This window comes from Vibrio sp. SBT000027 (assembly GCF_963894355.1).
GTDB lineage: Bacteria > Pseudomonadota > Gammaproteobacteria > Enterobacterales > Vibrionaceae > Vibrio > Vibrio splendidus.
In genome coordinates this window covers 1,326,447-1,384,117 of the sequence record NZ_CAWQGD010000004.1, presented here as the reverse complement: position 1 = coordinate 1,384,117, position 57,671 = coordinate 1,326,447, and the positions used below count along the sequence as shown (strand labels likewise).

Below are 57,671 nucleotides of genomic sequence, written 5' to 3'. Positions count from 1 at the left end.
CTTTCATCGTGTCGATGTCATTTATCTACGCACTGCGTGAAATATTTAAAGATGACTTGAGAGACATCCTTTGGCGTTGGCTTCGTAAAGGAAAACCCAAGTGGAAGCGTCGCTACTTTGACCCAACAACCAATAAATCTGTCGGCCACAAGCTTGAATGGTTGGACTATGCGAACTTTTCCAAGTTAGCTGATCGTATTCAATCAATACGCAAGAAACGTGTCGTTCAGCGCGAAGAGCAAGTCTTGCACTATCGTTCACATACCGAGATGTCGACGTCAACATTCATGAGTGGTTACGAAGAGACTCGTGAAACGTTATCGATCAGCCTGAGAGCACTGACACGCTTGATGGACAAGGGGTCAAATAACGTATATCGCCTGAATGAAGGGCAAGTAAGCCGTGAGTCTGTCGAAAAGCGTCACCTGCTCAATCTGATCATTAAAGAGAACAATCACGATACTGAACCGACCTATTACCGTTGGAAAATCGTAATGAACCGTTCAAAGATCGTTGATATCGAGCAAATCACTCAAGAGTCATAGCGTTGTTACGGTATGTGGATACTAGATTCACATACCGCCCTTCCACTTGTTCAACAAATGCTTTCTGTTTAACTATGATCTTCAGATTCAGATTCCGTCCAACCTTATACTTCCGAGCTATTTTCTAGAAGGAACTTTCTTAATCGAAAGCGTTAGCGTGAACTCCGCCATTGGTTCATCGCCATGCAAAGACGGACAAGTCGCGATTATGGTCACGGGTTGATTCACACGCTCGCCAGTAGACATAGTTTCAGCCAGCATAGTGTTGATCAGCTCACCATCGTTACAAGTGAAGTGTACGTCACCTTCCGGGCGCTTCAAGAAGTTACCTGTCACCTCTTTAAATGCCAGCGAGATTTTTTCGCCTTGCTGCTGGGATTTACTCATTGCAAGAAAGCCCCCCGCCACATCAGCACCTACTGCTAACACACCAAAGTACATGCTATTGAGGTGGTTCTTAGTTCGTCTTTTGAGAGGAATTTTCACTTCAACATGTTGATTATCCAGCGCGAGCAGTTTTGGTCGGCATAGCCAGATCAGAGGCACTTTGAAAAAGCCAAACATGCTCAAGTAGAAATTTGCTTTTTGTAGAGGGGTCAACATTCGAGTTACCTAGTCAAATAAGTCATCAGACCAGTTAATCGATTAGCGCTCGATATGTCAAAAAAATGTTACAAAAAAGAGATATCATCGCATAATGATATCTCTTTCATTCTCAAAGCTTTATTGCTTTAAATAAACTCATACAGCAAGTTGATTTATTTAGACAATAAGCTCGTCTATGCAGTAACGACTGTCTCTACACCGTCAAGGTCAGCGATGAAGCCTTGTAGACGCGGGTAGTCCACCAAGCCTTGAGTCACAAGCAGGACTGGCTTCTTCGCGTTCAGCGTTGCTTTAACAATCATACTCAACAAGGTAATAACCGCCTCGTTTTGTGGATCAAAAGCGTGTTGCTGAGCTTCATTGTGCTTGTCTACGCCTAAAGTGAAAGACGCTAAGCTATCAACGTTCACTACAACACCGTCAAAGTAATGCAGCAATCTTTCGCTCAGTAGCACTGCAGACGGCACATCGCACGAGAACAGTACTTTCAAACCATTAAGGCCTCGCGGTAAGCCTTGCTCTGCAAGCAAATCAATAATCTTAGCGGCATCGCTTAATGCTCGTACATACGGTACAACCACTTCAACGTTAATACCCTGCTCTCGCAACGCTTTAATTACCTGACACTCTAAAGCGAATGCTTTGCTGTACTCTGATGTTGCATAACGAGCAACCCCACGAACACCTAGTGCCGGGTTTATCTCTTCGGCTTCACAGCTACCACCAAGTAGCGAACGGAAGCCATAGCTGTCAGCACTACTTAACGCGATACGAACAGAAGTATGATTTGGCTGAACGGCAGCTTGGATGGCAATCACTAAGGTCGAAACAAAATGCTTATCGACTGTTTTATCGCCAAGGATCGCATCTAAAGAGGTTTTTTCGATATCAGTCAGTGTATCTAAGTGACTTTCAATACTTGGGTGATAGAAGATACGATCCATAACCAATTCAGATAATGAAACGTATAAGTGGTTAGAATTATTATTATCGTTGTAAGAAGGCAGCACATCACCTAAGACCAGTTCTGGGTGCAAAGTGCTTTGATTTTCTTGAGTCATTGCTGCTCCAGCATTTTTATGTTGTGTTCAAACGAAAATACCGATAGCTGCCTGTTAATACAAGTGAAAATCCCTTATTTGGCGCTGGCCTGCTGATAAAAATAAGAATATTAGCAATAACAGAGATAACTTTGACTTAAGAGAGTTTATTCCTCTGTTCAATTCCGTTATCTTAACCACTTCGCAATAGAATAAAAAAGCCATCACATGCCATTAAAAACTGATGAGTTGAGAACCCAAGCTCTGGGTCCTATGCCAACTCCTGCCGAACTAGGCAATGCACATCCTATTACTGACGACGTTGCTGAGCGCATTAAAAATTCTCGCCGCCAAATCGAAGATATTCTAACGGGTCGTGATAACCGCCTATTAGTTATCGTAGGCCCTTGCTCTGTTCACGATACAGAAGCGGCACTTGATTACGCCGAGCGTCTAAGTCAGATTCAAGACCAGTACAAAGATGAACTGTTCGTTGTAATGAGAACCTACTTCGAGAAACCTCGTACTGTTGTAGGTTGGAAGGGTTTGATTACCGATCCTAACCTTGATGGGTCATACGCACTTGAAACAGGCTTGAACAAAGCTCGTAAGCTTCTACTAGATATCAACAAGCTTGGCCTAGCTACCGCGACTGAATTCCTTGATATGATCACCGGTCAGTACATTGCAGACCTTATCACTTGGGGCGCAATTGGCGCTCGTACGACTGAATCTCAGATTCACCGTGAAATGGCTTCTGCACTGTCTTGCCCAGTTGGTTTCAAGAACGCAACTAACGGCAACATCAAAATTGCTATTGATGCGATTCGTGCTGCGCATGCTTCACACTACTTCTACTCGCCAGATAAGAACGGCCGTATGACGGTTTACCGTACTTCTGGCAACCCATACGGTCACGTAATTCTACGTGGTGGTGATAAAGGCCCTAACTTTGATGCTGAATCTGTAGATAACGCATGTAAGCAACTGGCTGAATTCGATCTACCTCAACGTTTGGTTGTAGACTTTAGCCACGCTAACTGTCAGAAACAGCACCGTAAACAGTTAGAAGTGGCACAAGACATTTGTGAGCAAATCAAATCTAACAAGAATCAAATTGCAGGCATCATGGCGGAAAGCTTCATTGTAGAAGGTAACCAGCCAATGACAGATATCAACAACCTAGAATACGGCAAGTCGATTACTGACCCATGCCTAAGCTGGGAAGATACTGCAACAATGCTAGATATGCTTGCAACAGCAATTAAAGATAGAAACTTAGCTTAAGGAAACAACACAATGCCATCATTTGACATTATCTCTGAAGTAGAAGCAGTAGAACTGCGTAACGCGGTAGACAACGCAAACCGTGAACTATCGACTCGTTTCGATTTTCGCGGCGTTGAAGCAAGCTTTGATTACAAAGATGAATCAGTAAAATTGACTGCTCAAGACGATTTTCAACTGAAGCAAATGCGCGATATCCTTCGTAGCAACCTAACAAAGCGTAATGTTGATCCTAACGCGATGGAAGCGAAAGCGGCAGACCAAACAGGTCGCACTTGGCACCAAACGGTTATCTTTAAGCAAGGCATCGAAACGGATGTCGCTAAGAAAATCGTTAAGCTAATCAAAGACAACAAAGTTAAGGTTCAAGCTTCTATCCAAGGCGACAAAGTTCGTGTAACCGGTAAGAAGCGTGATGATCTACAAGCGGTTATGGCTCTAGTTCGCAGCGGTGAACTTGGTCAACCTTTCCAGTTTGACAACTTCCGCGACTAATTTTTGAGTTTGAGCGACCGCTATTTGGGTTGCTCATTCATCAGTACAATGTCGTGTTCGAAATAGCAAAAAGCCACTTCTTTGGGAAGTGGCTTTTTATTTATCGGGTCAGTCTTATTGAGCGTCTCTAGCCGATTTCAAACAACTAGAAAGCGCTCACTTCAACTAAAATCTATCAACTCAACTGAGCACTTTGGCAACAGACAGTTTAAGGTCTTTGCCGGCCAGTAAATTGAACTCAACACTCGCTGGTGGAATAAAGACACACACTCGCAATTTCTCGGCCCTCGCTTGCTCAAGCTTGGTCGACAGCTCTCCACTGTCAGCATAACCTTCTCTTTCCGCGTCTCGGCGGCACAGGTCAACAAACTCAAATGGACAATCGCTCGGTGCAAGCACTAACTCTGCTTCTTGCATCAAACGTAGGGCCTTCATAGGCAATAACTCAACGTCTTGCTCAAATTCGATCCAAGTTACCTGACCTTCACTATCAACTGGCTCAGTCAGCGACTGTTGATAATACGATTCAAGTTGCTCCCTATCCGTCACTTGATTGATAAAACTGGATGACAAAAAGCGTTCCCAGAATTTGCGGCGTTCATCAACAGTAGGAAAGGACTCCTTAATCGAATTGCGTTTTGATGCACCAAAGTCCGCAATCAAACCTATGTTTTGTGGCAATACCGTTTCGAGTTTTTCTCTAATATTTCTCACCAAAACAGGTGATGCGCCCCCACTTGAGATCGCAATTTGGATTCTTCCGCGATTTATCATTGAGGGAGTGATGAAGTCACAATAGGGTAAGTCATCGACCACATTGACAAGAATACCCATTTTTTTTGCATCATTATGTACTTGATGATTTAGGTTTGGGTTGTCTGTTGTTGCCCACACTTGTAAGTAGTTTTTCGAGATAAGTTGTGAAGAGTAAAAATTTTGAATCCAATGTAATTTATTCTCATCGACAAGCTGCTTTAAGTAAGGCTCTACCTTTGGGGACACTAACGTGACATCCGCCCCAGCTCTTAACAAGCTATCGACTTTTCGGCAAGCAACCTCACCCCCACCCACCACTAAGATCGGCTTATTTTCTACATCTAAAAACATTGGGAAATAACGCATGTTCTTCCTTGAGGTGACTTCAATAACTATTCAGCCATGCTACCAAATTTGGAGCATATTAATAACTATCCAAGTGCAATAAAAATATTTATTCACCAAATTTCAACCTTTCTGAAGTTTAATGTTTCATCATTGTGACATTGATTCAGAATATTAACCTAGTCAATTGTCAATATAAAAATCTAAATCTCGTTGCACCAACAGTGTGAAGCGCTGCACTATTTACATTAAGTTAACATTTGGTCATTCTAATTGTGTTCGGATTTGTGATTTCATTCAAAATTCTTTTTAAATTATACATTTGTGAAAGTACGAATCCTTTCCTAACCTTATAAATAGTTGTTTAAATCGCACACAGTTTCATTTGCAAAATGCAACCAGTTTGATTTGAGTAACAAGGTCATAGAAAACGCAACACATATAGAAAAACTCAAATGAGCACGAGTATCAGGTGTCACCTGGTTAACAAGGAAGGATACAAATGACAAATAAACTAACACTTCTTGCTTCAGTAGTAGCTGCATCAACTGCGATGATGGCAACATCAGCATCAGCGGCAGAAAGCACTCTGGACAAAGTCACATCTCAAGGTTTTCTAACTTGTGGTGTAAGTACCGGTCTTCCAGGGTTCTCTAACCCTAACTCAAAAGGTGAATGGGAAGGAATTGATGTTGAGTATTGTCAAGCTCTTGCAGCGGCTGTACTCGGTGACAAAACTAAAGTTAAGTATGTACCTCTTACTGCTAAAGAACGTTTTACCGCGCTTCAATCTGGCGAAATCGACGTACTATCTCGTAACACAACATGGACACTACATCGTGACACTGCTCTAGGTCTGAACTTCGTAGGCGTTAACTACTACGATGGTCAAGGCTTCATGGTTAAGAAAGAACTCGGTCTAACAAGTGCTCAAGAGCTTGATGGCGCTTCTGTATGTGTTCAATCAGGTACAACAACTGAACTTAACCTAGCCGATTACTTCCGTAACAGTGGCATGTCTTACAAGCCAGTGGTATTCGATACGGCAGCACAAACATCTAAAGGCTTCGACGCGGGTCGTTGTGATGTGCTAACGACTGACCAATCTGGTCTATACGCACTTCGCCTAAACTTAGCTGATCCTAAATCTGCACAAGTACTTCCTGAAATCATCTCTAAAGAGCCACTAGGCCCTGTTGTTCGTCAAGATGATGACAAGTGGTTCAACGTTGCTAAATGGACACTTTCAGCAATGATTAACGCGGAAGAGTACGGTATCTCTTCTAAGAATGCTGACGAAATGCTTAAGTCAAAAGATCCAAACATCAAACGTATTCTTGGTGTAGACGGTCCTAAAGGTAAAGGCCTTGGTATTCGTGACGATTGGGGTTACCAAGTCATTAAACAAGTTGGTAATTACGGTGAGAGCTTCGAACGTACTGTTGGTACAGGTTCACCACTACAGATCTCTCGTGGCGTAAACGCACTATGGAATGCGGGCGGCTTTATGTACGCTCCACCAATCCGTTAATAAATTTACAAGCATCAATTAGGGCGGACTTTTCCGCCCTATTTATTAAATGGATTTGAGGTTATAGCAGTATGAAACCTAATGAAACTATTTCTCCAGCTCAGGCAAAGCCACAGCCCAAAAGTGCCAACCTTTTTTACAACCCCACTTTTCGCTCAATTGTTTTCCAAATTCTCGCCGTCGGGGCGCTTTGTGCTTTCTTTTACACGATTGTAAATAATGCACTCACTAACTTAGATTCCCGTGGTATCGCCACTGGTTTTGATTTTTTATCCCAAGAAGCTGGTTTTGGTATCGGCTTAACACTGATTGAATACGACGAAACATTCTCATACGGTCGTACCTTCTTTATCGGTCTTCTCAATACCGCTTTGGTTTCTGTACTCGGCATCATGTTAGCCACGGTACTGGGCTTTAGTATGGGTATTGCAAGGCTCTCTTCAAATTGGTTAGTTAGCCGATTTGCAGCTATCTATATTGAGATATTCCGAAACATCCCTCTTCTGTTGCAAATCTTTTTCTGGTATTTCGCCGTTCTACAAGCCTTACCTTCTGCTCGTCAAAGTATGAGCCTTGGTGAAGCCATTTTCTTGAACGTACGTGGTTTGTACTTCCCTGCACCAGTGTTAGAGCAAGGCAGTAGCATTGTGATCGCATCATTGATTACTGGTGTCATCGCTACTTTTGTTATCAACATCTGGGCTAATAACAAACAAAAGCTAACCGGCCAACAAACACCAATGTTGCGAATTGCTGCGGCACTGATTGTGGGCTTACCGTTGGTAACTTACTTTGTTATGGGCATGCCTATCTCTGCGGAGTACCCAGTTTTGAAAGGGTTTAACTTCAAGGGCGGTATTAGCATCATTCCTGAACTAGCAGCGTTGATGCTTGCTTTAAGTATCTACACAGCAGCGTTCATCGCCGAGATTGTGCGTTCAGGTATTAACGCGGTAAACCATGGGCAAACAGAGGCTGCGATGTCTCTAGGTCTCCCTAGAACACGAACCCTCAAGCTGGTGATTATTCCACAAGCATTAAGAATTATTATCCCACCATTAACCAGTCAGTATTTGAATCTGACCAAAAACTCATCACTTGCGATGGCCATTGGTTATCCCGATCTTGTGTCTGTATTTGCAGGGACAACATTGAACCAAACTGGACAAGCTATCGAAGTAATCGCGATGACAATGGGCGTCTACCTGACTCTAAGCCTATTAACATCCGCTCTAATGAACATATACAACCGCAAAGTAGCGTTGGTGGAGAGATAAGATGAGTACACATCAATTTCAACCTGATCTTCCGCCTCCAGCGAATACTGTTGGACCTGTCGGTTGGTTAAGAAAAAATCTATTTAATGGACCAATTAACAGTGTCGTCACTGTGGTCCTTGGTTATTTTGCTTTCACTTTATTGTGGGCAATAGCAGATTGGGCATTCATTAATGCTGATTGGATAGGAACAACTCGAGATGCCTGTACAAGTGACGGGGCATGTTGGGTTTTCATTAGTGTTCGTTGGGACCAATTCATGTATGGCTTCTATCCAGAAGCTGAACTGTGGCGCCCTCGCCTTTTCTACGCAACGTTAGCTATTTTTGTCGTTTTGTTAGCTTACGAAAAAACACCTAAGCGCACGTGGATTTGGTTGTTCTTCGTAAACATCTACCCGTTTATCATTGCTGGCTTACTATACGGTGGTGTATTTGGACTAGAGGTTGTTGATACCCATAAATGGGGTGGTCTACTAGTTACGCTGATCATCGCACTTGTTGGTATTGTAGTGTCACTTCCTATTGGCGTTGCATTGGCACTTGGGCGTCGTTCAGAGATGCCGATCATCCGCAGTATGTGTACTGTTTACATCGAAATTTGGCGTGGAGTACCGCTGATTACGGTTCTATTTATGGCTTCGGTAATGCTTCCGCTCTTTTTATCAGAAGGGATGGAAACCGATAAACTGATCAGAGCGTTGGTTGGGGTAGTACTATTTAGTGCGGCTTATATGGCAGAGGTAATCCGCGGTGGTTTACAAGCAATACCAAAAGGTCAATACGAAGCAGCTGATGCTTTAGGGTTGAGCTACTGGAAAAAAACAGGGCTTATCATTCTACCTCAAGCTCTTAAGATCACGATTCCTTCAATTGTGAATACCTTTATTGGTTTGTTCAAAGATACCAGTCTGGTTTTAATTATCGGTATGTTTGATGTATTGGGAATTGGCCAAGCCGCGAATACCGATCCTGAATGGCTTGGGTTTTCAACAGAAAGTTATGTATTTGTCGCGTTAGTGTTCTGGGTGTTTTGTTTTGGCATGTCGAGATACTCGATTTGGCTAGAAAACAAACTTCACACCGGTCACAAACGATAATTAACAAGATCAAGGACGTATTATGACGCAGCAAACAGAAAACAACTCTCAAGGTCTTATGATCGAGTTAAAAGACATGAACAAGTGGTACGGTGAGTTCCACGTTCTTAAAAACATCAATTTAGAAGTTAGAAAAGGCGAGAAAATTGTAATTTGTGGCCCTTCCGGTTCAGGTAAATCCACGATGATTCGCTGTATCAACCGATTAGAAGAGCACCAAAAAGGTCATATCTTCGTTTCAGGTAATGAACTGACAGAAGATCTGAAGAACATTGAAGCCGTGCGCAGAGATGTAGGTATGTGTTTCCAACACTTCAACCTATTCCCTCACCTAACGGTTTTAGAAAACTGTACTCTGGCCCCTATTTGGGTGAAGAAGATGCCGAAAGAGGAAGCTGAAGCCATCGCGATGAAATTCCTCGAGCGTGTAAAAATCCCTGAGCAAGCGGATAAATTCCCAGGACAGCTTTCAGGTGGCCAACAACAACGTGTAGCAATCGCTCGTTCTTTATGTATGAACCCTCAAGTCATGTTGTTTGACGAACCAACATCGGCACTCGACCCGGAAATGGTTCGTGAAGTACTAGACGTTATGGTTGAGCTTGCAGAAGAAGGCATGACGATGTTGTGTGTAACGCATGAGATGGGTTTTGCTAAAGAAGTTGCCGACCGCGTTATCTTTATGGATGCAGGTGAAATCATAGAAGAGAACAACCCTGTCGACTTCTTTGAAAACCCACAATCGGACAGAACGCAGAACTTCTTGAGCCAAATCTTGCACCATTAATGTGTTATGATGCATAAACTATAGAGGCGGCTTAGGTCGCCTCTTTATTTTTCAAGGTTATAGATAGTTTTTCAAAGGTTATAAATCATTAGCCAGTAACTATAAAAGTCTGAACATCGAGTATTAGCGACACGTTATACGTCATTAGAAACACTTTGTTACACCTTAAGAAACACTTAACCGACTATTTTGATTATTATTTTAGGTATACAAAAGGAATGAAAGACTTGATTTTTCGAACTTTCAGCCCCATAAATGTACTAATAACTATTGAAGTCACCTTACGAGGAAGATTATGAACAGCCCTATGTTTTCACGCACAGCAACTCGAGAGAATGCTCTGCAAACCAATAAAGTGTTGCGTAACACGTACGCACTACTGTCTATGACACTACTTTGGTCTGCTGTAGTAGCAGGCGTATCTATGGCGATGAACCTTCCTCGCCCTGGTCTTATCATTATGCTAGTTGGTTTCTACGGCCTACTGTTCCTAACAGAAAAGAACCGTGACAACAGCATGGGTCTAGTCTTCACATTCCTATTTACAGGTTTCTTAGGCTACACCATTGGTCCAATCTTAAACATGTACGTTGGCGCAGGTATGGGTGATGTCATCCTTACTGCACTTGGTGGTACAGCATTAGCATTTATGGGTGCATCAGCTTACGCACTGACGACTAAACGTGACCTTTCATTCCTTAACGGTATGCTAATGGCTGGTTTTGTTGTTCTGCTAGTAGGGATGGTTGCAAACATCTTCCTACAAATGCCTCTACTGTCTTTAGCAATGAGCGGTATGTTCATCCTATTCTCGACTGGTGTTATTTTGCTAACAACGCAAAGCATCATCCGTGGCGGTGAAACGAACTACATCTCTGCAACGATTAGCTTGTATGTTTCGATCTACAACATCTTCATCAGCCTACTAAGCATCTTAGGCATTATGAACAGCAACGACTAATCATAGTTCGTTCAAAATCGAGCCCAAGAGCCTGTCTCTTGGGCTTTTTTGTATCCATAGAAGCAATATTACTAGAGATAACGACAATATGTCTTGAGAAAGGCAAACGTGGTCATGTACCCTATTTACTGAGTTAAACTGATTCTGGACTAAACATGTTTGAATATAACGGCAAACAAATTGAAACCGACGCTCAAGGCTACCTATTGGACTACACACAATGGGAAGAAGGTATGATTGAAATCCTGGCTGAAGACGAAGCGATTGAATTGACTGAAGCACACTTGGAAGTGGTCCATTTTGTAAGAAGCTTTTACGAAGAGTTCAAAACCTCTCCGGCTGTTCGTATGCTCGTTAAAGCGATGGAAAAAGCGCACGGCCCAGAGAAAGGTAACAGCAAGTACCTATTCAAATTGTTCAAGAAAGGCCCCGCTAAACAAGCAACCAAGCTCGCGGGTTTACCTAAACCAGCAAAATGCTTGTAAAGCTTAAACAGCTTTAGGTTGCTCTCAAGGTAAAAAGGTAAATACTGTAGTGCGCTAGCTACAGTATTTTAAATTCCCCTATACGCACATCCTGCCGATCACTTTCTTTAACTTGATGCATCACTACATGATCTACTGTCGCACTCGAAGGGCCAATATTGAGCCAAGCGTGGAACTTCTCTATTTCCTTACCCTTTCCGACAGCTAACACTTCAACTCGGCCATCATTTAGGTTCTTTGCATAGCCTGAAATGCCCAGAGCTTGTGCCTGCCTACTGGTGTGATAGCGAAAACCAACACACTGAACTACGCCTGATACGACAAAAATATATTGTGAACTTTCCATAACGTTGCCTCATAAATTGTATGAATGATATAGTTGCGACTCTATTCATTCACCGCTTATTGGTGGACTTACTTCGAGTATAACGATTATGAAAGAAATCCCATTTCGTTGGATTGACAAATATCTCATTCACCTAAAAATCCAAGAAAAGTTCTATCTACTCTTCTTATTACCTCTTCTCGCCCTGGTTATATTAACTCTTGTTTTAGATAGCGCCGCAGACTCTTTACTTGCGCATCTTTATCAAGAAGAAATGCTCTTGATGAAAGGACTTATCGAAGCGGGTCAACTGACGAAAGATCAAGTTGCTCAACTTGTCAGTAATTCTGAAACCATCTCTTTAGGCTATGGTGTTGGTTCCGTCTCAGTTATGAACGGTGCATTCAGCTTGGTTGCAAACCATGACCAAAACTTATGGTCAGCTCTATCTACGACTCAGGTTTCAATTATCGCAGTAACCCTAACGCTGATCGCGCTAGGTGTTTACTACATCATGACTTTCATCGGCGGCGCAATGTTCTCTATGAACAAAGCGTTAAGCACACTAGCGAGTGGCGATCTCACCTGCCGTATGAACTACTTCCTTGTTCGTGATGAGTTTAGTGAAATCGCAATTACTATTGATAAAGTAGCAGAACGTGAACAAAACATGGTTCTATCAATCCAAGAGTCTGTCGCACTCATGCAGCAGATCAGTTCTGACTTAAACCAGTCGACACAACAGAGCTCAGACATCTCGGGTAACCAACAAGAACATCTGAATAGTTTGGCAAGTGCAACGGAACAAATGGCAGCTACGATTCGTGAAGTCGCAACACTTGCTCATGAGTCTAGCTCTCAGACTATGGACGCTCGCGGTGTTGCACAGAGTGGCCAAGTAAAAGTTTCAAATACATTGGAATCTATCTCAAGCCTATCTCAAGAAATTCAATCAGCTTCGCAAGCGGTAGAAGAGCTTGATGCTAATGCAGCGCAAATTGATGAAGTGGTCGCAACCATCAATGGCATCTCAGAACAAACTAACCTATTAGCCCTGAATGCTGCCATTGAGGCTGCACGTGCTGGCGAGCAAGGTCGTGGATTTGCTGTTGTTGCCGATGAAGTCCGTGCCCTTGCCGGCCGTACTCAACAAGCGACGGTTGAAATCCAAAGTATGATTGAATCATTACAACGTAACAGCCAATCACTGACAAAATTGATGGAAGTGACTGTTAGCAATGCTAACGAAGGTCAAACATTGATGTCGGAAGTAAACGTTGAGATTGGATCGTTAGCTGAAAAGAACCAATCTATTTCTGATAGCAGCACTCAAATTGCTACTGCTGCTGAAGAGCAAGGTGTTGTTGCTGACAACATTGCACAAAGTGTTGAAGAGATTCGTCATCAATCAGACAGCATCTGTGAAATGATCAGTAAGAGTAATGTAAATGTTGACCAACTTCGTATGCAAAGCGATACGATGGAAGGTTTGCTGACAGGTCTTAAAGCTTAATACTGGCATCTAACCACTATGTGTTAATTAATCATTGCTAGGGCTGCTTCTGCAGCCCTTTCTTATTTGCTTTTCCCTTGTACTTCCCCGACAATACCCCTCCTTCAAATTCAACAAACAGAGTAAATTATGACTCCTTCAATTCATCTAGCTAAAGGCCGAGATAAATCACTACGCCGCAAACACCCTTGGGTATTTTCACGCGGTATCGATAAGGTCGAAGGCGAACCACAACAAGGTGAAACTGTAGACGTATATGCTCAAAATGGTCAGTGGCTCGCAAAAGCAGCTTACTCACCAGAATCTCAAATTCGCGCTCGTGTTTGGACATTTGAAAAGGAAGAAATCAATAAAACGTTTTTCATCAAAAGATTTAAAGACGCACAATCACTACGTGAAGATATCATCGAACGTGACGGCCTAACGGGATACCGATTAACGGCGGCTGAATCTGACGGCCTGCCAGGTATTACTATCGACAAGTACCAAGACTTCTTAGTTTGCCAACTACTGAGTGCTGGCGCGGAATTCAACAAAAGCGTTATCGTTGAAGCTTTAGTTGAATGCTTCCCTGAATGTAATATTTACGAACGCTCTGACGTAGCGGTTCGTAAAAAAGAAGGTTTAGAGCAAACCGTCGGCGTACTGCATGGCGAAGAGCCACCTAAGTCAGTAGTCATTGAAGAAAACGGCGTGAAGATCAGCGTGAACATTATGGAAGGCCACAAAACGGGCTTCTACATGGACCAACGCGATAGTCGCAAAGAATCTATGAAGTACGTTAAAGGCAAAGATGTCCTTAACTGTTTCTCATACACCGGTGGTTTTGGCCTTTACGCACTTAAAGGCGACGCAAAGCGTGTGATCAACGCAGACGTATCTCAACTTGCTCTTGATACGGCTAAGTTCAACGCTGAACTGAATGAGTTCGACATCTCGAAAAAGCGTGCTGTATTCCTAAACGCTGACGTATTCAAACTACTTCGCGAATACCGTGACCAGGGCACTAAGTTTGACGTAGTGATCATGGATCCACCAAAGTTCGTTTCAAGCAAAAACAACCTAACATCAGGTGCTAACGGTTATAAAGACGTTAACATGCTAGCGATGCAAATCCTGAAGCCAGGTGGAACGCTACTCACCTACTCTTGCTCAGGTTTGATGGGTGCTGAACTATTCCAGAAAATCATCGCTGACGCAGCTCTAGATGCAGGCAGAACAGTGAAATTTGTTGAACGCTTCGAGCAAGCAGCCGATCACTTGATCGATACAGCTTACCCAGAAGGTTTCTACCTAAAAGGTTTTGCTTGTAAGGTGCTTTAATTCTAGTGCTTTAGAATCTAGTTTTCATAGCAAAACAGACGTATTAAAAAAGGGCCTTTCGGCCCTTTTTTGTTATTGGTCTGGTAAGTTCACAAAGAGTTGATTAACCAAGTTACTCAAATCACTGCTTATCACACTACCATCACCTTGAGCATTCACAGAGTCAAACTGATTCCCCGTATTATCGAGTACAATCGTTTGTGTCTGACTGCTATTACTTGCATCTTCAGAGATAGTGATAACCAAATCTTTATCACCACCCCCGTTATCGACTTTTTCAATAGCGATGTGTTCTAGAAGATCCGACATATTATTCTCAGTTGGTAGCAATTGAGAGATATCTAAGTGATCTTCACCTAGAGCGAAGTCGCTAATAGTATCAACATCACCTTGGAATGGCTGGTCAACCCACAGGAACAAGTCATCACCGTCATCCCCGGTTAAAATATCATCTCCGAGGCCACCAATCAGGATGTCATTACCATCCTCACCTCTCAAATGATCGTCTCCTGCGCCACCAATAACAATATCATTACCGCTACCGGCACGAATGTAATCATTTTCTGAGCCACCATCTAGATAGTCATTTCCAGAACCGCCAGAAATCAAATCTATGCCAGACTCACCTAAAATCACATCATTTCCAGCACCACCTTGACCTACATCAGCCCAGCTTGGCGCTACGTACGGAGATTCAAGAGTACCGTCCTCATTGTTCCCTTGGTAAATATCGTCGACATCCAGTTCAACGAACTCTGTAGCATCCTGCAAATCAAATGCCGCATTGCTGCCACTATCGCCAAGATGGATAATGTCATCAAAATCAGCACCTTCTACATGGTCATTATCACCACCGGTAACAATCAAATCCGCGGCATCAGTAAGTGAAGGGCTTTGCTGGCCGCGTTCAACTTTAATACCGTTAACGGTTATAGATGGTTCGGGCTGACTTTGCCAATCATCGCCATGGTTACTTGAAACGGTCCCTTGAGGCATATAAACCGCATTGATACCTACTCCATCAGATATGATGTTTCCGCTGTGCCCTGTCATCGTAACTGACATAGTAGCTGTATCACTATTACCATTCTTATCGGTAGCTGTGTACGAAATTTCCACTATGTCACCAGCACTAGCGCTATCGTTTGGTACAAACAAAACTTTACCATCGACAATTGATACTTGGCCTAAAGCTGGATTGACCAAAGCCACACTGGATAACATCAAAGCTGAAGTCAATGCATGTGGGTTGTAATCATTCGCTAGCACATCAATCAAAACAGGAACCAACTCAATAGTTGATGTCACGTCATCATTAGCATCGAGCACTGGAGCTTGGATATTAAAGGTCATACTGCTATTGCTCGTATCGCCATCTAAGTCCGATAGTTCATAATCAAAATCTAACGAAATATCGCTATCAACAACAGCAGCGAAGAATTGGTAAGACCCTGTAGCCATGTCTAAAACTAACGTGTGACTATTGTCGATAAAAATCGATATTTCGCTACCGTCTATCGCAGTGCTAACCCCTGATTCCAAACCTGAAACAGATACTGTACTACCATCATAAGAAACGGTTGTTCCTCCATATTTCACTTCAGAGACGTAACCACCATCAGCTCCAAAACCGCTAATAGAACCGTTGCTGCCGTCGTTCACAACCTCACCTGAAATAGGATCAACAACCGATTGAAGAATGATTGGTGGAAGCTGAGTAATATCAGGAACAACAACGGCTCCTATTTCACTGTCTGTTGCACCGTTATAAGCAATATCTTCTAGGTAAGATATTGGAACCGCCTCGCCCATACCGTAAGCAAGCGCAGTGATATCCTTAGCATCAACAAAATCTTCCCACTCAGTTTTCTCTGAAGAACTCAAAGTTCCTCCTGAATTCGGAGAGCCATCCGACAAGAAATACGTGATATTAGAAGGATTACCATCGACTTTGCCCGAGTCGTCCCAATGAGCCATTGCAGCATCTAGTGCAGTGTCGTAATAAGTGCCCCCGCCTGCAGACAAATTATCGATAACGTCAATAGCCTCAGAAACAGACATCCAGCTACTGCCATTTGCTCCGTTCTGAGCATCTGAACTACTTGAGAAGGTAACAACTTGGACTTGTGTAATACCTAAGCTTTGATACTCAGCGAGCAACTGTTTAGCTGCGTCTTGCATAATCGACAATCTAGACTCGTTCGTAATAGTGCTTTGACCCGTAACTGAATCCCACGCCATAGAGCCGGATACATCCAAGATAAGCTGGACGTTTGCACCAGCTTTTGCTGAGGGTTGTAAGTCATTAATAATCGGCTGAGCGACAGGAACATCATCATCGATAGTTAGAGAAATAGATCCGGTTTGAGTACCAGTTTCGTTACTTGCAACGATCCCAATAGCAATGGACATTTCGTCTAATGGAACATTGGCGTCCAAATGATCGACCGGCCCATTGAGAGTCACAGAGTAATTCCCAACATCATCGATAATTGCCGTAATCACTGCTAGGCCATTCGCACTACCAATTAAGGTTTGGCCACCGTTTGATGAAGACCAAGTGATATTTTGTCCCGCTGATGTATAACTCTCAGAAGGCTCTTCTAAAACTATACTATCCGCGTATAAAACCTCTATATTGCCAGAAACAGTTTGTACTGAATCAAAATCTTCAGAAACATCTCGAGAAACACTCGTAACCTCTGGTGACGGTTTTACTATTGAATCCGTAACGATCGTTACCTGTGCTGACGCACTCTCTAAATCAGTAGAGTCTTCCGATTTATAATCAATAGTCTCGGTTACTTTGGCGTCCACTACGTCTACGCCTTTAAAAGTAATATTTGAATTTCTATTTGGATTAGCGGAGCCATCTTGGGTAGTAAAGACTCTTAACTCTGTAAATGGTATGAATCCACCATTGCCATCTGGGATAGATACATTAACTATAGAGTTGCCATTACCGTCTATAGAAAGCGTATATTCATTACCAGAATTTGAAGTGTTTTCAGTATTAAAGTTAAATGTCCCAACAACATTGCCAGATGCGTCTAGTGCAACGACATTAATTTCACCATCTGCACTACTGTTAGCGTTGTAGTTACCAAAAACGCTTCCAAATTCTAAATTAGCAGACAAAATTTCGGCGCCACTATTTCCAAAATCAACAGAAATAAATTCTTTTGATGTAACGTCTAACTCACTTTGACCGCTCTTACTGGTTGAGACGCCAAAGCCATCTTCTACTCTATAGTCATCGTAATTTAGGTAAACCCCTGGATTACTCACTACGTCATTACCTACTGGGGAATTACCAGTATAAGTTCCGGCTGAAATAGAAACTAGGTCGTTGAAGTAACCGATTGATGTACTTCCATTCGAAGTGTCAATTAGTGATGAAAGATCTGACGCACTAAAACTAAGCTGCTCGGCAATATTTGCATCGACAACATATTCAAAGTTGTCTGAATCGCCATACTCTTGACCAATGACAACTTCTGTTTTCGTTCCATCGTCCGCTACTTCATACAAAGTACCGAAAATAGGACCGCTTTCAACAATAACCGAAGTCTCAACGCCAGCAGCATCATCTTCTTCGTCACTAGTGTGAGGAGCAAAGTCAACCGAAGTTGCGCTATCAATTGTGGTTTCGGTGAAGTTCCTGGCTTTTGGCGCGTCGTTGGTGCCCGTGATGGTCACCACGATGTCGTGAGTCGTGCCGTCTGCCGACGTCACCGTGAAGGTTTCGACTTTCTTCTCACCTTCTTTCAGGTAGTTCACGTCCGCGTTGTCGACGTTGTACGTCCACACGCCCGCTGTCGTGATCGTGACGCTGCCCAGTGGAGCATCGCCATTCACGTCATCTTTTGGTGTCACGCCCGTCTGGAACACGTTCTCGCCTGTGTCATCATCGCTGATGGTCAGGGTGCCTGTGTCGCTCAGTACCGTTTGCGTATCGTCCTCGGTCACCGCACCGACCGCATCGCCTGCGATGGTTGGCGCGTCGTTGGTGCCCGTGATGGTCACCACGATGTCGTGAGTCGTGCCGTCTGCCGACGTCACCGTGAAGGTTTCGACTTTCTTCTCACCTTCTTTCAGGTAGTTCACGTCCGCGTTGTCGACGTTGTACGTCCACACGCCCGCTGTCGTGATCGTGACGCTGCCCAGTGGAGCATCGCCATTCACGTCATCTTTTGGTGTCACGCCCGTCTGGAACACGTTCTCGCCTGTGTCATCATCGCTGATGGTCAGGGTGCCTGTGTCGCTCAGTACCGTTTGCGTATCGTCCTCGGTCACCGCACCGACCGCATCGCCTGCGATGGTTGGCGCGTCGTTGGTGCCCGTGATGGTCACCACGATGTCGTGAGTCGTGCCGTCTGCCGACGTCACCGTGAAGGTTTCGACTTTCTTCTCACCTTCTTTCAGGTAGTTCACGTCCGCGTTGTCGACGTTGTACGTCCACACGCCCGCTGTCGTGATCGTGACGCTGCCCAGTGGAGCATCGCCATTCACGTCATCTTTTGGTGTCACGCCCGTCTGGAACACGTTCTCGCCTGTGTCATCATCGCTGATGGTCAGGGTGCCTGTGTCGCTCAGTACCGTTTGCGTATCGTCCTCGGTCACCGCACCGACCGCATCGCCTGCGATGGTTGGCGCGTCGTTGGTGCCCGTGATGGTCACCACGATGTCGTGAGTCGTGCCGTCTGCCGACGTCACCGTGAAGGTTTCGACTTTCTTCTCACCTTCTTTCAGGTAGTTCACGTCCGCGTTGTCGACGTTGTACGTCCACACGCCCGCTGTCGTGATCGTGACGCTGCCCAGTGGAGCATCGCCATTCACGTCATCTTTTGGTGTCACGCCCGTCTGGAACACGTTCTCGCCTGTGTCATCATCGCTGATGGTCAGGGTGCCTGTGTCGCTCAGTACCGTTTGCGTATCGTCCTCGGTCACCGCACCGACCGCATCGCCTGCGATGGTTGGCGCGTCGTTGGTGCCCGTGATGGTCACCACGATGTCGTGAGTCGTGCCGTCTGCCGACGTCACCGTGAAGGTTTCGACTTTCTTCTCACCTTCTTTCAGGTAGTTCACGTCCGCGTTGTCGACGTTGTACGTCCACACGCCCGCTGTCGTGATCGTGACGCTGCCCAGTGGAGCATCGCCATTCACGTCATCTTTTGGTGTCACGCCCGTCTGGAACACGTTCTCGCCTGTGTCATCATCGCTGATGGTCAGGGTGCCTGTGTCGCTCAGTACCGTTTGCGTATCGTCCTCGGTCACCGCACCGACCGCATCGCCTGCGATGGTTGGCGCGTCGTTGGTGCCCGTGATGGTCACCACGATGTCGTGAGTCGTGCCGTCTGCCGACGTCACCGTGAAGGTTTCGACTTTCTTCTCACCTTCTTTCAGGTAGTTCACGTCCGCGTTGTCGACGTTGTACGTCCACACGCCCGCTGTCGTGATCGTGACGCTGCCCAGTGGAGCATCGCCATTCACGTCATCTTTTGGTGTCACGCCCGTCTGGAACACGTTCTCGCCTGTGTCATCATCGCTGATGGTCAGGGTGCCTGTGTCGCTCAGTACCGTTTGCGTATCGTCCTCGGTCACCGCACCGACCGCATCGCCTGCGATGGTTGGCGCGTCGTTGGTGCCCGTGATGGTCACCACGATGTCGTGAGTCGTGCCGTCTGCCGACGTCACCGTGAAGGTTTCGACTTTCTTCTCACCTTCTTTCAGGTAGTTCACGTCCGCGTTGTCGACGTTGTACGTCCACACGCCCGCTGTCGTGATCGTGACGCTGCCCAGTGGAGCATCGCCATTCACGTCATCTTTTGGTGTCACGCCCGTCTGGAACACGTTCTCGCCTGTGTCATCATCGCTGATGGTCAGGGTGCCTGTGTCGCTCAGTACCGTTTGCGTATCGTCCTCGGTCACCGCACCGACCGCATCGCCTGCGATGGTTGGCGCGTCGTTGGTGCCCGTGATGGTCACCACGATGTCGTGAGTCGTGCCGTCTGCCGACGTCACCGTGAAGGTTTCGACTTTCTTCTCACCTTCTTTCAGGTAGTTCACGTCCGCGTTGTCGACGTTGTACGTCCACACGCCCGCTGTCGTGATCGTGACGCTGCCCAGTGGAGCATCGCCATTCACGTCATCTTTTGGTGTCACGCCCGTCTGGAACACGTTCTCGCCTGTGTCATCATCGCTGATGGTCAGGGTGCCTGTGTCGCTCAGTACCGTTTGCGTATCGTCCTCGGTCACCGCACCGACCGCATCGCCTGCGATGGTTGGCGCGTCGTTGGTGCCCGTGATGGTCACCACGATGTCGTGAGTCGTGCCGTCTGCCGACGTCACCGTGAAGGTTTCGACTTTCTTCTCACCTTCTTTCAGGTAGTTCACGTCCGCGTTGTCGACGTTGTACGTCCACACGCCCGCTGTCGTGATCGTGACGCTGCCCAGTGGAGCATCGCCATTCACGTCATCTTTTGGTGTCACGCCCGTCTGGAACACGTTCTCGCCTGTGTCATCATCGCTGATGGTCAGGGTGCCTGTGTCGCTCAGTACCGTTTGCGTATCGTCCTCGGTCACCGCACCGACCGCATCGCCTGCGATGGTTGGCGCGTCGTTGGTGCCCGTGATGGTCACCACGATGTCGTGAGTCGTGCCGTCTGCCGACGTCACCGTGAAGGTTTCGACTTTCTTCTCACCTTCTTTCAGGTAGTTCACGTCCGCGTTGTCGACGTTGTACGTCCACACGCCCGCTGTCGTGATCGTGACGCTGCCCAGTGGAGCATCGCCATTCACGTCATCTTTTGGTGTCACGCCCGTCTGGAACACGTTCTCGCCTGTGTCATCATCGCTGATGGTCAGGGTGCCTGTGTCGCTCAGTACCGTTTGCGTATCGTCCTCGGTCACCGCACCGACCGCATCGCCTGCGATGGTTGGCGCGTCGTTGGTGCCCGTGATGGTCACCACGATGTCGTGAGTCGTGCCGTCTGCCGACGTCACCGTGAAGGTTTCGACTTTCTTCTCACCTTCTTTCAGGTAGTTCACGTCCGCGTTGTCGACGTTGTACGTCCACACGCCCGCTGTCGTGATCGTGACGCTGCCCAGTGGAGCATCGCCATTCACGTCATCTTTTGGTGTCACGCCCGTCTGGAACACGTTCTCGCCTGTGTCATCATCGCTGATGGTCAGGGTGCCTGTGTCGCTCAGTACCGTTTGCGTATCGTCCTCGGTCACCGCACCGACCGCATCGCCTGCGATGGTTGGCGCGTCGTTGGTGCCCGTGATGGTCACCACGATGTCGTGAGTCGTGCCGTCTGCCGACGTCACCGTGAAGGTTTCGACTTTCTTCTCACCTTCTTTCAGGTAGTTCACGTCCGCGTTGTCGACGTTGTACGTCCACACGCCCGCTGTCGTGATCGTGACGCTGCCCAGTGGAGCATCGCCATTCACGTCATCTTTTGGTGTCACGCCCGTCTGGAACACGTTCTCGCCTGTGTCATCATCGCTGATGGTCAGGGTGCCTGTGTCGCTCAGTACCGTTTGCGTATCGTCCTCGGTCACCGCACCGACCGCATCGCCTGCGATGGTTGGCGCGTCGTTGGTGCCCGTGATGGTCACCACGATGTCGTGAGTCGTGCCGTCTGCCGACGTCACCGTGAAGGTTTCGACTTTCTTCTCACCTTCTTTCAGGTAGTTCACGTCCGCGTTGTCGACGTTGTACGTCCACACGCCCGCTGTCGTGATCGTGACGCTGCCCAGTGGAGCATCGCCATTCACGTCATCTTTTGGTGTCACGCCCGTCTGGAACACGTTCTCGCCTGTGTCATCATCGCTGATGGTCAGGGTGCCTGTGTCGCTCAGTACCGTTTGCGTATCGTCCTCGGTCACCGCACCGACCGCATCGCCTGCGATGGTTGGCGCGTCGTTGGTGCCCGTGATGGTCACCACGATGTCGTGAGTCGTGCCGTCTGCCGACGTCACCGTGAAGGTTTCGACTTTCTTCTCACCTTCTTTCAGGTAGTTCACGTCCGCGTTGTCGACGTTGTACGTCCACACGCCCGCTGTCGTGATCGTGACGCTGCCCAGTGGAGCATCGCCATTCACGTCATCTTTTGGTGTCACGCCCGTCTGGAACACGTTCTCGCCTGTGTCATCATCGCTGATGGTCAGGGTGCCTGTGTCGCTCAGTACCGTTTGCGTATCGTCCTCGGTCACCGCACCGACCGCATCGCCTGCGATGGTTGGCGCGTCGTTGGTGCCCGTGATGGTCACCACGATGTCGTGAGTCGTGCCGTCTGCCGACGTCACCGTGAAGGTTTCGACTTTCTTCTCACCTTCTTTCAGGTAGTTCACGTCCGCGTTGTCGACGTTGTACGTCCACACGCCCGCTGTCGTGATCGTGACGCTGCCCAGTGGAGCATCGCCATTCACGTCATCTTTTGGTGTCACGCCCGTCTGGAACACGTTCTCGCCTGTGTCATCATCGCTGATGGTCAGGGTGCCTGTGTCGCTCAGTACCGTTTGCGTATCGTCCTCGGTCACCGCACCGACCGCATCGCCTGCGATGGTTGGCGCGTCGTTGGTGCCCGTGATGGTCACCACGATGTCGTGAGTCGTGCCGTCTGCCGACGTCACCGTGAAGGTTTCGACTTTCTTCTCACCTTCTTTCAGGTAGTTCACGTCCGCGTTGTCGACGTTGTACGTCCACACGCCCGCTGTCGTGATCGTGACGCTGCCCAGTGGAGCATCGCCATTCACGTCATCTTTTGGTGTCACGCCCGTCTGGAACACGTTCTCGCCTGTGTCATCATCGCTGATGGTCAGGGTGCCTGTGTCGCTCAGTACCGTTTGCGTATCGTCCTCGGTCACCGCACCGACCGCATCGCCTGCGATGGTTGGCGCGTCGTTGGTGCCCGTGATGGTCACCACGATGTCGTGAGTCGTGCCGTCTGCCGACGTCACCGTGAAGGTTTCGACTTTCTTCTCACCTTCTTTCAGGTAGTTCACGTCCGCGTTGTCGACGTTGTACGTCCACACGCCCGCTGTCGTGATCGTGACGCTGCCCAGTGGAGCATCGCCATTCACGTCATCTTTTGGTGTCACGCCCGTCTGGAACACGTTCTCGCCTGTGTCATCATCGCTGATGGTCAGGGTGCCTGTGTCGCTCAGTACCGTTTGCGTATCGTCCTCGGTCACCGCACCGACCGCATCGCCTGCGATGGTTGGCGCGTCGTTGGTGCCCGTGATGGTCACCACGATGTCGTGAGTCGTGCCGTCTGCCGACGTCACCGTGAAGGTTTCGACTTTCTTCTCACCTTCTTTCAGGTAGTTCACGTCCGCGTTGTCGACGTTGTACGTCCACACGCCCGCTGTCGTGATCGTGACGCTGCCCAGTGGAGCATCGCCATTCACGTCATCTTTTGGTGTCACGCCCGTCTGGAACACGTTCTCGCCTGTGTCATCATCGCTGATGGTCAGGGTGCCTGTGTCGCTCAGTACCGTTTGCGTATCGTCCTCGGTCACCGCACCGACCGCATCGCCTGCGATGGTTGGCGCGTCGTTGGTGCCCGTGATGGTCACCACGATGTCGTGAGTCGTGCCGTCTGCCGACGTCACCGTGAAGGTTTCGACTTTCTTCTCACCTTCTTTCAGGTAGTTCACGTCCGCGTTGTCGACGTTGTACGTCCACACGCCGCTGTCGTGATCGTGACGCTGCCCAGTGGAGCATCGCCATTCACGTCATCTTTTGGTGTCACGCCCGTCTGGAACACGTTCTCGCCTGTGTCATCATCGCTGATGGTCAGGGTGCCTGTGTCGCTCAGTACCGTTTGCGTATCGTCCTCGGTCACCGCACCGACCGCATCGCCTGCGATGGTTGGCGCGTCGTTGGTGCCCGTGATGGTCACCACGATGTCGTGAGTCGTGCCGTCTGCCGACGTCACCGTGAAGGTTTCGACTTTCTTCTCACCTTCTTTCAGGTAGTTCACGTCCGCGTTGTCGACGTTGTACGTCCACACGCCCGCTGTCGTGATCGTGACGCTGCCCAGTGGAGCATCGCCATTCACGTCATCTTTTGGTGTCACGCCCGTCTGGAACACGTTCTCGCCTGTGTCATCATCGCTGATGGTCAGGGTGCCTGTGTCGCTCAGTACCGTTTGCGTATCGTCCTCGGTCACCGCACCGACCGCATCGCCTGCGATGGTTGGCGCGTCGTTGGTGCCCGTGATGGTCACCACGATGTCGTGAGTCGTGCCGTCTGCCGACGTCACCGTGAAGGTTTCGACTTTCTTCTCACCTTCTTTCAGGTAGTTCACGTCCGCGTTGTCGACGTTGTACGTCCACACGCCCGCTGTCGTGATCGTGACGCTGCCCAGTGGAGCATCGCCATTCACGTCATCTTTTGGTGTCACGCCCGTCTGGAACACGTTCTCGCCTGTGTCATCATCGCTGATGGTCAGGGTGCCTGTGTCGCTCAGTACCGTTTGCGTATCGTCCTCGGTCACCGCACCGACCGCATCGCCTGCGATGGTTGGCGCGTCGTTGGTGCCCGTGATGGTCACCACGATGTCGTGAGTCGTGCCGTCTGCCGACGTCACCGTGAAGGTTTCGACTTTCTTCTCACCTTCTTTCAGGTAGTTCACGTCCGCGTTGTCGACGTTGTACGTCCACACGCCCGCTGTCGTGATCGTGACGCTGCCCAGTGGAGCATCGCCATTCACGTCATCTTTTGGTGTCACGCCCGTCTGGAACACGTTCTCGCCTGTGTCATCATCGCTGATGGTCAGGGTGCCTGTGTCGCTCAGTACCGTTTGCGTATCGTCCTCGGTCACCGCACCGACCGCATCGCCTGCGATGGTTGGCGCGTCGTTGGTGCCCGTGATGGTCACCACGATGTCGTGAGTCGTGCCGTCTGCCGACGTCACCGTGAAGGTTTCGACTTTCTTCTCACCTTCTTTCAGGTAGTTCACGTCCGCGTTGTCGACGTTGTACGTCCACACGCCCGCTGTCGTGATCGTGACGCTGCCCAGTGGAGCATCGCCATTCACGTCATCTTTTGGTGTCACGCCCGTCTGGAACACGTTCTCGCCTGTGTCATCATCGCTGATGGTCAGGGTGCCTGTGTCGCTCAGTACCGTTTGCGTATCGTCCTCGGTCACCGCACCGACCGCATCGCCTGCGATGGTTGGCGCGTCGTTGGTGCCCGTGATGGTCACCACGATGTCGTGAGTCGTGCCGTCTGCCGACGTCACCGTGAAGGTTTCGACTTTCTTCTCACCTTCTTTCAGGTAGTTCACGTCCGCGTTGTCGACGTTGTACGTCCACACGCCCGCTGTCGTGATCGTGACGCTGCCCAGTGGAGCATCGCCATTCACGTCATCTTTTGGTGTCACGCCCGTCTGGAACACGTTCTCGCCTGTGTCATCATCGCTGATGGTCAGGGTGCCTGTGTCGCTCAGTACCGTTTGCGTATCGTCCTCGGTCACCGCACCGACCGCATCGCCTGCGATGGTTGGCGCGTCGTTGGTGCCCGTGATGGTCACCACGATGTCGTGAGTCGTGCCGTCTGCCGACGTCACCGTGAAGGTTTCGACTTTCTTCTCACCTTCTTTCAGGTAGTTCACGTCCGCGTTGTCGACGTTGTACGTCCACACGCCCGCTGTCGTGATCGTGACGCTGCCCAGTGGAGCATCGCCATTCACGTCATCTTTTGGTGTCACGCCCGTCTGGAACACGTTCTCGCCTGTGTCATCATCGCTGATGGTCAGGGTGCCTGTGTCGCTCAGTACCGTTTGCGTATCGTCCTCGGTCACCGCACCGACCGCATCGCCTGCGATGGTTGGCGCGTCGTTGGTGCCCGTGATGGTCACCACGATGTCGTGAGTCGTGCCGTCTGCCGACGTCACCGTGAAGGTTTCGACTTTCTTCTCACCTTCTTTCAGGTAGTTCACGTCCGCGTTGTCGACGTTGTACGTCCACACGCCCGCTGTCGTGATCGTGACGCTGCCCAGTGGAGCATCGCCATTCACGTCATCTTTTGGTGTCACGCCCGTCTGGAACACGTTCTCGCCTGTGTCATCATCGCTGATGGTCAGGGTGCCTGTGTCGCTCAGTACCGTTTGCGTATCGTCCTCGGTCACCGCACCGACCGCATCGCCTGCGATGGTTGGCGCGTCGTTGGTGCCCGTGATGGTCACCACGATGTCGTGAGTCGTGCCGTCTGCCGACGTCACCGTGAAGGTTTCGACTTTCTTCTCACCTTCTTTCAGGTAGTTCACGTCCGCGTTGTCGACGTTGTACGTCCACACGCCCGCTGTCGTGATCGTGACGCTGCCCAGTGGAGCATCGCCATTCACGTCATCTTTTGGTGTCACGCCCGTCTGGAACACGTTCTCGCCTGTGTCATCATCGCTGATGGTCAGGGTGCCTGTGTCGCTCAGTACCGTTTGCGTATCGTCCTCGGTCACCGCACCGACCGCATCGCCTGCGATGGTTGGCGCGTCGTTGGTGCCCGTGATGGTCACCACGATGTCGTGAGTCGTGCCGTCTGCCGACGTCACCGTGAAGGTTTCGACTTTCTTCTCACCTTCTTTCAGGTAGTTCACGTCCGCGTTGTCGACGTTGTACGTCCACACGCCCGCTGTCGTGATCGTGACGCTGCCCAGTGGAGCATCGCCATTCACGTCATCTTTTGGTGTCACGCCCGTCTGGAACACGTTCTCGCCTGTGTCATCATCGCTGATGGTCAGGGTGCCTGTGTCGCTCAGTACCGTTTGCGTATCGTCCTCGGTCACCGCACCGACCGCATCGCCTGCGATGGTTGGCGCGTCGTTGGTGCCCGTGATGGTCACCACGATGTCGTGAGTCGTGCCGTCTGCCGACGTCACCGTGAAGGTTTCGACTTTCTTCTCACCTTCTTTCAGGTAGTTCACGTCCGCGTTGTCGACGTTGTACGTCCACACGCCCGCTGTCGTGATCGTGACGCTGCCCAGTGGAGCATCGCCATTCACGTCATCTTTTGGTGTCACGCCCGTCTGGAACACGTTCTCGCCTGTGTCATCATCGCTGATGGTCAGGGTGCCTGTGTCGCTCAGTACCGTTTGCGTATCGTCCTCGGTCACCGCACCGACCGCATCGCCTGCGATGGTTGGCGCGTCGTTGGTGCCCGTGATGGTCACCACGATGTCGTGAGTCGTGCCGTCTGCCGACGTCACCGTGAAGGTTTCGACTTTCTTCTCACCTTCTTTCAGGTAGTTCACGTCCGCGTTGTCGACGTTGTACGTCCACACGCCCGCTGTCGTGATCGTGACGCTGCCCAGTGGAGCATCGCCATTCACGTCATCTTTTGGTGTCACGCCCGTCTGGAACACGTTCTCGCCTGTGTCATCATCGCTGATGGTCAGGGTGCCTGTGTCGCTCAGTACCGTTTGCGTATCGTCCTCGGTCACCGCACCGACCGCATCGCCTGCGATGGTTGGCGCGTCGTTGGTGCCCGTGATGGTCACCACGATGTCGTGAGTCGTGCCGTCTGCCGACGTCACCGTGAAGGTTTCGACTTTCTTCTCACCTTCTTTCAGGTAGTTCACGTCCGCGTTGTCGACGTTGTACGTCCACACGCCCGCTGTCGTGATCGTGACGCTGCCCAGTGGAGCATCGCCATTCACGTCATCTTTTGGTGTCACGCCCGTCTGGAACACGTTCTCGCCTGTGTCATCATCGCTGATGGTCAGGGTGCCTGTGTCGCTCAGTACCGTTTGCGTATCGTCCTCGGTCACCGCACCGACCGCATCGCCTGCGATGGTTGGCGCGTCGTTGGTGCCCGTGATGGTCACCACGATGTCGTGAGTCGTGCCGTCTGCCGACGTCACCGTGAAGGTTTCGACTTTCTTCTCACCTTCTTTCAGGTAGTTCACGTCCGCGTTGTCGACGTTGTACGTCCACACGCCCGCTGTCGTGATCGTGACGCTGCCCAGTGGAGCATCGCCATTCACGTCATCTTTTGGTGTCACGCCCGTCTGGAACACGTTCTCGCCTGTGTCATCATCGCTGATGGTCAGGGTGCCTGTGTCGCTCAGTACCGTTTGCGTATCGTCCTCGGTCACCGCACCGACCGCATCGCCTGCGATGGTTGGCGCGTCGTTGGTGCCCGTGATGGTCACCACGATGTCGTGAGTCGTGCCGTCTGCCGACGTCACCGTGAAGGTTTCGACTTTCTTCTCACCTTCTTTCAGGTAGTTCACGTCCGCGTTGTCGACGTTGTACGTCCACACGCCCGCTGTCGTGATCGTGACGCTGCCCAGTGGAGCATCGCCATTCACGTCATCTTTTGGTGTCACGCCCGTCTGGAACACGTTCTCGCCTGTGTCATCATCGCTGATGGTCAGGGTGCCTGTGTCGCTCAGTACCGTTTGCGTATCGTCCTCGGTCACCGCACCGACCGCATCGCCTGCGATGGTTGGCGCGTCGTTGGTGCCCGTGATGGTCACCACGATGTCGTGAGTCGTGCCGTCTGCCGACGTCACCGTGAAGGTTTCGACTTTCTTCTCACCTTCTTTCAGGTAGTTCACGTCCGCGTTGTCGACGTTGTACGTCCACACGCCCGCTGTCGTGATCGTGACGCTGCCCAGTGGAGCATCGCCATTCACGTCATCTTTTGGTGTCACGCCCGTCTGGAACACGTTCTCGCCTGTGTCATCATCGCTGATGGTCAGGGTGCCTGTGTCGCTCAGTACCGTTTGCGTATCGTCCTCGGTCACCGCACCGACCGCATCGCCTGCGATGGTTGGCGCGTCGTTGGTGCCCGTGATGGTCACCACGATGTCGTGAGTCGTGCCGTCTGCCGACGTCACCGTGAAGGTTTCGACTTTCTTCTCACCTTCTTTCAGGTAGTTCACGTCCGCGTTGTCGACGTTGTACGTCCACACGCCCGCTGTCGTGATCGTGACGCTGCCCAGTGGAGCATCGCCATTCACGTCATCTTTTGGTGTCACGCCCGTCTGGAACACGTTCTCGCCTGTGTCATCATCGCTGATGGTCAGGGTGCCTGTGTCGCTCAGTACCGTTTGCGTATCGTCCTCGGTCACCGCACCGACCGCATCGCCTGCGATGGTTGGCGCGTCGTTGGTGCCCGTGATGGTCACCACGATGTCGTGAGTCGTGCCGTCTGCCGACGTCACCGTGAAGGTTTCGACTTTCTTCTCACCTTCTTTCAGGTAGTTCACGTCCGCGTTGTCGACGTTGTACGTCCACACGCCCGCTGTCGTGATCGTGACGCTGCCCAGTGGAGCATCGCCATTCACGTCATCTTTTGGTGTCACGCCCGTCTGGAACACGTTCTCGCCTGTGTCATCATCGCTGATGGTCAGGGTGCCTGTGTCGCTCAGTACCGTTTGCGTATCGTCCTCGGTCACCGCACCGACCGCATCGCCTGCGATGGTTGGCGCGTCGTTGGTGCCCGTGATGGTCACCACGATGTCGTGAGTCGTGCCGTCTGCCGACGTCACCGTGAAGGTTTCGACTTTCTTCTCACCTTCTTTCAGGTAGTTCACGTCCGCGTTGTCGACGTTGTACGTCCACACGCCCGCTGTCGTGATCGTGACGCTGCCCAGTGGAGCATCGCCATTCACGTCATCTTTTGGTGTCACGCCCGTCTGGAACACGTTCTCGCCTGTGTCATCATCGCTGATGGTCAGGGTGCCTGTGTCGCTCAGTACCGTTTGCGTATCGTCCTCGGTCACCGCACCGACCGCATCGCCTGCGATGGTTGGCGCGTCGTTGGTGCCCGTGATGGTCACCACGATGTCGTGAGTCGTGCCGTCTGCCGACGTCACCGTGAAGGTTTCGACTTTCTTCTCACCTTCTTTCAGGTAGTTCACGTCCGCGTTGTCGACGTTGTACGTCCACACGCCCGCTGTCGTGATCGTGACGCTGCCCAGTGGAGCATCGCCATTCACGTCATCTTTTGGTGTCACGCCCGTCTGGAACACGTTCTCGCCTGTGTCATCATCGCTGATGGTCAGGGTGCCTGTGTCGCTCAGTACCGTTTGCGTATCGTCCTCGGTCACCGCACCGACCGCATCGCCTGCGATGGTTGGCGCGTCGTTGGTGCCCGTGATGGTCACCACGATGTCGTGAGTCGTGCCGTCTGCCGACGTCACCGTGAAGGTTTCGACTTTCTTCTCACCTTCTTTCAGGTAGTTCACGTCCGCGTTGTCGACGTTGTACGTCCACACGCCCGCTGTCGTGATCGTGACGCTGCCCAGTGGAGCATCGCCATTCACGTCATCTTTTGGTGTCACGCCCGTCTGGAACACGTTCTCGCCTGTGTCATCATCGCTGATGGTCAGGGTGCCTGTGTCGCTCAGTACCGTTTGCGTATCGTCCTCGGTCACCGCACCGACCGCATCGCCTGCGATGGTTGGCGCGTCGTTGGTGCCCGTGATGGTCACCACGATGTCGTGAGTCGTGCCGTCTGCCGACGTCACCGTGAAGGTTTCGACTTTCTTCTCACCTTCTTTCAGGTAGTTCACGTCCGCGTTGTCGACGTTGTACGTCCACACGCCCGCTGTCGTGATCGTGACGCTGCCCAGTGGAGCATCGCCATTCACGTCATCTTTTGGTGTCACGCCCGTCTGGAACACGTTCTCGCCTGTGTCATCATCGCTGATGGTCAGGGTGCCTGTGTCGCTCAGTACCGTTTGCGTATCGTCCTCGGTCACCGCACCGACCGCATCGCCTGCGATGGTTGGCGCGTCGTTGGTGCCCGTGATGGTCACCACGATGTCGTGAGTCGTGCCGTCTGCCGACGTCACCGTGAAGGTTTCGACTTTCTTCTCACCTTCTTTCAGGTAGTTCACGTCCGCGTTGTCGACGTTGTACGTCCACACGCCCGCTGTCGTGATCGTGACGCTGCCCAGTGGAGCATCGCCATTCACGTCATCTTTTGGTGTCACGCCCGTCTGGAACACGTTCTCGCCTGTGTCATCATCGCTGATGGTCAGGGTGCCTGTGTCGCTCAGTACCGTTTGCGTATCGTCCTCGGTCACCGCACCGACCGCATCGCCTGCGATGGTTGGCGCGTCGTTGGTGCCCGTGATGGTCACCACGATGTCGTGAGTCGTGCCGTCTGCCGACGTCACCGTGAAGGTTTCGACTTTCTTCTCACCTTCTTTCAGGTAGTTCACGTCCGCGTTGTCGACGTTGTACGTCCACACGCCCGCTGTCGTGATCGTGACGCTGCCCAGTGGAGCATCGCCATTCACGTCATCTTTTGGTGTCACGCCCGTCTGGAACACGTTCTCGCCTGTGTCATCATCGCTGATGGTCAGGGTGCCTGTGTCGCTCAGTACCGTTTGCGTATCGTCCTCGGTCACCGCACCGACCGCATCGCCTGCGATGGTTGGCGCGTCGTTGGTGCCCGTGATGGTCACCACGATGTCGTGAGTCGTGCCGTCTGCCGACGTCACCGTGAAGGTTTCGACTTTCTTCTCACCTTCTTTCAGGTAGTTCACGTCCGCGTTGTCGACGTTGTACGTCCACACGCCCGCTGTCGTGATCGTGACGCTGCCCAGTGGAGCATCGCCATTCACGTCATCTTTTGGTGTCACGCCCGTCTGGAACACGTTCTCGCCTGTGTCATCATCGCTGATGGTCAGGGTGCCTGTGTCGCTCAGTACCGTTTGCGTATCGTCCTCGGTCACCGCACCGACCGCATCGCCTGCGATGGTTGGCGCGTCGTTGGTGCCCGTGATGGTCACCACGATGTCGTGAGTCGTGCCGTCTGCCGACGTCACCGTGAAGGTTTCGACTTTCTTCTCACCTTCTTTCAGGTAGTTCACGTCCGCGTTGTCGACGTTGTACGTCCACACGCCCGCTGTCGTGATCGTGACGCTGCCCAGTGGAGCATCGCCATTCACGTCATCTTTTGGTGTCACGCCCGTCTGGAACACGTTCTCGCCTGTGTCATCATCGCTGATGGTCAGGGTGCCTGTGTCGCTCAGTACCGTTTGCGTATCGTCCTCGGTCACCGCACCGACCGCATCGCCTGCGATGGTTGGCGCGTCGTTGGTGCCCGTGATGGTCACCACGATGTCGTGAGTCGTGCCGTCTGCCGACGTCACCGTGAAGGTTTCGACTTTCTTCTCACCTTCTTTCAGGTAGTTCACGTCCGCGTTGTCGACGTTGTACGTCCACACGCCCGCTGTCGTGATCGTGACGCTGCCCAGTGGAGCATCGCCATTCACGTCATCTTTTGGTGTCACGCCCGTCTGGAACACGTTCTCGCCTGTGTCATCATCGCTGATGGTCAGGGTGCCTGTGTCGCTCAGTACCGTTTGCGTATCGTCCTCGGTCACCGCACCGACCGCATCGCCTGCGATGGTTGGCGCGTCGTTGGTGCCCGTGATGGTCACCACGATGTCGTGAGTCGTGCCGTCTGCCGACGTCACCGTGAAGGTTTCGACTTTCTTCTCACCTTCTTTCAGGTAGTTCACGTCCGCGTTGTCGACGTTGTACGTCCACACGCCCGCTGTCGTGATCGTGACGCTGCCCAGTGGAGCATCGCCATTCACGTCATCTTTTGGTGTCACGCCCGTCTGGAACACGTTCTCGCCTGTGTCATCATCGCTGATGGTCAGGGTGCCTGTGTCGCTCAGTACCGTTTGCGTATCGTCCTCGGTCACCGCACCGACCGCATCGCCTGCGATGGTTGGCGCGTCGTTGGTGCCCGTGATGGTCACCACGATGTCGTGAGTCGTGCCGTCTGCCGACGTCACCGTGAAGGTTTCGACTTTCTTCTCACCTTCTTTCAGGTAGTTCACGTCCGCGTTGTCGACGTTGTACGTCCACACGCCCGCTGTCGTGATCGTGACGCTGCCCAGTGGAGCATCGCCATTCACGTCATCTTTTGGTGTCACGCCCGTCTGGAACACGTTCTCGCCTGTGTCATCATCGCTGATGGTCAGGGTGCCTGTGTCGCTCAGTACCGTTTGCGTATCGTCCTCGGTCACCGCACCGACCGCATCGCCTGCGATGGTTGGCGCGTCGTTGGTGCCCGTGATGGTCACCACGATGTCGTGAGTCGTGCCGTCTGCCGACGTCACCGTGAAGGTTTCGACTTTCTTCTCACCTTCTTTCAGGTAGTTCACGTCCGCGTTGTCGACGTTGTACGTCCACACGCCCGCTGTCGTGATCGTGACGCTGCCCAGTGGAGCATCGCCATTCACGTCATCTTTTGGTGTCACGCCCGTCTGGAACACGTTCTCGCCTGTGTCATCATCGCTGATGGTCAGGGTGCCTGTGTCGCTCAGTACCGTTTGCGTATCGTCCTCGGTCACCGCACCGACCGCATCGCCTGCGATGGTTGGCGCGTCGTTGGTGCCCGTGATGGTCACCACGATGTCGTGAGTCGTGCCGTCTGCCGACGTCACCGTGAAGGTTTCGACTTTCTTCTCACCTTCTTTCAGGTAGTTCACGTCCGCGTTGTCGACGTTGTACGTCCACACGCCCGCTGTCGTGATCGTGACGCTGCCCAGTGGAGCATCGCCATTCACGTCATCTTTTGGTGTCACGCCCGTCTGGAACACGTTCTCGCCTGTGTCATCATCGCTGATGGTCAGGGTGCCTGTGTCGCTCAGTACCGTTTGCGTATCGTCCTCGGTCACCGCACCGACCGCATCGCCTGCGATGGTTGGCGCGTCGTTGGTGCCCGTGATGGTCACCACGATGTCGTGAGTCGTGCCGTCTGCCGACGTCACCGTGAAGGTTTCGACTTTCTTCTCACCTTCTTTCAGGTAGTTCACGTCCGCGTTGTCGACGTTGTACGTCCACACGCCCGCTGTCGTGATCGTGACGCTGCCCAGTGGAGCATCGCCATTCACGTCATCTTTTGGTGTCACGCCCGTCTGGAACACGTTCTCGCCTGTGTCATCATCGCTGATGGTCAGGGTGCCTGTGTCGCTCAGTACCGTTTGCGTATCGTCCTCGGTCACCGCACCGACCGCATCGCCTGCGATGGTTGGCGCGTCGTTGGTGCCCGTGATGGTCACCACGATGTCGTGAGTCGTGCCGTCTGCCGACGTCACCGTGAAGGTTTCGACTTTCTTCTCACCTTCTTTCAGGTAGTTCACGTCCGCGTTGTCGACGTTGTACGTCCACACGCCCGCTGTCGTGATCGTGACGCTGCCCAGTGGAGCATCGCCATTCACGTCATCTTTTGGTGTCACGCCCGTCTGGAACACGTTCTCGCCTGTGTCATCATCGCTGATGGTCAGGGTGCCTGTGTCGCTCAGTACCGTTTGCGTATCGTCCTCGGTCACCGCACCGACCGCATCGCCTGCGATGGTTGGCGCGTCGTTGGTGCCCGTGATGGTCATGGTGATGGTCTTCGGCTCGCTCACGCCTGTGTCGTTGTCGGTCGCGGTGTATGTGAAGGTCACGTCACGACTATCATTCACTGGCAAGTCATCGAAGTCGCTGCCTGGAGTGAACGTGTAGCTGCCGTCATCGTTGAACGTCAAGTTACCTTCAGTCACATCATCAACCAACTGGTAGCTTTCTACCGTACCGTCCACATCCGTGGCCGCTGGCACCTTGCCGTTCAGTACCGTGTTTTCTTCGGTCGTTTCAGTCGCGTCTTTTGCCACTGGCGCATCATTCACGTCCGCAACACCAACATCAACAGTAATAATATCCGTGCCACCCTGCCCATCGCTCACAATCACAGTAAAGCTATCGCTGCCGTTATAGTTCTCATCTGGGGTGTATGTCCAGTTGCCATTTTCGTCGACGACTACAGAACCATTCGACGGTTCTGTGCCTTTGCTAAACGTTAACTGATCGTTATCTGCATCGGTTGCAGTCAATGAGCCACTTACTGGAGTATCTTCATCTGTGGTGACAGAGACATCTTCACCGACAGGTAAGTCATTGACTGGAGTAACGCCGATATTAACGGTTATTGTGTCTGTGCCGCCTTGGCCGTCTGATACAACAACTGTAAAGCTATCGTTACCGTTGTAGTTTTCGTTGGGGGTATAAGTCCAATCACCATTTTCATCGACAACGACAGTACCGTTTGATGGTTCTGTTGCTTTACTGAATGACAGATCATCACCATCTTCGTCTGAAGCCGACAAAGTGCCACTAACAGGTGTATCTTCATCTGTCGTAAAGGTGACGACGTCACTAGCTTCAGCATTGTTTGAGTCAACAAAAGATGGGTTGCTGTTTAAAGGCGTTGCTGCTTCAGTCAATGAACGATAAGCGTCAAGTAGGCTTAAGCTTTGAGTGCGAGATAAGCCCAATGATTCGAAACCCGTAGTAACGAACTCTGTACCAGGAATGGTTTCTTCACCATCACGTTCAATAGTTCCGCTAGAAGCCAAACTTGAACCGTTTTGACCAGCTGCCGTTGCGAACTCTTCACCTAGCTCAGTCGGGTCTTGACCTTCTTCTAATGCGGCAAAGATATTCGCAATATCTTGGTCGAGCTCAATTTCGCCTTCTTCTGATGAGAAGCGTTTTGCCGATACCTGAGGTTCATTGGACCCGTTCTGAGATTCAAGAACGACATCCCCTGCTTGTAGTGGTTGGCCTTCTTCTAAGACTTTAATCGTACCATCTACCGAGATAACAATGCGCTGGCCAAGTGCTAATGCACCACCCAAATTCAATGTTGTCATGTCCATATAAACCCCTAAAAAAGCATTTCTTGTCATTAACGTCAAAATAGTGACATTATATTTATAATATTAGTTAAAATATAACACTTAAAGTCATATAATTCCTAGTTATGAATCTAGTATTTAACAACTTGAGTGACAAGCTAATGACGGTGATCACATCGCATAACAATCTTAGTGCTCACACCAGTAATATAAGTTATTGTGTTTGCGGAAAATAATAGCTTTAAAAACGTAAGATTGACGTGTATAAAAACACCATAAAACGCACGCTGATCGGTTAACATTCTGACAACTATTTGCGAGCGCCAGCTTAGCGATCGTAATTTTTTTGGCGGTTCATCTAAATTTCATATATAACAGCATGAATTCAAGACTTAGATGCGAGCTAATTTTAGGGAGATGCACATTGAATAGGCTTCAAAAGACAACATTAGGGTTAGCTATAAGTATGAGCTTACCGACGACAGCACAAACCCTAGAGCAAGCCGTTGCGTTCACTTTAGAAAGTAATCCTGAAATCAAAAGTGCTTATAATGAATATGTCAGTAAGCGATATCTTAATGATGCTTCTGGTGGTGCTTATCGTCCAAGTATAGACTTGGATGGAGGTATTGGTTACGAGCATACCGATCTAGCAACTAACTCAAGCACGACCGATCTGACTCGGAAAGAAGCGACAATTACGCTAACTCAGCTTATCTGGGATGGGGCTAATACATCGAATGATATTGACCGTACTGCGGCTGATGCGGAATCAGTGCGTTATCAATTGATATCTAATGCTCAAGATATCGCATTAGAAGTGACCAAAGTTTATCTCGATGCGGTAAAAGCCTATGAAGTGCTTTCACTCTCTGAAAATAACCTCGCAACCCACAAAAAAATATACAGCGATATTCGCAAGCGTGTTGAGTCAGGTATTGGCTCAACGGCAGATATGTCACAGGTAGAAGCACGTATTGCTAAAGCACACGGTAATTTACTTGCGGCGCAAAACAACCTTTTTGACACTCATACGCAATTCAAAAGGCTTGTGGGTCAATCTCCGCTAGGGTTAACCTTCCCTCGCGCAGATGCAGGCGCTATCCCTTACACGGTTGATGGCGCATTAGCAAAAGCGTTTAATCAGCACCCAGTAATTAAGATTGCACAAGCCGATGTAGACTCAGCGAAATTTCAATACAAGCAATCTAAGAGCACCAACTACCCAACGGTTTCTTTTGAAGCCGCTCAAACCTGGCGCGATGATGCCGGTGGCACTCCAGGCAGCAGTGACGAGTTTTCTGCGATGGTTCGTTTAAGATACAACCTTTACAACGGCGGTTCAGACCAAGACCGTGCAGAAAGTGCCGCTTATCAACTAAACAAAGCGAAAGACCTCCGCGAGAGTACTTACCGTAATGTAGAAGAGAGCTTGCGTCTTTCATGGAGCGCACTTGATTTAACCGTTCAACAGAAAGAGTTTTTATCTGACCACGTAGACTCGGCATCAGACACCGTTATCTCTTATGAGAAACAATACCGTATCGGTAAACGTACCCTTCTCGATTTGCTTAACACCGAGAACGAACTATTCGAAGCCCGCAAGGGCTATCTGGATGCCAAGTACGACGAACAATACGCGAAGTACCGAGTAATGAATGCAACAGGAAACCTGTTAACTGGGTTACGCGTCGAAACCCCTCAAGAATGGAATGAAAAGGTAGAATACTAATGAAGCTGATAAAGACTGTATTTCCGCTTTGTCTCATGATTGTCTCTGCCAACGTTTTAGCTGAAACAAGCAATGAAGAATTTGAATATCGAGCTCTTCCAGACATCACGCAAATTTATGATCTCGAAGATGATGATAATGACGGCGTAATTAACGCGCGAGACCTATGTCCCGATACGCAAGTTGGTGCAGAGATCGATAACGACGGTTGTGGTTCATATTTTGAATCGTCAGAAAAGAAAGAGCTCCACATACTCTTTGCTAATAACTCTACGGAAATTAACCCTGTTTTCCTAGGGCAGATACGCCAGATGGCTGCGTTTTTGAAGCGTTACGAGGGTACATCGATTGAGTTACAAGGTTATGCCAGCAAAGTCGGCAATGCCAAACACAATTTAAAACTGTCAAAAGAGCGAGCATTCCACGTAAGACGTGCCCTTATCAGTAATGGTATTCAACCATCTCGAGTCAATATCGTGGGTCATGGCGACTCTGAATTTAGCAGTGATGACAGCCAAGTTAATCACGCACTACATCGAAAAGTTGTCGCTTCCGTTGTTGGATTTAAAGGCAACATCAAAGAAGAGTGGCACATCTTCACCAAAATAAAAAAGTAGGTTCTATCCTGCGCTTACCATACTGAAACGTGATCTTTAGTTAACCTTTCAGTATGGTGATAATTCCTTGAATAGCATGTACCTAAGCCGTCTATAATGTTAATCTTGCGTCGTTATCAACATAGAGAATTAATCCATGAGCAAACTAACAGCTGATACTCAAGCAAATCTAGAACTTTTCGTTTCTGAAACACAAGAAACTAAACTGGTATGGGGCCTTCGCAATGAAGAAGGTTGGCTAGCATGTGACTCAAGTGAATTCGAAAGCAGCGAAGTGATGCCTTTTTGGTCTTCAAAAGAAGATGCTCAGACTCACAACGTTGAAGAGTGGGCTGACTTCGAAGTATTAGAAATTCCACTAGATATCTTTGTAGAAGATTGGTTACTGACTCTAGCTGAAGACGGCGTTCTTGTTGGTATTAACTGGAATGCAACATTAGAAGGCAAAGAACTTGAGCCTTCTGACCTAGCGAAATTATACATCTAATTTCCGATATCGGTCGTGCGAACAGTACGACCGATACACGTCTGATAAATATCAACAAATTAGAGACTTACCTCGCATAACCTCCTACCCATACCATTCAAAAATTGAAGCAACATCAAACTAATAATAGAATATCGTTCTTTATCTGATAGATAGTTTCTTGTGACTCACTCTGTTTTTATTGCCCTTCTACTGTTCATTAGCTTTTATTCTCATGGCCAAGTATCAACACAAGATCGTCACCAAGACTCTCCTTTCAACTCATCCAATTTAAATTCAAACACAACTCCAAATGCTGATTGGAATGCACTCTATCTCTCGACTCTAACTCATTCCCCATCGCGTGCGTTAAACATGCTGCAAACCCGTTACATTGGCTCAACCGTCTATGGAGATAAGCTTTACCTTTCATCTTTGTTATACCAATACATGAGCCACCGAGATCAACCGTTCTATGGAATCGCTTCAAACGACAGTGAGTACCAAGCGATTGAACAAACGTTTATTTCTGCTTTAATGAAAGATGGCCAAGGTCAATATGAGGAAGCGCAACAAAGCTTTCTGACACTCTTGGCGAAGATGCAATCACGCAGTGATTTGACTGGAAGAGCCCTACTAAAATACCAACTATGCCGCTCTCTTAACGAGCAAGCTAAATATCATCAAGCGAACTATTACTGCTCTGCGCTTCAATCAGATTTACATAACATCGCTGACCCTGTGTTACCAAAGTTTGGTACTTATCGAGTCATCGCTAACAATCACCATTTCCGCAGTGACTATCAAGCCGCGCTAGATACCTACCTATCACTGATAAACGTGTTCCCACAAGGACATGACATTTCGGGGATCTATAACGATGTGGGTAATTTGCTCAAAGAGTTAAAGCAATATGAAAAATCGGCAGAGTACCTCAAAGAAGCACTCATATTAAGAGAAAGTGCTTCTGATTTGATGAAAGCACAAGTGCATCATAGCCTTGCAGATCTCTACCTTAACCAAGAGCAAAGTGACTTAGCAATTAACCACTTTCAAACAGCAAGAACACTGCTGAGCTCATCTTCACATAGCTACGGTATCGCACTAACAAGTCTTGGCTTAGGAAAAGCTTACACTCAAATTAGGGACTATGATTTGGCAAGAGGTTACTTAGTCAACTCTCTGTCAGCTTCGAATGAATTGAGTAACGACGTCATTCGTATTAACGCTTACTTGGCGATAAGCGATATGTTCGAAGAGCAAAAGCTGACAAACGAGGCGCTCAATTATGCTCAGCAAGCTCTAGAAGTATCCGAGCAAGTCACAAGACACAAGTACATCGCTCAGTCACTCTTGCAGCTTTCCGACCTTCATCAAGCGCTCAGCGATTACCAACAAGCTTTCTATTTCTACCAGCGATACTCATCTATACAAATTGAAACACGCGATATCGATAACAGGTTGGCTTTTGAAGCACTAGACCTGACCCACGCTAAATATGAGCAAGAATTGGAAAATTCTTTCCTGATAAATCAGACAAAGCTCGACCGCGTTCAAATTGAAAAAATGGAGCATCAAAGATGGATGTACAACGTCATTGTTATTCTGTTGCTGTGCGCCGCAAGCTTTACGGTATTAGCAAACAAAACGATTCGCGCAAAAGCTTCCATCGATGCGATGACAAAAGCGTATGGCCGGACCGAGATAATACGAAGAATCAAACGAGTCAGACGCTGTAAAGGAACGGACAAGCAACATGTCCTCGTTCTGCTCGATCTGGATAGATTCAAGACGATCAATGATGAGCATGGACACCCTACCGGTGATAGAGCGCTCGTCCATATTAGTCAGCAAATACGAAAACACTTAATGAATGACGAATTGTTTGGTCGCTTAGGAGGCGAAGAATTTCTCATCATGCTAAGCAATACCAAGCCTGTAGACGTGCGAGAGCGCGTCGAAGAGCTACATTACGCCATTTCAAGCTCAGTCTTCTTAACAGAAAGCAAAAAGCCACTTAATGTAACCGCGAGTTTTGCTTATCTAGCAACCTCAAACGCATTAAGTGACTTTGATGACTTGTACTCGGTGCTTGACCAAGCACTGTATCAAGCAAAGAGCAACGGCCGAAACTGCATCATTGATGCTTACAACGAACCAATTGATTGACCTGAGGTTATTTATTCTCAGTCTGTTTGCGAACCAACTCAGCCATAATACCTTCACGATCACCTAGGTAATCGTTAAGGCCAACTTTACGCAGTTCACACGCTGGACAATCGCCACAACCATCACCGATGATGCCATTGTAACAAGTCAGTGTTTTATTGCGAACAAGCTCAAGTGCTGAGTACTGGTCGGCCAACGCCCATGTTTCAGCTTTGTTGAGCCACATTAACGGTGTTTTAATATCAAGCGGCTTGTCCATACCTTGTACAAGCGCAGAGTTCATCGCTTTCACAAAGTCATTACGACAATCAGGGTAGCCTGAGAAATCAGTTTCACACACGCCCGTGATTACGGTATTTGCACCGATTTGGTAAGCGTAAATACCCGCCAAAGTTAAGAACAGAATATTACGACCGGGAACAAAAGAGTTTGGTAGTCCATTCTCTTGTAGCTCATGAGACACAGGAATATCGTCACGAGTCAGAGAGCTGATAGCCAGTTCATTCAACAGAGTCACATCCATCACTTTGTGCGCTTTCACACCAAGCTCTTTTGACAATGACTCTGCCACTTCAATCTCGAGTCTATGGCGCTGACCATAGTCAAACGTAATCGCATGAACTTCATCATACTCTTTTAAAGCTTGAACAAGACACGTTGTTGAGTCTTGACCACCACTGAATACTACGACTGCTTTTTTCATCTTAAATCCTTACGAGAATCTTCTACTAGCGACTTATCTAGGCCAGTAAACAAATGCAACCTATGCGATGCTCAAATATTTGTGAGTTTGAATAGATAAACGCCAGTTACGTTCAATACAGGTATCAATACACAGTTGCGTTGCACGTTCTTTTTGGCTAATAGGTTGAAGTGCAATGACTGTATTTTCAGGAACATCGGCTCTAGCAATAAGAGCATCTAGTTGCTCGATATCTTTACCTGTACCAACAGGGTGCTTGATTTCATTCGCACGAACGAGTGCGCTATCAAGGATATCCAATTTGGCTTTCATTGCGACTTTTGGTGACACCGTAACCCAAGTACCCAGTGTGGCTTTTACTTCCGATGTTCCGCTGGTCTCAATCTGACAGCGACAACCGTGCTGCTCAAATGCTTCAGTAAGAGGGACAAGATCATAGATGCACGGCTCACCACCGGTAATCACAATGTGCTTAGCGGTGTAACCTTGCTTGATGTATTCATTCACGATTCCTTGCGCATCAATTGCAGACCAAGTCGGTGAATCCTCTGTCTTAACCATAATATCACCAAGGCTCGTTTCATCTTCCGGCAACGCTTCCCAAGTCTGTTTGGTATCACACCAAGAACAGCCTACAGGGCAAATTTGCAGTCGAACAAAAACAGCAGGAACGCCGGTAAATACGCCCTCGCCCTGGATGGTTTCAAACATTTCATTAATCTTGTACAACTTACCCTCAGCTCAATCATTTGATGAAATTAATCAACCGCAGACCTTAAAGCACTTGCCCCTTTTGGTCAAACAAATGAGTACTGATAAATGAGTTGATCAAAGCCCTAGCCTGAACTTTCAAGTTCCCTTATCCTTTCGCCCATTAGATTTCGTTAGCTTTTAATTTTTTAGTAAGGAACAACATGTACAAACTGATTGCTCTTGATATGGATGGCACACTGCTCAACAGTGATAAAGTAATTTCTCAAGAGAACAAAGACGCGATTGCCAAAGCACGCGCTGCAGGTGTGAAAGTGGTTCTGGCTTCTGGTCGTCCTTTAGAAGGCATGCAGAGTAAGTTAGACGAGCTTTCAATCAACGGCGAAGATGACTTTGTGCTCTTCTACAACGGCTCTATGGTTCAAAACGTCTCTACAAAAGAACTCATTCATAGTGAGATCAGCAATGGTAAAGCCGCGAAAGAGATCGCAGCCCTCGCTGTACAGCTTGGTGGTTATGTTCATGCATTCAGCAAGATTCATGGCTTAATCACGCCTGAAAACAATGAGTACACAGCTATTGAAGCGCGTATTAATGGCTTAGAGATTACCGAGTTCGACTTTTCTCAACTAGAAGATGACCACGAAATCATCAAAACTATGATTGTCGCAGAACCAAGCAAGCTGACTGAAATCATCGGCAAGTTGCCACAAGAGCTTAAGACTCAATTTACTATCGTGCAAAGTGCACCATTCTTCTTAGAGTTCCTAAACCCAAATTCAAACAAGGGTGTCGGTATTGAGGCGATAGCTAAGCACTTGGGTATTACAGCAGAAGAAGTAATCTGCATGGGTGACGCTGAAAACGATCATCATATGCTTGAATACGCTGGCCTTGGCATTGCAATGGAAAACGCAATGGAAGAAACCAAGAAACTGGCGGATCACATCACAGCGAGCAACGACGACCATGGTGTAGCGGTCGCGATTGAGAAGTTTATCTTCAACTCATAAACGCTCAGCAGCTATAGTGAGAATTACTTTTTGCTTGTTGCACAAATGACAAAGGCTGTGCACTGCACAGCCTTTTTTGATTTTATATTAGTCGGTTCGCCTACTCTCTTTTCCATGGCAGACGAAACGCCACTACACCAAATAGAATCAAGATTGGGAAACGTAAGGTCTCAACGATAAATGAAGCGATGCCACTGAATGAGACGAAACTTCCTGCCCAGCTAATCAGCAGATTCCCCGCTAACAACATCGCCATCACTCCAAATACAATCTTGAATGAGAACTGGCCGACCAAAGGCTTCGAATCCGTTAACGTTACTAAGCATGCAATCGTCATCAAAATTGCTACCCAGAAAGAGAATGTTGGCAGTGGCCATATCACCGTGAGAACAATCGACAGTAAGCACAATGCCCACCAGACACCTTTAGAGCTTAATAAGGCACTAATATCAACATCAGGTTTCGCATCTAATCTCACGATGTGCCAAGTCGTTAACGCGCCCAATACGCCTCCCATTAATACATCACTAAAGAACGCACTGCCTGAATAAGACGTAAATAGCATAATCCACAGTAGGCCCGCGAGCACTATCAAAATCGATTTTTGCTCCAAGAGGCGCTTTAGTTTCCAAAAGACTAACAAGGTTAAACTCACCCACAAGCCAGCCAATAAACTTGGAAAGCTATAGCCACTGCTCATCACTAGCTTCAATGTTGGCAAGTAAGCATGCGGACGTGGAAAACCAAACCCTTGATGGGCGATTAAAGTGAGCAATGTCACCGAGATCAAAGTGAAGCCAAACTTCAACGCGAAGTTACGGCCAAAATGCCAAGCAACTAGTGGCAATATCACGATGAAAATCCATGGCTTCGCTAACGAGTCAGTTAAAAGCACAGTATTCGCAAACACGCTTGGCATCTTATCGAACGCGTTTTGAAGCGACACAATCCAATTTAATTCAACTTGATGGACTTTCGGTGCCGCGCCCACCAGCTCAGTCACATACGTCACAGGTTGATCTGTCGCGGATAGGAAGAATTCGTTAATCTCAGACCATTGCTCTGGGTAACGATATTGATTGGCTTGCAACTCCGTAGGTGGTAATAACATCGCGCGACTGACTTCCACACCATAATGAGGAGCAAACCAGATTGGTAGCTCAAAGCCACCTAACTCATTTCGAGCTTTGTAACTGATCACTTCAGAGTCAGAGACACAATCATACACAACGGCACTATCGGTATAACCCAGTACATCACCGACCGTTACCGACAAACCCGCCTCTTCCCAAGTTTCTCGTTGCGCCGCGACCGATGGCGGCTCACCAGAAACCACAGTGCCTCCCGGTAGAGACAATTGCCCCGTGATCAATTCATCAACCAATACGATTTGGTTATCAGCACGTACTACACACAAAGCGCCCGCAATATGATCGGGCAAAGTGTTGCTTGCCCAAGCGGAAGTAGTACTCAAAAGAGATAATATGAAAACTAATAAATATCGAATAGCCAACGAGTTTACCTAAAAATAAGAGAAAAAGTTAAAGACTGCTCTAGTGTAATCAAAGCCGCACAAAATCGCTGTCTACGTTTTGTGCAAAGCCTTCCTCATCCATTGAATGTGAGGTGTGAACCCCATTTTTTGATAGAAGTCCTTGGCAGGTGAATTAAAGTCCCAAACCTCTACAAAGACTTGTTCAACCCCATAATCATCAAAAGTCGCTTCAACTTTGCTAAACAACTTTTCAGCAATCGATTCTTTTCGATAATCAGGCAAGACAAACAGTTCATCGACACTCCCCATCGGCACCGGTTTACTCACCGTTGAGATAAGCTCACAAAAATGTCCGGAGATAAAGCCAACAATGAGCTCACCTTTTAATGCCACATAAACCAAGCATTCAGGATCATCCAAGTAACGTGCAATGCTTTTTTCCTGCTCAATCTCTTCTGCCGTTTTAAAGTGCTCTGGGCTAGCAAGGTGGTGGTGATGGTGGAGATCGAACATTAACTCGTTAAGTTGTTCCAAATCCGTGTGTTTTGCAGCCCTTAAAGTGACATTCATGACTATTGCGCTTCTCAAACCAAATTAATATCTAAACTGAGTCTAGTTTACTTGCCGTGAGTATCTATACAAGTTATTGAATTAATTCATTGTTTGAAGTGCGTATTTTAGATACAAAAACGGCCACATTACGTGGCCATTCTGTTTGAATGATTTTCAATTAAACGAATATCGAAGCTATGGTTTTAGCTGTAGCTTTAGCTTTAGCTTTATGCACCGTTGTCCTCTTTCTCTTCTTTGAGATCAGCAAGCTGTTGTTCTAGTTCAATAAGCTTAATTTCAGCCTCTACTTCAGCAACTCGCTTTTCTGCATCGGTGCGATTGTCTTGCGCTAGACCATCGGCAGTAACTTGGGTTCGTTGTGCGTTTCTTGCATCATCCGTATCTTTCATTGAACCAGCAACACCACCAGTCACACCACCCAATGCAGCACCCTTCGCGGCTAAGCTCGCATCTCCAGTTAGAGCGCCTGCTGTCGCTCCTAATAAAGCACCACCCACAGCACCACGATTACGTGCAGCATTCTCATTTTCGTTATCCATTGCTGGAGATGCGCAACCAGAAAGAGTCACAATCAGTGTCGCTAAAAGAAAAGGTTTAGTGAATTTCATAGGAGTCTCGCTTAGTTCTTCGTTTGGAGTAGAGCCATCTTAAGCAGAACCGTTAATGAGATAAATAAAGCCACGTTTAGACGATACATCATGTTCAGTTATGTATCATTCAACCATCGCATAAGTACTTATTGATATATATCTTTGAGCTCGCCTTAGCCTGACAAACAAAAAAGGCGACCAATAAGGTCGCCTCAATCGAACTTTCTCTATAATTCTTCTCTTTCAGATGTCGCTCTTAGCCTTTGGACCAAAAGTTTTGCATATTTTCTGCACTAGGTGGTGGCCTAACACCGCAATCTCGATAATGATTTTTATCGCCGATCCCCAGTATCTTGCCATTTTCGTCATCAATCATAGCGGCTACTTTGACACCGTCTCCCACATGACGAGTCAACACAACAATTTCACCAGCTCTTTCAGATCTTACCGCGCCTAAGATTTGATATTCGTAGCGACCTTTCCTTGAATTAACGATCATCTTCGAATTAATCGGGTCGGCTTCATACCCCACGCCCATATCAAAAACTGCTTGATAGAGATCGACGCCAGTCTTGGACACACATTTAAATATCTTGGGATGACTCAATGGCTCTAACAACACTCTACTCGCTTCATCCTTTGAAATACTGGCACTAGCAGCACCACTGACCAATAAAGCAATCAACAAAAAGTACGCTCGCATAAAAAGACCTCAATATGTGGGATTCATAATGAGGTCATAGTAAACGCAATGGATAAGCGGATGAATAAAGTAGAGTTTAGGTAAACCATCACGCTGGGTTATGCATTAATAAACAAGCCGAAGGTGAGATTACCTAAACTGCGACGTCTATTTGCCGAGCTTTTCAGCTATTTCAGTTAAGCTGGTAGGGTCGTCAATCGTCGAAGGCACCACATATTGTTCGCCTTCTGCGATCTGTCGGATAGTTCTACGTAAGATCTTACCTGAACGTGTCTTAGGTAACCTCTCAACAACCAAAGCTTGCTTAAAACAGGCGACCGCGCCAATCTCATTGCGAACCTTGCCAACCAACTCCGCTTGCAACTCAATGCCATCGACTTTTACGCCATCTTTCAGCACAACTAAACCAAGAGGTAGCTGCCCTTTTAAGTCATCGTGAATACCGACTACCGCACATTCTGCAATGGCTGGGTGACCACCCACGATTTCTTCCATTTCTCCCGTCGACAGACGGTGTCCCGCTACGTTTATCACATCGTCGATACGGCCCATGATAAATAGATACCCATCTTCATCAAGATAGCCACCGTCCCCAGAAACATAATAGCCCGGGAACTGACTCAAATAGCCGGATTCAAACCGATCATGATTGCGCCATACCGTGGGTAAACAACCAGGCGGCAATGGTCGTTTAAGTGCCACAAACCCTTGTTGATTCGTTTGTGCGATTTCACCCAACTCATTGAGGATCTCCACTTGGTAACCGGGTACTGGCTTGGTTGAAGAACCCGCTTTTACAGGCAAAGATTCAAGCCCTGTTGGATTGGCAGAAATAGCCCAACCCGTTTCGGTTTGCCACCAGTGGTCGATAACCGGTTTATTGGTATGAGATTCAACCCAATCCAATGTTGGCGGGTCCAAACGCTCGCCAGCCATGAAAATCGACTTGAGTGATGATAAGTCATACTTGGTGAGCAACTCACCTTCAGGATCTTCTTTCTTAATGGCTCTAAATGCCGTTGGAGCAGAAAACAATACATCGACGTTGTACTGTTCACACACACGCCAGAATGCGCCGGGATCTGGTGTTCGTACTGGCTTGCCTTCAAACAAAATGGTCGTGCAGCCATGAATCAATGGCGCATAAACAATATAGGAATGCCCCACTACCCAGCCGACATCGGAAGCTGCCCAAAACACACCATCTTGCGGCATATCGTAGATAGTGCTCATCGAGTATTTCATGGCGACCGCGTGACCACCATTGTCACGAACCACGCCTTTTGGCTTACCCGTCGTCCCTGATGTATACAAGATATATAGTGGGTCAGTTGCTAGAACAGGCACACACACATGAGGCAATGCATCGCTAACCGCTTGTTGCCAAAGTACATCGCGTTCATTGTTCAATTCGGCTAGAGACTGCTCTCTTTGGAATACCACCACTTTTTCGGGCTTCCAACGACTGTCCATGATCGCTCGATCAACCATCGGTTTATATGGCAAGACTTTGTTTATCTCGACACCGCAGGAGGCAGTAATCAACACCTTCGGCTCGGCATCTTCAATTCGAACGGCAAGCTCATGAGGGGCGAATCCGCCAAACACAACCGAATGCACCGCGCCAAGTCGTGCACAGGCCAACATTGCCATTGCCGCTTCAGGAATCATCGGCATGTAGATCACCACACGATCGCCTTTGGTAACGCCTTGCGTGGCTAACATACCAGCGACTTTAGCCACTTGGTCACGTAATTGATTATAAGTGTACGAAGATTGAGTTCCAGTAACTGGAGAATCGTAAATCAGCGCGGTATTGTCACCTCGTCCATTTTCACAATGGTAATCAAGCGCGAGCCAGCAGGTGTTCATCACCCCATCAGGAAACCAACGTTCAATACCGTTATCGTCAGTTTGTAATATCGTTTTTGGTGGTTCAAACCAATCTATCGCTTGTGCTTGTGTTTCCCAGAACGAATTGGGGTCTTCCCTAGCCCATTGATACTCGGTGATGTAATCTGTTTTTCTAGTCATTCGATTCGTAGCAGACATAGTGCCTCCTCCATGATTTATCCATTAGTCCAAGCGCCTAGCTTTTGGCAGTGTCACTTGGGTGCACTCTTTTCTCAGCGTTGTGTTCGTGAACATTTGACCGTTCACGACAATCGCTTTACTTAGGAAAAGGCACACGGATGGCACCTTCCATGATCACTCGGGCACTACGACTCATTATCGCCCTTTCTATTTTCCACCCACTTTCCGTCTGAATAGCTTTAGCACCCACTTTTAAGGTTCCTGATGGATGACCAAAGGTAACAAAATCTCGGGAACCCTCACCGACTGCCAAGTTCACTAACGTACCTGGCACACTCGCCGCTGAAGCAATGGCGACCGCTGCCGTACCCATCATAGCGTGATGCAGTTGTCCCATAGACAAAGCACGCACCAGAAGGTCAGTATCTTCGACAGCAACCGATTTACCACTGGAGGCTTGGTACGCTTGAGGCTTAGCAACAAACGCGACTTTAGGTGTATGTTGACGTGATTCAGCTTGTTCTAAAGAATCGATAAGACCCATCGCTACTGCACCATGTGCTCGTATGGATTCAAACAGAGCCAAGGCTTTGGTATCACTATTGATATCTGATTGAAGTTCAGTGCCTTGGTAACCAACCGATTCAGCATCAACAAAAATGGTGGGTATCCCAGCATTAATGTATGTCGCTTTGATGCAACCCAGATCGGGAACATCTAAAAAATCGACAACATTCCCTGTTGGGAACATAGAGCCACTCGCATCGGTGGGGTCTAGAAAATCAACTTGGATCTCCGCGGCGGGGAAAGTCACACCGTCGAGTTCAAAATCACCCAGTTCTTGGACTTCACCACCAGCGATAGGTACATGAACAATAATGGTTTTCTCTATGTTCACTTGCCATACTCGCACCTCGACCACACCGTTTTCTGGAATACGATTCGAGTCGACTAGGCCACTATGAATAGCAAATGGGCCCACTGCAGCAGACAGATTGCCGCAGTTACCGCTCCAATCAACGAACGGCTTGTCTATTGCTACTTGGCCGAATAGGTAATCAACATCGTGATCGGCTTTACTGCTTTTCGAAACAATAACGGTTTTACTGGTACTGGATGTTGCACCACCCATGCCATCGGTTTGTTTGCCATAAGGATCTGGACTACCAATCACGCGCAGAAGTAATGCGTCTCGAGCTTCTCCGGCAACTTGCGCAGCTTCAGGTAAGTCACTTAAATTGAAAAAGACACCTTTGCTTGTTCCACCCCGCATATAGGTAGCAGGTACTTTTATCTGTTTGATGTTCATAACTAGCTCCTAATTTGCAAGAAAGTCTTTGGCGAAACGTTGCAATACGCCACCAGCGCTATAAACATTCACTTCGTCTGCGGTGTCTAGTCGGCAGGTCACAGGAACATCAAGCATTTCACCGTTTTTACGAGTGATGACTAGAGCCAAATCAGAACCTGCTTCAATGTCGCCGTACACGTCGTAAAGCTCGGTGCCGTCCAGTTCTAAGGTATTGCGATTCGTTCCTACTTTGAACTGCAGAGGCAATACACCCATGCCAACCAAGTTGGTTCTGTGAATTCTTTCAAATCCTTCAGCCACAATCACTTCAACACCCGCTAAACGCACACCTTTGGCAGCCCAGTCACGTGATGAACCTTGTCCATAATCCGCACCCGCCACGACAATCAAAGGCTGTTTACGGTTCATGTAGGTTTCTATCGCTTCCCACATGCGAGTAACCTGCCCCTCAGGTTCAACTCTTGCTAATGAACCTTGCACGACTTCTCCAGCGTCCTTCACCATTTCGTTAAAAAGCTTAGGGTTGGCGAATGTTGCTCGTTGCGCGGTTAAGTGATCACCTCGATGGGTCGCGTAAGAGTTAAAATCCTCTTCCGGCACTTCCATTTTGGTGAGGTATTCCCCCGCAGCGCTCGAAGCGAGAATCGCATTTGAAGGGGATAAGTGATCTGTGGTGATGTTGTCACCCAGAATCGCTAAAGGTCTCATACCAGATAGGCTTCGTTCTCCCGCAAGAGCCCCTTCCCAATAAGGTGGTCTGCGAATATAGGTACTTTGAGGCCGCCAGTCATAAAGCGGTTCAGTCGTCGCCTGTTCCTCGTCTGGCTGGAACATTTTCACGTAGATTTGTTGGAATTGCTGAGGCTTAACGTGCTCACCGACAACGGCATCGATCTCGGCATCACTCGGCCATAAATCACTTAAATAGATTGGTTGGCCGTTATTGTCTGTACCTAGACTGTCTTTCTCGATATCAAAGCGAATCGTACCCGCTAAGGCATAAGCAACAACCAATGGCGGTGACGCTAAAAACGCTTGTTTGGCATAAGGATGGATTCGACCATCGAAATTTCGGTTCCCAGATAACACAGCGGTTGAATACAGATCGCGGTCGATGATCTCTTGTTGGATTTTAGGATCCAACGCCCCACTCATTCCGTTACAGGTAGTACACGCATAACCTACGATACCAAAACCTAATTGTTCCAACTCAGGAAGCAAACCTGCCGACTCGAGATAGAGCTTGGCAACTTTAGAACCTGGCGCAAATGACGTTTTCACCCAAGGCTTACGAACTAATCCAAGCTGATTGGCTTTCTTAGCCACCAAAGCGGCAGCGACGACATTTCTTGGGTTACTGGTATTGGTACAAGAGGTAATCGCCGCAATGATCACGGCACCATCTGGCATCTGGTCATCGGAATATTGTTCAGCGTGTTGCTCTTTCCAAGATGCTTGACTGATACCTTGCTTGGCAAGTTCGCTGGTTGGTAAACGGCGATGAGGATTGGATGGCCCTGCAAGATTGCGCTCGACCTTCGATAAATCAAACTCTAATACACGCTCATATTGAGCAGAATCGAGATCGTCAGCCCATAGCCCAGCTTGCTTAGCGTAGCGTTCAACTAGTTCAACCTGCTCAGGCTCTCGACCAGTGAGTTTCAGGTATTGAATAGTCTGCTCATCGATATAGAACATACCCGCTGTCGCACCGTACTCTGGCGTCATGTTGGAGATGGTTGCGCGGTCACCAATGGTCAGTGCACGAGCCCCTTCACCGAAGAATTCCAAATAGCTTGAGACCACTCTCTCATTGCGAAGGAACTCAGTAATCGCAAGCACAATATCCGTTGCAGTTATCCCTTCTTGTCGTTGACCCATCAGTTTAACGCCTACAATATCAGGCAATCGCATCATCGATGGCCGACCGAGCATCACTGTCTCAGCTTCCAAGCCGCCCACACCAATCGCAATAACGCCCAGAGCATCAACGTGCGGTGTATGGCTATCGGTACCAACACAGGTATCAGGGAAAGCGATGCCTTCTTTAGATTGAATAACCGGAGACATTTTCTCCAAGTTAATCTGGTGCATGATCCCGTTACCCGCAGGGATCACACTCACGTTTTTAAACGCGGTTTTACACCATTCAATAAAATGAAAACGGTCTTCGTTTCTGCGCTCTTCAATCGCGCGGTTTTTATCAAACGCTTCGCTATCAAAGCCTGCGTGTTCCACTGCCAGAGAGTGATCAACAATCAGTTGGGTTTCAACAACGGGGTTCACCTTGGCAGGGTCTCCGCCTTGGTCAGCAATCGCGTCTCTTAATCCAGCCAAATCTACTAGGGCTGTTTGACCAAGAATGTCATGACATACAACGCGCGCAGGATACCAAGGAAAATCTAAGTCGCTCTTGCGTTCAATGATCTGTTTTAAGCTGTCTTCAAGGGTTTCAGGATCACAGCGTCTTACTAATTGCTCTGCCAATACTCTCGACGTATAAGGCAAGGTTTTATAACTGCCCGGCGATATTGCTTCTACCGCTTCGCAAGCGTCGAAATATTCTAAGCCCGTTCCCGGTAGAACCTTTCGATACTTGTTTTCATCAAGATCTTGGTTTCTTTCAAGTTTTACATCAGACATACATCCACCATTATCTGTTAAATTCTATTCGTTGGTTCTCGAGGCCTTATCACATGAAGAGAAAAGTCACCTCGAGATATAAGTCGGCTCGATATAGAGGACTAACGTAAATGGATTGGTAGCCAGTCTTGATGCTCTGGCCCGGTGTAGTCTGCACTTGGACGAATGATGCGATTATTTTCTCTCTGTTCGAACACGTGCGCCGTCCAACCCGTAAGGCGGCTCATCACGAAGATCGGAGTAAATAATTTGGTTGGAATATCCATGAAGTGGTAGGCCGATGCGTGGAAAAAGTCCGCATTACAGAACAAGCCTTTCTCGCGCTTCATTACCGCTTCAACACGTTCTGAAACGGCGTAAAGCTGTTCATCTCCCACCTCTTGAGCTAACTCTTTTGACCAACGCTTTATTAGAGCATTTCGCGGGTCGCTTTCACGATAAATGGCATGACCGAAGCCCATGATTTTGTCTTTGTTAGCAAGCATCTGCATGATGTTAGTTTCTGCTTCATCAGCGGTTTGCCAATCTTGGATCATTTCCATCGCCGCTTCATTCGCACCGCCATGTAAAGGACCTCTCAACGTACCAATCGCTGCGGTGACACAGGAGTGGATATCTGACAGTGTGGATGCACACACACGAGCCGCAAAGGTTGAAGCATTAAACTCATGTTCCGCGTAAAGAGTTAGCGAGCAGTGCATCACCTTCTTATGAAGTTCACTAGGCGCTTTATCCGTTAGCATTTTCAAGAAGTAGCCACCCAGACATGCTTCGCTTTGATCTTCAGTATCAATTCGCACGCCATCATGGCTAAAGCGGTACCAATAACAAATAATGGCAGGGAAAAGCGCGAGCATTCGTTCAGTCGCAGGCAGTTGCTCAGAAAAATCAATCTCTTGCTCTAGATTACCTAGCATTGAACAACCCGTTCTCATCACATCCATCGGATGAGCGTCTGCAGGGATCAGTTCTAAGGCCGCTTTCAAAGGTCGAGGCAAGCCGCGCAGACCAACTAACAAGGCTTTGTAGTCATCGAGCTCTTTTTCAGTGGGTAAGTGGCCTCTTAGTAGCAGATGCGCCACTTCTTCGAACTGAGCATGATTAGCAAGGTCGGTAATATCATAACCACGGTAGGTTAAGCCAGTTCCTGACTGGCCTACGGTACATAGCGCCGTAGTTCCCGCACTTTGGCCACGTAGACCAGCACCACCGATTGCAGGTGCGCTTACTGGTGCACTTGCTTTTATTGCGCTTTGTTGTTGGTTTTCTGTTGAAGCCTTATCGACAGCTGCTTTATCACTCAAAGATACAGACATGGTGAACTCCTTTTCTGTGTTAGCCGCCTGCACTCTTTGGTGCTGCCTGTTTATGTGTCCGGTGATCTTTATCATCGGTACTGGATATGGCGACTAACCATTTCACGTTATTGGATTAAGTTGATTTTTGATTAATTGAAACTGGTTTTACCCTTCACTTGAAAACAACTGATCAAGCTTGTTCTCGTAGTCGTGGTAATTAAGGTGTTCGTAAAGCTCTTTACGGGTTTGCATTGAATCCAACAGAGCTTCTTGATTGCCTTCAACTAACAAGTGCTTGTAAACATTCTCCGCCGCTTTGTTCATCGCGCGGAATGCACTCAGTGGATAAAGCACCATATCGACACTTGATTGGGCCAACTCGTTACAGTTATAGAGCGGTGTTTGGCCAAACTCAGTGATGTTGGCCAAAATAGGCACGTGTTTACCCGTTGCAGATTTCAGCGCTGCCGAGAACTTCACGTATTGATCGAGTTGATTCATAGCTTCAGGGAAAATCATGTCAGCGCCCGCTTCAACACAAGCAATCGCCCTTTCAATCGCACTATCAATGCCTTCAACCGCCAATGCATCCGTACGCGCCATAATCACAAAGCTCTCATCGGTTCTAGCATCGGTTGCCGCTTTGACTCTATCGACCATCTCTTGCTGGCTCACAATCGCTTTATTTGGTCGATGACCACAGCGTTTCTGGGCCACTTGATCTTCCATGTGAATTGCAGCTGCGCCTGCCTTCTCCATAGCGCGAATCGTACGTGCAATATTGAATGCGCCACCAAATCCCGTATCGATATCCACCAGCAATGGCAGATCACACGCGTTGGTAATACGTTCAACATCCACCAACACATCGTTCAATGTCGTAATACCTAAATCAGGTAAACCGTAAGACGCATTGGCGATGCCTCCACCAGACAAATAGATCGCCTGATGCCCCAAGTTCTTTGCCATCATCGCGCAATACGGATTCACCGTGCCGACGATCTGCAATGGGTCGTTGTCTTGCACAGCTTGTCGGAACTTAGCCCCTGCTGATAACTTCATAATGACGCTCCCTGTTAATTGTTTATTTCTAATCTTTATGACTACTGATGTTTAGCTCTCGCCAGCAAAGAACCGCTGGCAAATACCAGTCGCCTGTTAATCAAGATCTTTGGATTGAATTTGTTGTTCTATAAGCAATCGACTACCCGAGATGTGTCGTCGCATTAGCATTTCTGCTAGCTCTTCATCGCGATTACGAATCGCTTGTAGGATGTATTTGTGTTCATCGAGCGCCTCTTTTGGTCGAGACTGAGCCCTAGGCGATTGATAGCGGTACATGCGTAATAGGTGATAAAGCTCGTCACACAACAGAGAAATTAATTTGCTGTTACGACTCGCTTTGATAATGCGGTAATGAAAATCGAAATCCCCATGTTGATGGAAGTAAGATGAACCTTCGACTTCATCGATATGTTTAGAATGTGTCGACAATAAGCCTTCAAGCCCGATAAGCTCTTCTTGTGTGATATGTCGCGCTGCTAGGCGAGCCGCCATGCCTTCCAATGCCTCTCGCACCGCGTAAAGCTCTAGCAGTTTGTCTGCAGAAAAAGTAATAACTCGAGCGCCGACATGAGGAATTCGCTCAATAAGCCCTAGCCCTTCCACACGCATTATCGCTTCACGTAATGGACCTCGACTTACCTCGAAGCGTTTAGCCAGTTCAGGCTCCGAGATCTTACTGCCCGGTGCTAATTCACCGTTAACAATCGCCTCAACTAGGTACTCAGTCAGATTTTCCGACTTGGTGTTTTCTTTGTCGCTCACACGTGTTTTCGTGTTTGCACTTAAGGTGAGATCTTTTATCGCAGTATTCATATTCACGCTGCTCACTTCTGATTGCCGACCCTAACTGTCAACAATTTCATAACATGAACATAAAATACACGATCGAATTGTCGACAATCAAGTAGATTGTCGACAATTTAGACTAAGGTAGTATTTTTTATAGACGATAAAGTTTGTTAGAAAACACGAAAATAATGACTTAACCAACTGTTAATAAATGAATTAACCTAGGAGAGGCTCAACAAACCCTTACTTACCCTACAATTATTAGAAATCGATGTGTCGACAACTTGCCATCCACCTTTTAGATATAGTATTCATTTTTACTCATCAGCGATTTAGACCAAAAAAAAGAGAAGCAATGATCGCCTCTCTTTATTATTCACAAGGTTAACACTCTCAAAATAGGTTAATCACGAGACATCAACATGGTACTTGCCAATAACGACATTCCTATTAGCACTACCCCTAAGTTACCAATCTCACCAGCAAGCCCTAGTCCCCCACCAATTAAACAGTAATAAAACAATCCTAGAACCGCCCCTGCCGTGCCTGCTTGCTGTTTATAATTGACCAACGCCGTACTGAATATATTAGGACTTGCCATACCAAACCCTACAACCACAGCAGCCATTCCTAGCAGGAACCAAAGGCTGTCTTGGTAAAAGTACACCTGAACAGCCCCAACAAAGCTGATTAACACCGCGATCTGAATGAGTCGTTGGGAACCCCATTCTTTTACTAGCAATCGTTTATTCATCGAGCTTCCTAAAACGGAGGCAGCCGCCAAGATCACGCCACTGTAACCAAATTCTATGGAACTTAAGCCAAATTGGCTGAACATAAATGGTGCTAAAGAATAATAGCTAAACATCATGACATTAAAGCAAGCCACAAGAATCGCACTTTTCCAAATATCCCTATCTTTTAGCATTACCGTGAAAATACCAATAAAGCTGACTGTTTTAGTATCAGCAGGTTTCGTTTCGGGTAAAGAAAAGGCCGATACGATCAGCAATATAAAAGCCATGACAAGCAGTAAACTGAACACCACTAAGTGTCCAAAATATTCAGCAATCAATCCTCCTGACATTAAGCCAACAACAGGGCTGATTGATACTGCAACAATTGCTAGCGAAAACACTTTCCCTAGCTCTTTGCCTTCATAGCTATCTCGCAGTATTGTTTGACCAATAACTGAGCCTACCGCTGCCCCAAAAGCTGAAACAACCCGCGCAATCATGACCATATCAAATTGAGTTGCCGTGATGGCTAACAGGCAACCAACGCCATAAGTAAACAAACCACACAACATCGCTTTTCTGCGGCCAATAAGATCAGAAACTCGCCCCCAAAAAACAACACCCACAGCAAAAGCAATAAAGTAAATCGACAAGGTTTGACTTGCACTTGCCATTGATACACCAAAATAATCAACTAAGTGCGGCAATACTGGGCTGTAGATAGTTTCAACAATTTGGGGGAACATCAGCAGAATGATGATCAGTCCCATATGGGGTTTTTTATTCATATTATTCTCTTCTAAAACTGGAATAAGAGAAGTATATGGATTCCATTTGTGTTCAAATATCAACAGTAGAACAACAAACATCAAAATAAGGACAAATTATGTTGATCGATGACAACACACCTTTTTATGTTGATGGAATGCCCTATCCCTTTGTCGGCATTGCCGCCCAAGTCGGCAGGCACGATTCTGG

General features: G+C 48.3%; 36 protein-coding genes (2 of these 36 cut by a window edge). 17 read left to right on the top strand and 19 right to left on the bottom strand.

Annotated features, from left to right (window positions below; genetic code table 11):
* On the top strand, positions 1-545 hold the 3' end of the coding sequence (locus AACU28_RS15775) for a hypothetical protein (RefSeq protein ID WP_004733628.1). 811 nt of this gene lie to the left of the window's left edge; the window shows 545 of its 1,356 coding nt (coding positions 812-1,356); its start codon lies beyond the left edge, outside the window; it ends in the stop codon at positions 543-545.
* 117 nt (positions 546-662) lie between these two features.
* On the opposite strand, the gene AACU28_RS15770 is transcribed toward AACU28_RS15775, so the two are convergent.
* On the bottom strand, positions 663-1,148 hold the full coding sequence (locus AACU28_RS15770) for a PaaI family thioesterase (RefSeq protein WP_017082222.1): 486 nt from the start codon (positions 1,146-1,148) through the stop codon (positions 663-665).
* 176 nt (positions 1,149-1,324) lie between these two features.
* Positions 1,325-2,212 (bottom strand): putative PEP-binding protein, encoded by an 888-nt coding sequence (locus AACU28_RS15765; protein ID WP_121603203.1) that lies wholly within the window; start codon positions 2,210-2,212, stop codon positions 1,325-1,327.
* Positions 2,213-2,419: 207 nt separating this feature from the next.
* Here AACU28_RS15765 and AACU28_RS15760 point away from each other — a divergent pair, with 207 nt between their 5' ends.
* Together AACU28_RS15760 and AACU28_RS15755 are read left to right on the top strand one after the other, a co-directional pair.
* On the top strand, positions 2,420-3,478 hold the full coding sequence (locus AACU28_RS15760) for a 3-deoxy-7-phosphoheptulonate synthase (RefSeq protein ID WP_017077204.1): 1,059 nt from the start codon (positions 2,420-2,422) through the stop codon (positions 3,476-3,478).
* A 12-nt stretch (positions 3,479-3,490) separates the two neighbouring features.
* On the top strand, positions 3,491-3,973 hold the full coding sequence (locus AACU28_RS15755) for a YajQ family cyclic di-GMP-binding protein (protein ID WP_004733632.1): 483 nt from the start codon (positions 3,491-3,493) through the stop codon (positions 3,971-3,973).
* A gap of 180 nt (positions 3,974-4,153) precedes the next feature.
* Here the strand turns inward: AACU28_RS15755 and AACU28_RS15750 are convergent, their stop codons facing one another.
* Positions 4,154-5,095: a precorrin-2 dehydrogenase/sirohydrochlorin ferrochelatase family protein gene (locus AACU28_RS15750; protein WP_121603202.1), complete on the bottom strand. Its 942-nt coding sequence runs from the start codon at positions 5,093-5,095 to the stop codon at positions 4,154-4,156.
* A 481-nt stretch (positions 5,096-5,576) separates the two neighbouring features.
* Between AACU28_RS15750 and AACU28_RS15745 the strand changes: the two genes are divergently transcribed.
* The 6 genes from AACU28_RS15745 (at position 5,577) to AACU28_RS15720 (ending at position 11,214) form a co-directional block, all read left to right on the top strand.
* The gene (locus AACU28_RS15745; RefSeq protein WP_004733634.1) at positions 5,577-6,605 is read left to right on the top strand and encodes an amino acid ABC transporter substrate-binding protein; all 1,029 of its coding nucleotides are present in this window, start codon (positions 5,577-5,579) and stop codon (positions 6,603-6,605) included.
* A gap of 71 nt (positions 6,606-6,676) precedes the next feature.
* Entirely contained in the window at positions 6,677-7,882 is a 1,206-nt protein-coding gene (locus AACU28_RS15740; RefSeq protein WP_004733635.1) for an amino acid ABC transporter permease, read from the top strand.
* 1 nt (position 7,883) lies between these two features.
* Positions 7,884-8,981: an amino acid ABC transporter permease gene (locus AACU28_RS15735; protein ID WP_017077200.1), complete on the top strand. Its 1,098-nt coding sequence runs from the start codon at positions 7,884-7,886 to the stop codon at positions 8,979-8,981.
* Positions 8,982-9,003: 22 nt separating this feature from the next.
* Positions 9,004-9,768, top strand: a complete 765-nt coding sequence (locus AACU28_RS15730; RefSeq protein WP_004733637.1) for an amino acid ABC transporter ATP-binding protein — start codon at positions 9,004-9,006, stop codon at positions 9,766-9,768.
* A gap of 295 nt (positions 9,769-10,063) precedes the next feature.
* Positions 10,064-10,729 (top strand): Bax inhibitor-1/YccA family protein, encoded by a 666-nt coding sequence (locus AACU28_RS15725; protein WP_121603201.1) that lies wholly within the window; start codon positions 10,064-10,066, stop codon positions 10,727-10,729.
* A gap of 155 nt (positions 10,730-10,884) precedes the next feature.
* Positions 10,885-11,214 carry a TusE/DsrC/DsvC family sulfur relay protein gene (locus tag AACU28_RS15720; protein WP_017082226.1) on the top strand — a complete coding sequence of 110 codons (330 nt, stop codon included), beginning with the start codon at positions 10,885-10,887 and terminating at the stop codon, positions 11,212-11,214.
* A gap of 58 nt (positions 11,215-11,272) precedes the next feature.
* Here the strand turns inward: AACU28_RS15720 and yccX are convergent, their stop codons facing one another.
* Positions 11,273-11,560, bottom strand: a complete 288-nt coding sequence (gene yccX, locus AACU28_RS15715) for an acylphosphatase (protein ID WP_017088500.1) — start codon at positions 11,558-11,560, stop codon at positions 11,273-11,275.
* An 88-nt stretch (positions 11,561-11,648) separates the two neighbouring features.
* Between yccX and AACU28_RS15710 the strand changes: the two genes are divergently transcribed.
* The gene (locus AACU28_RS15710; RefSeq protein WP_121603200.1) at positions 11,649-13,052 is read left to right on the top strand and encodes a methyl-accepting chemotaxis protein; all 1,404 of its coding nucleotides are present in this window, start codon (positions 11,649-11,651) and stop codon (positions 13,050-13,052) included.
* A gap of 129 nt (positions 13,053-13,181) precedes the next feature.
* Positions 13,182-14,375 (top strand): class I SAM-dependent methyltransferase, encoded by a 1,194-nt coding sequence (locus AACU28_RS15705; RefSeq protein WP_121603199.1) that lies wholly within the window; start codon positions 13,182-13,184, stop codon positions 14,373-14,375.
* A gap of 72 nt (positions 14,376-14,447) precedes the next feature.
* On the opposite strand, the gene AACU28_RS15700 is transcribed toward AACU28_RS15705, so the two are convergent.
* On the bottom strand, positions 14,448-24,071 hold the full coding sequence (locus tag AACU28_RS15700; RefSeq protein ID WP_121603198.1) for a VCBS domain-containing protein: 9,624 nt from the start codon (positions 24,069-24,071) through the stop codon (positions 14,448-14,450).
* Positions 24,038-36,064, bottom strand: coding sequence for a VCBS domain-containing protein (locus tag AACU28_RS15695; RefSeq protein ID WP_183091197.1), 12,027 nt, complete (start codon positions 36,062-36,064; stop codon positions 24,038-24,040). Before AACU28_RS15695 ends, AACU28_RS15700 begins: the two co-directional genes overlap by 34 nt.
* Before the next feature lie 403 nt (positions 36,065-36,467).
* On the opposite strand from AACU28_RS15695, the gene AACU28_RS15690 reads away from it, so the two are divergent.
* The 4 genes from AACU28_RS15690 (at position 36,468) to AACU28_RS15675 (ending at position 41,027) form a co-directional block, all read left to right on the top strand.
* Positions 36,468-37,775 carry a TolC family outer membrane protein gene (locus tag AACU28_RS15690; protein ID WP_017082668.1) on the top strand — a complete coding sequence of 436 codons (1,308 nt, stop codon included), beginning with the start codon at positions 36,468-36,470 and terminating at the stop codon, positions 37,773-37,775.
* Complete coding sequence (locus AACU28_RS15685; RefSeq protein ID WP_108185962.1) at positions 37,775-38,392, top strand: OmpA family protein; 618 nt, start codon at positions 37,775-37,777, stop codon at positions 38,390-38,392. Before AACU28_RS15690 ends, AACU28_RS15685 begins: the two co-directional genes overlap by 1 nt.
* Before the next feature lie 136 nt (positions 38,393-38,528).
* Positions 38,529-38,879 carry a DUF2750 domain-containing protein gene (locus AACU28_RS15680; protein WP_004733613.1) on the top strand — a complete coding sequence of 117 codons (351 nt, stop codon included), beginning with the start codon at positions 38,529-38,531 and terminating at the stop codon, positions 38,877-38,879.
* A gap of 162 nt (positions 38,880-39,041) precedes the next feature.
* Positions 39,042-41,027 (top strand): tetratricopeptide repeat-containing diguanylate cyclase, encoded by a 1,986-nt coding sequence (locus AACU28_RS15675; protein ID WP_121603196.1) that lies wholly within the window; start codon positions 39,042-39,044, stop codon positions 41,025-41,027.
* A gap of 7 nt (positions 41,028-41,034) precedes the next feature.
* On the opposite strand, the gene queC is transcribed toward AACU28_RS15675, so the two are convergent.
* Together queC and queE are read right to left on the bottom strand one after the other, a co-directional pair.
* Positions 41,035-41,730 carry a 7-cyano-7-deazaguanine synthase QueC gene (queC, locus tag AACU28_RS15670; protein WP_017082670.1) on the bottom strand — a complete coding sequence of 232 codons (696 nt, stop codon included), beginning with the start codon at positions 41,728-41,730 and terminating at the stop codon, positions 41,035-41,037.
* Between the two features lie 60 nt (positions 41,731-41,790).
* Positions 41,791-42,459, bottom strand: a complete 669-nt coding sequence (gene queE, locus AACU28_RS15665) for a 7-carboxy-7-deazaguanine synthase QueE (RefSeq protein WP_017077101.1) — start codon at positions 42,457-42,459, stop codon at positions 41,791-41,793.
* Between the two features lie 185 nt (positions 42,460-42,644).
* On the opposite strand from queE, the gene AACU28_RS15660 reads away from it, so the two are divergent.
* The gene (locus AACU28_RS15660) at positions 42,645-43,454 is read left to right on the top strand and encodes a Cof-type HAD-IIB family hydrolase (protein WP_017093206.1); all 810 of its coding nucleotides are present in this window, start codon (positions 42,645-42,647) and stop codon (positions 43,452-43,454) included.
* Between the two features lie 100 nt (positions 43,455-43,554).
* Here AACU28_RS15660 and AACU28_RS15655 read toward each other — a convergent pair whose 3' ends face one another.
* The 11 genes from AACU28_RS15655 to AACU28_RS15605 all read right to left on the bottom strand — a co-directional run bounded on the left by AACU28_RS15655 (position 43,555) and on the right by AACU28_RS15605 (position 57,481).
* Positions 43,555-44,967 carry a bifunctional NUDIX hydrolase/phosphatase PAP2 family protein gene (locus AACU28_RS15655; protein ID WP_121603195.1) on the bottom strand — a complete coding sequence of 471 codons (1,413 nt, stop codon included), beginning with the start codon at positions 44,965-44,967 and terminating at the stop codon, positions 43,555-43,557.
* A gap of 72 nt (positions 44,968-45,039) precedes the next feature.
* Entirely contained in the window at positions 45,040-45,519 is a 480-nt protein-coding gene (locus AACU28_RS15650) for a GNAT family N-acetyltransferase (RefSeq protein ID WP_017100229.1), read from the bottom strand.
* A 209-nt stretch (positions 45,520-45,728) separates the two neighbouring features.
* A complete protein-coding gene (locus AACU28_RS15645) occupies positions 45,729-46,130 on the bottom strand; it encodes a glycine zipper domain-containing protein (protein ID WP_004733606.1) in 402 nt (133 codons plus the stop codon).
* Positions 46,131-46,368: 238 nt separating this feature from the next.
* The gene (locus tag AACU28_RS15640) at positions 46,369-46,815 is read right to left on the bottom strand and encodes a hypothetical protein (protein WP_121603194.1); all 447 of its coding nucleotides are present in this window, start codon (positions 46,813-46,815) and stop codon (positions 46,369-46,371) included.
* A gap of 147 nt (positions 46,816-46,962) precedes the next feature.
* On the bottom strand, positions 46,963-48,867 hold the full coding sequence (locus AACU28_RS15635; protein WP_121603193.1) for a propionyl-CoA synthetase: 1,905 nt from the start codon (positions 48,865-48,867) through the stop codon (positions 46,963-46,965).
* A 118-nt stretch (positions 48,868-48,985) separates the two neighbouring features.
* Complete coding sequence (prpF, locus tag AACU28_RS15630) at positions 48,986-50,158, bottom strand: 2-methylaconitate cis-trans isomerase PrpF (protein ID WP_121603192.1); 1,173 nt, start codon at positions 50,156-50,158, stop codon at positions 48,986-48,988.
* A gap of 9 nt (positions 50,159-50,167) precedes the next feature.
* The gene (gene acnD / locus AACU28_RS15625) at positions 50,168-52,804 is read right to left on the bottom strand and encodes a Fe/S-dependent 2-methylisocitrate dehydratase AcnD (protein ID WP_121603191.1); all 2,637 of its coding nucleotides are present in this window, start codon (positions 52,802-52,804) and stop codon (positions 50,168-50,170) included.
* Positions 52,805-52,905: 101 nt separating this feature from the next.
* Positions 52,906-54,120: a bifunctional 2-methylcitrate synthase/citrate synthase gene (gene prpC, locus AACU28_RS15620; protein WP_121603190.1), complete on the bottom strand. Its 1,215-nt coding sequence runs from the start codon at positions 54,118-54,120 to the stop codon at positions 52,906-52,908.
* A 147-nt stretch (positions 54,121-54,267) separates the two neighbouring features.
* On the bottom strand, positions 54,268-55,164 hold the full coding sequence (gene prpB, locus AACU28_RS15615; protein ID WP_009846616.1) for a methylisocitrate lyase: 897 nt from the start codon (positions 55,162-55,164) through the stop codon (positions 54,268-54,270).
* Between the two features lie 96 nt (positions 55,165-55,260).
* Positions 55,261-55,980 (bottom strand): GntR family transcriptional regulator, encoded by a 720-nt coding sequence (locus AACU28_RS15610; RefSeq protein ID WP_017071741.1) that lies wholly within the window; start codon positions 55,978-55,980, stop codon positions 55,261-55,263.
* 379 nt (positions 55,981-56,359) lie between these two features.
* Positions 56,360-57,481, bottom strand: a complete 1,122-nt coding sequence (locus AACU28_RS15605; RefSeq protein ID WP_146162380.1) for a multidrug effflux MFS transporter — start codon at positions 57,479-57,481, stop codon at positions 56,360-56,362.
* A gap of 98 nt (positions 57,482-57,579) precedes the next feature.
* Between AACU28_RS15605 and AACU28_RS15600 the strand changes: the two genes are divergently transcribed.
* Positions 57,580-57,671, top strand: the 5' portion of a protein-coding gene (locus AACU28_RS15600; protein ID WP_017093989.1) for an AraC family transcriptional regulator. It continues 673 nt past the right edge of the window; the window shows 92 of its 765 coding nt (coding positions 1-92); it begins with the start codon at positions 57,580-57,582; its stop codon lies off the right edge, out of view.

Bases quoted from the DNA above. Each gene is read 5' to 3' on its own strand.
- AACU28_RS15685 (WP_108185962.1), top strand. From the start codon at position 37,775: ATGAAGCTGATAAAGACTGTATTTCCGCTTTGTCTCATGATTGTCTCT.
- AACU28_RS15750 (WP_121603202.1), bottom strand. From the start codon at position 5,095: ATGCGTTATTTCCCAATGTTTTTAGATGTAGAAAATAAGCCGATCTTA.
- prpB (WP_009846616.1), bottom strand. From the start codon at position 55,164: ATGAAGTTATCAGCAGGGGCTAAGTTCCGACAAGCTGTGCAAGACAAC.
- AACU28_RS15740 (WP_004733635.1), top strand. From the start codon at position 6,677: ATGAAACCTAATGAAACTATTTCTCCAGCTCAGGCAAAGCCACAGCCC.
- AACU28_RS15610 (WP_017071741.1), bottom strand. From the start codon at position 55,980: ATGAATACTGCGATAAAAGATCTCACCTTAAGTGCAAACACGAAAACA.
- AACU28_RS15710 (WP_121603200.1), top strand. From the start codon at position 11,649: ATGAAAGAAATCCCATTTCGTTGGATTGACAAATATCTCATTCACCTA.
- AACU28_RS15695 (WP_183091197.1), bottom strand. From the start codon at position 36,064: ATGGACATGACAACATTGAATTTGGGTGGTGCATTAGCACTTGGCCAG.
- AACU28_RS15635 (WP_121603193.1), bottom strand. From the start codon at position 48,867: ATGTCTGCTACGAATCGAATGACTAGAAAAACAGATTACATCACCGAG.
- AACU28_RS15720 (WP_017082226.1), top strand. From the start codon at position 10,885: ATGTTTGAATATAACGGCAAACAAATTGAAACCGACGCTCAAGGCTAC.
- AACU28_RS15725 (WP_121603201.1), top strand. From the start codon at position 10,064: ATGAACAGCCCTATGTTTTCACGCACAGCAACTCGAGAGAATGCTCTG.
- AACU28_RS15605 (WP_146162380.1), bottom strand. From the start codon at position 57,481: ATGAATAAAAAACCCCATATGGGACTGATCATCATTCTGCTGATGTTC.
- AACU28_RS15730 (WP_004733637.1), top strand. From the start codon at position 9,004: ATGACGCAGCAAACAGAAAACAACTCTCAAGGTCTTATGATCGAGTTA.
- AACU28_RS15770 (WP_017082222.1), bottom strand. From the start codon at position 1,148: ATGTTGACCCCTCTACAAAAAGCAAATTTCTACTTGAGCATGTTTGGC.
- AACU28_RS15660 (WP_017093206.1), top strand. From the start codon at position 42,645: ATGTACAAACTGATTGCTCTTGATATGGATGGCACACTGCTCAACAGT.
- prpF (WP_121603192.1), bottom strand. From the start codon at position 50,158: ATGAACATCAAACAGATAAAAGTACCTGCTACCTATATGCGGGGTGGA.
- AACU28_RS15765 (WP_121603203.1), bottom strand. From the start codon at position 2,212: ATGACTCAAGAAAATCAAAGCACTTTGCACCCAGAACTGGTCTTAGGT.
- yccX (WP_017088500.1), bottom strand. From the start codon at position 11,560: ATGGAAAGTTCACAATATATTTTTGTCGTATCAGGCGTAGTTCAGTGT.
- AACU28_RS15735 (WP_017077200.1), top strand. From the start codon at position 7,884: ATGAGTACACATCAATTTCAACCTGATCTTCCGCCTCCAGCGAATACT.
- AACU28_RS15705 (WP_121603199.1), top strand. From the start codon at position 13,182: ATGACTCCTTCAATTCATCTAGCTAAAGGCCGAGATAAATCACTACGC.
- AACU28_RS15640 (WP_121603194.1), bottom strand. From the start codon at position 46,815: ATGCGAGCGTACTTTTTGTTGATTGCTTTATTGGTCAGTGGTGCTGCT.
- AACU28_RS15760 (WP_017077204.1), top strand. From the start codon at position 2,420: ATGCCATTAAAAACTGATGAGTTGAGAACCCAAGCTCTGGGTCCTATG.
- queC (WP_017082670.1), bottom strand. From the start codon at position 41,730: ATGAAAAAAGCAGTCGTAGTATTCAGTGGTGGTCAAGACTCAACAACG.
- AACU28_RS15745 (WP_004733634.1), top strand. From the start codon at position 5,577: ATGACAAATAAACTAACACTTCTTGCTTCAGTAGTAGCTGCATCAACT.
- AACU28_RS15755 (WP_004733632.1), top strand. From the start codon at position 3,491: ATGCCATCATTTGACATTATCTCTGAAGTAGAAGCAGTAGAACTGCGT.
- AACU28_RS15645 (WP_004733606.1), bottom strand. From the start codon at position 46,130: ATGAAATTCACTAAACCTTTTCTTTTAGCGACACTGATTGTGACTCTT.
- AACU28_RS15680 (WP_004733613.1), top strand. From the start codon at position 38,529: ATGAGCAAACTAACAGCTGATACTCAAGCAAATCTAGAACTTTTCGTT.
- acnD (WP_121603191.1), bottom strand. From the start codon at position 52,804: ATGTCTGATGTAAAACTTGAAAGAAACCAAGATCTTGATGAAAACAAG.
- prpC (WP_121603190.1), bottom strand. From the start codon at position 54,120: ATGTCTGTATCTTTGAGTGATAAAGCAGCTGTCGATAAGGCTTCAACA.
- AACU28_RS15650 (WP_017100229.1), bottom strand. From the start codon at position 45,519: ATGAATGTCACTTTAAGGGCTGCAAAACACACGGATTTGGAACAACTT.